Below are 57671 nucleotides of genomic sequence, written 5' to 3'. Positions count from 1 at the left end.
TTGGGATTTCCCCGGTATATCGGCAGAGGACCCAGATCATCAAGTGTGATCTTGGCCGGAATTTCTTTATATACAAATGGGATCTGATCTACGGCTAAGTTCCCTCCCGCGGATTCCTTCTTTAAACCGAGTGCCCGCTGGTAGGTCTTATCAATATCGACCTCAAGGCCATTATAACCGGGAATGGCTTTCCAGACCCGGTCGTTCACCGCATCAACAGGAGGGACTCTGCGTTTTTCAGCTTCCGCTTTAATCATAGAGAGCAGTGCCCCATCCTCCTGGCCGCTTCCAAACAGCTCGAAAGCATACTGTCCCTTGGCGGCAGGCCCGTATCGGTCCACAAAAGACTGGACTCCGCTTAGCTGACCCAGCACCAAAATAGAGCTTAGTGTTACGATGATCACCGTTGTTTTTTTCCGATCCATGATACAGGCTCATCCTTCCAAACCAGTTTGTCCTCATCATATGTGAATAGCCTTCAGATTATGCGCCTGTACACCTCACTTGGATGGAAAGACAAAAAAAGAGCCAGAACAATTTCACTCTGCCTCTTTTTTCATGCTAGCCCTTATCAAAGGGAGCTTTCTTTATTTATTTTACTTAGCTGCTTCGGCTGTAAGTACGGCTTTACGGGACAGGTTAACCCGGCCCTGCTGGTCAATCTCCGTTACCTTCACCGTAATGACATCGCCGATTGCCAGGACATCTTCCACTTTAGCCACGCGCTCAGTAGATACTTGTGAAATATGCACCAGACCGTCTTTGCCAGGCAAAATTTCCACAAAGGCCCCGAATTTTTCAATCCGCTTGACCGTACCCGTGTAGATTTCACCTACGACAACTTCTTTAACAATGCCTTCGATAATCGAACGGGCTTTCTCATTCATTTCCTGGTTGGCAGATGCGATGAAGACACGTCCATCCTGCTCGATATCAATTTTTACGCCGGTTTCTTCAATAATTTTATTGATGATTTTACCGCCGGCCCCAATGACATCACGGATTTTGTCCGGGTTGATGTTCATGGTCAGAATCTTAGGCGCATATGGCGACAAAGTTTCCTTTGGCTTTTGGATGACTTCCATCATTTTGGAAAGGATGAACATCCGGCCTTCCTTTGCTTGTCCCAGCGCATTTTGAAGAATAGAGCGGTCGATACCGTCAATCTTGATATCCATTTGGATGGCGGTAACGCCTTCCTTGGTTCCAGCCACCTTAAAGTCCATATCGCCAAGATGATCTTCCATACCTTGAATATCGGTCAGGATGGAGACATGCTCCCCATCTTTGATCAGACCCATGGCTACACCGGCTACCGGCGCTTTGATTGGCACCCCAGCATCCATCATGGCCAGTGTGCTTGCGCAGATACTTGCCTGAGATGTGGAACCGTTGGATTCAAGAACCTCGGATACCAGACGGATCGTGTATGGGAACTCCGTTTCCGAAGGAATGACCTTCATCAAGGCACGCTCACCAAGCGCACCATGCCCAATCTCGCGGCGTCCAGGAGCACGAAGCGGACGCGCTTCACCTACGCTGAACGGAGGGAAATTGTAGTGGTGCATAAACCGTTTGGATTCTTCCAGATCGATCCCGTCGAGAATCTGCACATCTCCCAAGGCGCCAAGTGTACATACACTGAGAGCTTGAGTCTGGCCGCGTGTGAACAGACCGGAGCCGTGTGTGCGAGGCAGCAGGTTGATATCACATTCAATTGGACGAATTTCGTCCAACTTACGACCATCCGGACGCACTTTGTCATGTGTGATCAAACGGCGGACTTCTTCTTTCACGATATCATGCAGAACTTCTTTTACATCCTTTAAGAGCTCCAGTGATTCTATGTACTTTTGCTCAAAAAAGGCCACAGTCTCATCATTAATCGCATCAATTGCTTCTTGACGTGCGTGCTTCTCGGCCACTTTTACCGCTTCGACCAAGCGCTCGGCCGCATATTCACGAACTTCCCGGTTCACGTCTGCGTTGACAGCATGAAGCTTAACTTCCATTTTAGGCTTGCCAGCAATCTGAACCAGCTCTTCAATGGTCTGCACAATCTTCTTGATTTCATCATGTCCGAACATAATCGCTTCCAGCATGATTTCCTCAGGAACTTCATTTGCTTCAGCTTCAACCATCATAATGGCGTCCTTCGTTCCGGCTACCACAAGATAGATGTCACTGCTTTCCTGCTGGGCAATATCCGGATTAATGACAAACTCTCCATTAACACGTCCAACCGCAACACCGCCGATAGGTCCGTTGAATGGAACGTCAGAAATACTGAGTGCTGCGGAAGTTCCGATCATCGCCGCAATTTCCGGTTCGCAGTCCTGGTCCACACTCATTACATAGTTGACGATCTGTACATCATTGCGGAAGCCTTCCGGGAACAATGGACGGATCGGGCGGTCTGTAAGACGGCTGGCCAGAATGGCTTTCTCGCTTGGACGTCCTTCCCGTTTGATAAATCCGCCTGGAATTTTCCCTACCGCATACAGCTTTTCTTCATAATTCACCGTCAGCGGGAAGAAATCCAGGTCCTTCGGCTCTTTGGAAGCCGTAACGGTACACAGGACAACCGTATCCCCGTAACGAACGGTTACTGCAGCATTAGCCTGCTTAGCAAGCCGGCCTGTTTCGAGGGTCAGGGGTCTACCTCCGAGCTGCATTTTCACATGGTTTTCCATGAGATTCCTCCTTGTCTTCATCCTAAAAATATATGTTCGGGATATCTCTCATTATCTCCTGCTTGTCCCTGATTCATGATGATCATAGAGAACAAAAAGCTCCGTTCTGGAGCAGACTTACATTAGATGATGAGCTGCTCCTCACGAAAACGCTTTATCGTAAAAAGCAACCCGACTGCCACCATTCGCTTTGATTAAGCGCATCCGGCGGCAACCAGGCTGCTTTGGGTGTTAAACAAGATTAAATTAACGACGCAGGCCGAGTTTTTCGATCAGCGCACTGTAGCGTTGAACGTCTTTCTTCTTCAAATAAGCAAGAAGTTTACGACGTTGACCTACCATCTTCAGAAGACCACGACGTGAGTGGTGATCTTTCTTATGCGAACGGAAATGGTTCGTCAAATTGACGATGTTTTCCGTAAGGATAGCAATCTGCACCTCAGGTGATCCTGTATCGGATTCATGAGTTTTGTGCTCGTCGATCAATTGTTGCTTACGCTCTTGAGTCAATGCCATCCTGTTTCACCTCCTTCATTATAATCGCCATCAGCCTCGTTGCCGCCGGTGAGAACGAACAACCAAGCCAAGGTTATAGTCATCACACAGGCCATGCCTGCAAATAACGTTAATTAGTATATCATACCTCTGGAACAAAAGTAAACTTATAATCAATATAAAATGAACTTATGAAGGTTACCCTTTTGGGGCTCTGCGATGCCGAGTGTTCTTTAAGGCCGCTGTTGTCCCCCGAAATGCTGGAACTAGATATCCAAGTAGGGGCATTTCGGAGACAAAGGCGGACGCTCCGCTTCTTCAGAATCACTCGGCCTCTCCGCATAAGACCGGTTAAGTCTAAAGTTCATTTTATATACTGCCTCAGATCTTTATGCAAATACCGGAAGCTACCTTACAGTTCCAAGGCTTCCAAGCAGCCTGCGGGCTGTGTCTGCATCCTTGGTGATCTGGGCGATCAGTTCCTCGATCGAACCGAACTTGCGCTCTTCCCGGATGTAAGAAACAAGCTCAACCCTTAAGGTCCGGCCATATAAGTCACCACTGAAATCAAATAGATGAACCTCGAACCACGGCTTGCTGACTCCGCTGTGGAATGTGGGCTTCACACCAATGTTCATCACGCCGTGAAGTACTTTCCCCTCGTAGTCCACCGTTACAGCATAGACCCCTTTTCTGGGAAGGACATAATGCTCGGAAAGCTCGACATTGGCTGTAGGGAAGCCGATGGTGCGTCCTCTCTTCTCCCCATTGATGACCGTTCCGGACAGAGCATACCGGCGTCCCAGCCATTCATTGGCCAGAGCGATATCCCCTTCTTGAAGCAGCTTGCGGATGCCTGAACTGCTAACCTTCTCCCCGCCCATAACAAAAGGAGGGACCGTATAGACTTGGAAGCTCCCTTCCCCCAGACGCTTAAGGACATCAACATCCCCTTCTCCCTTATGGCCGAAGCGGAAGTCAAAGCCTGCAACCGCCGCATGAATCCGCAGCGGGAAGAGCATTTCGTTTACGAATTCCTGTGGGCTTACCTTCGAGAACTCGTGATTGAATTCAACGACGTAGAGATAATCAACCCCCATGGAACGAAGCAGATTTTCTTTCTCGCGGGTTGGTGTCAGGTACCCCTCATAATCCCCCTTCTTCATAACTTCTTTCGGATGAGGGTGAAAGGTCATCAGCGAAACAGGAATTCCCTGTGAGGCCCCTTCCTTAATCGCCATCTGAATCACGCTGGCATGTCCCAGGTGCACACCGTCAAACTGCCCGAGCGCTAACACCTGCGGACCTGAATATCGTTCAATAATATCCTGGGATAGTGGATAGGATATGTGTACTGTCTCCAAATTTCTCACCTGCATTTTCCGCTAAATTACTCTTACTTCGAACTACCAAGCGCCCTGGTGTTCATTCAGGTTCAAGCCGGACACTCGGCTCACCGCCTGTTACAGTCCTGGCAGAAAGACCTTTACCGCAGCAATGGCTCCTGATTCAGGCTCTTTGTGGAAAATCCCAAGAAAATTGCCATCAGGATCATACAAGCGTATCGGTTCGTTCCCCATTACCTGAGGCTTAACGGCTGTCCAGCTAAGCCTTTGGCCTTGAAGTGCAGCTTTGACCTTCTCAGCGGACACCTGATGGGAAGCCAGGTGAGAGACCGCCTGATCAACAGGAATCAAATATTGCTGCAGATTCCCTTCGCGGACACACAGTTCAACCTCTTCCAGTGTCAGGCACCGGGAAAGCGGAATTCCGGCAGACATCGTCCGTTTAAGCTCAGACATGCAGGCCGGAACCCCTAGTTCCCGGCCTATATCCACACACAGGGTACGGATATAGGTTCCCTTAGAGCAAAGAGCACGGAAAGAAATGGTTGGCCTGGAAAGATCAGGCTCAAATCCGGTCAACTCCAGTTCATAGATCTCCACCTCGCGGGACTTGCGCTCTACAGTTTTGCCTTCCCTCGCAAGCTCATACAGACGCTTGCCATCCACTTTTAATGCGGAGTACATAGGGGGGACCTGCGAGATCGTACCCGTAAATTTCCGAAGCGTTTCAAGTACCTGTTCTTTAGTGACCTGAACTTCTTCCGTCTCCTGAACTATAGCTCCGGTGAGGTCTTCGGTATCTGTGGCAATGCCGAGAACAAGGGCAGCTTCATATTCCTTAGGCATCTCCTGCATATATTCAACCACACGGGTTGCCCGGCCAAGACAGAGGGGAAGCACTCCCGTTACCTGGGGATCGAGCGTGCCTGTGTGGCCGATTCGCTTCATTTTCAATATGCCGCGCGCTTTGGCCACCACGTCATGTGAAGTAAACCCTGCCGGTTTATGGATGGGCAGTACGCCTTCATACTCGCTCATAGCTGCTCTTTCACCCGTTCTAACACCCGTGGAATAATATCCTCCAGAGTTCCTTCAATACGGGCTCCGGCTGCACGGACATGCCCGCCTCCTCCGAAGCTCTGAGCCACGGCGGCCACATCCACTTTGCCCGCAGAACGCAGGCTTACCTTCACCGCCTGATCGTTAATCACCTTAAAGAGCATGCCTACTTCCACACCCTGAATATTGCGCGGGTAGTTCACGATGCCTTCCAGGTCTTCGTTGGCTGCACCAGTCTCCAGCATATCTTCGGGAGTAATGCTTACCCAGCTTATCTTCCCGTCTTCACTCATCTGAAGCTTGTTCAAGGCCTTGGTCAGGATAAGAAGCTGAGGATAGGTAAGCTGCTCAAGGAGAAGCTCAGACAGACCTGGGCCATCCACCCCGTGCTGAAGCAGCTTGGAGGCTGCTGCCATGACCTTAGGTGTTGTGTTGGAATAGCGGAAGCCTCCGGTATCGGTAAGCAGACCCGTATACAACGCTGTGGCGATATCCTCTGTCATCTCAACTCCAATATACTCAACCAGGTCAAGCAAAATTTCAGCCGTCGCTGCCGCATGGGGATGAATAAGATTAACGGTCCCATAGGCATCGTTGGTCGGGTGATGATCAATATTGAGTATAAGTGCATCCTTGGCAAAATATTTCTGTGTATGCCCCACCCTCTGATAATCCGCACAATCCACACAAATCACATGTTTGTATGTAGTTTCAAGGGGAGTCACTGACAAGTCAAGGATCTGATCCGCATGCCAGAGATAAGACATTCTGCGCGGAATCGGCCCTTCATTGACCATCACGTAATTTTTACCCAGACATGAGAGAAGCCAGCCCACCGCAAGGGTGGAACTGACTGCATCTCCGTCCGGCTGTACATGCGATACTACCAAGAAATCATCATGCTCCATCAGGAATGCGTGGGCATCCTGGAGCTCCCGTTCATGGGTCTGCATGGCCGTCACCTTCTTATTTATCTTCGTGAGATATATCCCCTAGCAGCTTCTCAATGTGGCTGCCGTATGAAATCGATTCATCAATTTTAAAGATCAGTTCCGGGGTATGCCGGAGCATAATCCGTTTGCCGAGCTCGGACCGGAGGAAGCCTTTGGCCTTCTCCAGACCTTTCAGAGAGGAGCTCTTCTGCTCCTCATCCCCAAATACGCTCAAATATACTTTAGCCTGGGACAAATCGTTTGTCACATCCACGCCTGTTACGGTAATGAAACCAATCCGCGGATCTTTCATTTCCGTTTGAATGAGGACGCTGAGTTCCTTCTTAATCTGTTCGCCTACGCGGCCTGTACGGTTCTTAGCCATGCTGCCACCTCACTTACTTCGGTTCTACTGTCTCCATCACGAAGGCTTCAATAACGTCGCCTTCTTTGAGGTCATTATAACCCTCAATTGTGATCCCGCACTCATAACCTTGGGCCACTTCTTTGGCATCGTCTTTAAAACGCTTCAAGGAGTCGATCTTGCCTTCAAATACAACGATACCCTCACGAATCAGGCGCACTTCAGCCGAACGCGTGATTTTGCCGGAGGTTACCATACAGCCGGCAATCGTACCCACTTTGCTGATCTTGAACGTGTTTCTGACCTCAGCGTGGCCGATCACACTCTCTTTATAAACCGGATCCAGCATTCCCTTCATGGCCTGCTCGATCTCCTCGATTGCATTATAAATTACCCGGTGCAAGCGAATATCAACCTTCTCTTCATCAGCCACGGATTTAGCACGCGGCTCTGGACGGACGTTGAAGCCGATCACAATCGCATTGGAAGCGGCCGCGAGGATAATATCCGACTCGGTGATCGCACCTACACTGCTGTGAAGAATCTTAACCCGGACTCCTTCAACCTCAATCTTCTGAAGGGAGCCTTTAAGGGCTTCAACAGAGCCCTGCACGTCACCTTTGATAATAACGTTCAGGTCTTTGATTTCGCCTTCCTTGATATGCTTGAACAGATCATCAAGGGTTACGCGGGAGTTCGCTCCCATCTCGGATTGACGCTGGGTAATCGCACGTTTGTCTGCGATAGAACGGGCTTTACGCTCATCCTCAAACACCATCAGCGGATCACCGGCTAGCGGAACCTCCGTCAGACCTGTTATTTCAACCGGAGTTGATGGACCAGCCTCTTTCAGACGGCGTCCTTTGTCATTAACCATAGCGCGGACACGGCCAAAGTAGTTACCTGCCACGAAAGCATCGCCGACTTTCAGTGTACCGTGCTGGACAAGTACGCGGGCAACCGGGCCGCGGCCCTTGTCAAGCTCAGCCTCAATAACTGTGCCGCGTGCGCGTTTGTCCGGGTTCGCTTTGTACTCATTGACTTCGGCTACCAGAAGGATCATCTCAAGCAGTCCTTCCAGGCCGATTCTTTGCTTGGCGGATACGTTCACGAAGATCGTGTCACCGCCCCATTCCTCAGGCACGAGCTCATAGTTGGTCAGCTCTTGCTTGACGCGGTCTGGATCGGCTTCCGGCTTATCGATCTTGTTGACAGCCACGATGATTGGAACACCAGCCGCTTTGGCATGGCTGATCGCCTCAACCGTCTGTGGCATAACGCCGTCATCCGCAGCTACAACAATGATTGTGATATCCGTAACCTGGGCACCACGGGCACGCATCGTTGTAAACGCTTCGTGACCCGGTGTATCAAGGAAGGTGATTTTTTTGTTATTGATCTCGACCTGATAAGCACCAATATGCTGGGTAATCCCCCCGGCTTCGCCGCCAGTTACATTCGTGGAACGGATCGCATCAAGCAAGGTCGTTTTACCGTGGTCGACGTGACCCATGATGGTAACGACTGGTGGACGTTCTTTCAGATCCGCCTCATCATCCGTCTCCTCGACATTCTCAAAGCGGTCGTCTTCCACGTGGATCTTGATTTCGACTTCTACTCCATAATCCCCGGCCAGCAGCTGGATCGTATCCAGATCAAGTTCCTGGTTGATCGTAGCCATTACTCCAAGGGAAATCAGCTTCTTAATGACCTCGGAAGCGTCCTTATGAAGAAGCTTGGCGGTTTCCCCAACCGTCATCTCACCACGAACGATAATCTTCTTCGGAGTATTATCGATTTTCTCACGGCGTTCAGGCTGCTGAGGCCCTCTGCCACGGTTATTCTTCCCGCCGCGGTTATTCTTATAACCGCCTGGTTTGTTATCGTCAAACCGCTTTTGTCCAGGTCTGCCGTTATTGTTGTTTCTCTTCTGCCCCTGACCTTGACCCTGACCACGGTTCGAGGAGTAGTTATCACTGCCTGAAGATGCGGTTCTCGCCTGCGGCTGGGAACTGCGGTTCTGGTTCTGCTGAGGGCGCGGTGTGCTCGCAGCATGCTGTCCTCCGCCCTGTGGACGGCTTTGACCGCTGGCAGAAGTTTGATTGCGTCCACCGTTTCCTTGCTGGGGACGTCCTTGGTTCTGTTCTCTTCCGCCTGAAGACGGATTATTGCGGACTTGAGTCGCTTGTGCACTTCTATTCGATTGATTTTGGGATTTATTATTATTCATGCGTACCTGCTTTTCCTGTTGATTTTTGTTTGAATCTTCATTTCTCTGAACAGCTTGTTCGGAACGCTGTCCACCTTGTTCTCTAATCTGGGTGTTCGGCTTAGGGTCTCCTCCTGCGGAGACCGGGGCCGGCGATTTGGCCTGAGCAACCCTGGAATCGGAACCTTCCTTTTTGACCGCCGCATTCGTCTTGATATCCTTAAAGAATTTCTCCACCCGGGAAACCGCGTCATTCTCCATCACACTCATGTGATTATTGACCGGAATGTCCAAACGTTTAAGAATGGTAATAATTTCTTTGCTGCTCATATTTAGTGATTTAGCATATTCGTATACTCTGAGCTTATCCTTGTTATCTTGTTTACTCAATATACTCCACCTCCGACAAATTACTCACTGTTTTTCGAATCATCGCTGCGAAACCCTGATCCGTCAAAGCCAGCACAATCCTCTCCGGTTTGCCTATGCTTGTACCCAGCTGATCCCGTTTAAATCCGATGATTAAAGGAACTTTATATGTCCCGCATTTGTCGCGAAATTTCTTCTGTGTGTTCAGGGACGCATCCCCGGCAAGAATGACTAGTTTAGCTTCGGAAGAACGAATGGCCTTTAATACGATCTCGTCTCCGGTAACGAGTTTCCCTGCCCGCATGGCCAATCCGAGCTGGGAGAATACTTTACTCATCGTCACCGCCGTCCTGATTTGCCATTGCGGTGAATTCCTCTTCCACTGCAACGAAATCACGGGCGAGCTGTTCATAAATTTCAGGCTTGACCGGAGCCTTCAGCGCCCGGTCAAGCGCGCGGTTCTTATGCGCCAGCTTGAAGCAGGACACCTTGCCGCAGAGATAGGCACCGCGGCCTGATTTTTTGCCGGACAAATCAATCAGAACCTCGTCTTCAGGCGTTCTTACTACGCGGATCAACTGCTTCTTAGGCATCATCTGCTGGCAGGCGACGCATTTACGAAGCGGTACTTTTCTTGGCTTCATCTGTATGTCCCCGCCTTTGCGTTAATCTATGGAAACTGAATCTTGCGGCAGCTCTTCCGCTGCGGTTTTAGGTCTGCCAAATTCCTGCTCCGCCTGGCTCTCGCTCTTGATATCGATCTTCCAGCCGGTCAGTTTGGCCGCAAGACGCGCGTTCTGGCCTTTGATACCGATCGCCAGCGACAATTGATAATCAGGCACTATCACGCGGGCCATCTTCTCGCTTTCAAACACCTCAACCTCAAGCACTTTGGATGGGCTTAGCGCGTTAGCTACATACTCCTGCACATCCTCCGAATAACGGACAATATCAATTTTCTCCCCACGCAGCTCGTTCACAATCGTCTGAACGCGAAGCCCCTTCGGTCCAACACAGGAACCGACCGGATCCACCTCAGGATTACGGGAATATACGGCAATTTTGGAGCGGAAGCCAGCTTCACGGGCAACTGAACGAATTTCAACAACCCCGTCAAAAATTTCAGGAACTTCCAATTCAAATAACCGCTTCAGCAGCCCCGGATGTGTACGAGAGAGCAGAATTTGCGGCCCTTTTGTAGTGTTCTCCACTTTGGTGATAAAAGCTTTGATACGGTCGCCGTGCTTGAACTTCTCATTAGGCATCAGCTCGTTCAGCGGAAGGTGCGCTTCAACCTTGCCGAGGTCCACATAAATGTTGCGTGCATCCTGGCGCTGCACAATTCCAGTTACAATATCTTCTTCCTTATCTACAAAAGCGTTATAAATGAGGCCGCGTTCCGCCTCACGAATCCGCTGGGTTACCACCTGCTTCGCCGTTTGAGCCGCAATGCGCCCGAAGTCACGGGGAGTCACCTCAATCTCCGCAATGTCATCCAGCTGGAAATGCGGGTTGATCTCACGCGCGGCTTGGAGAGAAATCTCCGTCCGCAGGTCAAGCACCTCATCCACAATCAGCTTGCGGGCGAACACTTTGATTGCGCCGGTGTGACGGTTCATGTCCACACGAACATTCTGTGCTGTATTGAAGTTGCGTTTATAACTGGAGATCAGTGCAGCTTCAATGGCTTCAAACAAAATGTCTTTACTGATTCCTTTCTCTCTTTCCAATTCATTCATAGCTTCGATAAAATCCATACTCATTTGCCTCAAGCTCCCCCTTTCAATAATTCACCCATCTATTTGTTCTAGAAAATAATAGCCAGTCTCGCACTGGCAACCTTCGAATACGGAATGGCGGTCTGTTTCTTACCCGACTGCACAACCAGCTCCTCGTTCTCAAAAGAAAGAAGCTTGCCTTCAAATTCCTTCTGACCATCAATCGGCTCGTATGTAGTCACAAATACATCTTTGCCAACAGCTTTAGCCACGTCTTCAGGCTTCTTCAGTGGGCGTTCCGCTCCAGGAGAAGACACTTCCAGGAAATAAGCCGTCGGAATCGGGTCATTCGCATCAAGCTGCTCACTGAGATACTCACTGATGCGGCCGCAGTCATCAATATCGATGCCGCCTTCCTTATCGACGAATACACGCAGGAACCAGTTGCTGCCTTCCTTCACGTATTCAATGTCTACCAATTCAAAGCCGTTATCCTCCAGAAAAGGCTGTACCAATTGTTCAACATGCGCTTTGATTTTAGGTGTGCTCAAGCGTTCATACCTCCAAGAGAAACTTCATTCCTATATACCAAAGAGTAAAGAGTGGGTTTCCCCACTCTTTACACAACGGTTCTATCTTCATGATTACCAAAAAAATTATAACATAGTCGGATAACACTGACAAGTAAGATACCCTGACTGTACCCGCCCAAAGTCCTTGCGGCACATGAGCTTGTACGCATTTAGGCTCCAGTCTGAGCCGCGACCCTACACAGATATTTCTTCCTAAAAGAGGGAAAGCTGGTTGCTTTCAGGCAATCCGCGGAAACAGCCCATTTGGCTGAGCAGCTCAACTACCGTCTTACTCGCTTTGGATTTCTGTTGGAAGTCCTCAATAGACAGGAACTCCCCCTGCTCCTTGGCAGCAGCGATGTTGCGCGCCGCATTATCCCCAATCCCCGCCAGGGCGGAGAACGGCGGAATCAAGGAATCCCCATCCACGATAAACTTAAGCGCATCTGAACGGTATAAGTCGATATTCTTGAACCGGAAGCCACGTGCAGTCATCTCCAAAGCCATTTCCAGCATCGGGAGCATATTCTTCTCCTTCGGCAGCGCCTGGAACCCCTTCTGCTCGATCTCCTCGATTCTCCGGTAAATCGCCTCATACCCTTGACACATCAGCTCAAGTTCAAAGTCCGCGACACGGACTGAGAAATATGTGGCATAAAATTCAATAGGGTGATACAGCTTGAAGTAAGCCGTGCGTACAGCCGAAATAACATAGGCGGCCGCATGGGCTTTCGGGAACATGTACTGGATTTTGAGACAGGAATCAATGTACCACTGAGGCACCTTGCATTTCTTCATCTCATCAATCCACTCGGGCGGAAGCCCCTTCCCTTTACGCACGCTTTCCGTAATTTTGAAGGCCAGACTCGCGTCCATACCTGCTTTATAGATCAGATAGAGCATAATATCGTCACGACATCCAATAACGGTTTTGATGTTGCAGGTATTGTTCTTGATCAGCTCCTGGGCATTTCCGAGCCATACCCCGGTCCCGTGGGAGAGTCCAGAAATCTGAAGCAAATCGGCAAAGGACGAAGGCTGTGACTCCACCAGCATCTGACGTACGAATTTGGTTCCCATTTCCGGAACCCCGTAAGTGGCTACCGGCGTACGAATCTGCTGCGGGGTCACACCGAGCGCCTCCGTCGAGTTGAACATGCTCATCACCTTCGGATCATTCATCGGAATCGTGGTTGGGTCCACACCCGTCAAATCCTGCAGCATCCGCATCATTGTCGGATCATCGTGTCCCAGAATATCGAGCTTAAGCAGGTTCGCATCAAAGGCATGATAATCAAAATGAGTGGTCTTCCAATCCGAGGACGTATCGTCCGCCGGATACTGGACAGGCGTGATATCGTCGACTTCCATATAATCCGGTACAACAACAATACCACCGGGGTGCTGCCCCGTACTCCGCTTAACCCCGGTACAGCCCGATGCGAGCCGGTTGAGTTCAGCTCCCCGCCATTTCTTGCCATGTTCCTCCTCGTACTTCTTGGCAAATCCAAAAGCGGTCTTCTCCGCCACCGTACCGATGGTCCCCGCCCGGAACACACTTTTCTCCCCAAACAGCTCTTTGGTGTAATTGTGGGCATGAGGCTGATATTCACCCGAGAAGTTCAAATCGATATCGGGCACCTTATCCCCTTTAAAGCCCAGGAAAGTCTCAAACGGAATGTCCTGGCCCTCTCCCTTCAGCTTCTCCCCACATTTCGGACAAGGCTTATCGGGAAGGTCGAATCCACTCGGAATGCTTCCGTCCAGGAACCATTCACTGTATTTGCACTCCTTATTAAGACATAGATAATGTGCAGGCAGAGGATTAACCTCCGAAATACCCAGGAAAGTCGCCACTACCGAGGAGCCGACAGATCCCCGGGAACCGACTAGATAGCCGTCCTGATTCGATTTTTTGACCAGACGTTCGGAGATCAGATAGTTGGCGGAGAACCCGTATTTGATAATCGGCTCCAGCTCTTTCTCCAGCCGGGCCACTACAACTTCGGGCAGATCCTCCCCATATAAAGATTTTGCTGTGTCATAGCAAGTCTGACGGATTTCTTCATCCGCCCCTTCAATAATCGGAGTAAACAGCTTGGAAGGGAACAATTCAAGCTCTTCAAAGGAATCTGCAAGCTCCGATGTGTTCTTAACCACGACCTCGTAGGCTTTATCCTCGCCCAGGAATTCAAATTCCTTCAGCATCTCTTCCGTGGTCCGCAGGTGGGCATCTGGCTTGCGGATATCCTTCAGCGGACTAAAGCCGGTGATACCGTGAATCGTAATGTCCCTATACAGCTTGTCCCGAGGCTCAAGATAATGCACGTTGCCGGTAGCGATGACTGGTTTATTAAGCTTACGTCCAATCTCGCAAACCTTGCGGATGGCGGTTTCCAGCTCGGCTGTACTGCCGACCAGTCCCTTCTCTACCAAGTGCATATACATCGTGATCGGCTGAATTTCCAGCACGTCATAGAACTGGGCAACCTCCTCAGCCTCTTCCACCGACTTATTCAGCACGGCTTCAAAGAACTCGCCCTTCTCACAGCCGGAGATGATCAACAGGCCCTCTCTCATTTCCACCAGCTTGGATTTCGGAATGCAAGGAACCCGCTTGAAATACTCGGTATGGGACATGGAGACCAGCTTGAACAGGTTCTTCTTGCCTGTCATGTTCAGCGCGTAGATGCTGCAGTGGAACGGACGGACGTTGGACAAGTCCTTGCCGACATGATCATTCAAGCGGTCAAGCATCGTGATTCCCTGGATTTTGGCCGCATCCTCAAGCAGACCAACCAGGATCTCTGCAAGGGCTACGGTATCATCAATCGCCCGGTGATGATTCTCAAGCGAAACTTTATATTTAGCAGCCAACGTATTCAGCCTGTGATTTTTAAGTGTCGGATACAGCAGTCTGGCCAGCTCCAATGTATCGAGCACAGAATTTTGCATTGGCTCCATGCCGAGGTCTTTCAGCTTAGCATTCACAAAGCCCACGTCAAATCTGGCATTATGGGCTACGAGCACCCCATCGCCGGCGAACTCTATGAACTCCTTCAGTACCGGCTCCACATCAGGAGCGTCCTTCACCATTTCATCATTGATATTCGTCAGCTGCTGGATATTGTAAGGGATTCGCTCATGCGGATTCACAAACGTCGCATATCTGCCGATTTCCTTGCCTTCCACCATCTTTACCGCAGCAATCTCAATGATATTGTTCTGTGTTACGGATAGACCTGTGGTCTCGATGTCAAACACAATGTAAGTAGCTGTCTTAAGCTCAATCGGACGCGGCTCCAGCACAACGGCCACATTATCATTCACCACGTTTGCTTCCAGCCCGTAAATCATCTTGATGCCATTCTTCTTGGCCGCTTTGGCCGCGTCCGGATAACACTGAACGCCGCCATGGTCCGTGACCGCAATCGCTTTATGGCCCCATTTGGCAGCCATTTTCACATATTGGTCAATCGGTGTAACGGCATCCATCGTGCTCATCGTGGTGTGCAGATGGAACTCCACCCGCTTCTCCGCCGCATTGTCTTTGCGTCCAGGAGGCGCATTAACCTCGCTCAGATCTGAAGGGATCATGACCAGTTCGGGAACCTGCATGAACCGGTCATATTCAACCCGGCCGCGTGCCTTCACCCATTTGCCGTTCGCAAGCAGGCTCATAATCTTCAAGTCTTCCTTGGTCTTCGCAAACATCTTCATCTGAAGCGAGTCGCTGAAATCAGTAAGGTAGAAAGTGAACAACGTGCTTCCGTTCCGCAACTCTTTACTGTCCAGACCAAAGATTGTGCCTTGGATTGTGATCTTCTTCTCTTCATCCTGAATATCTTTAAGCGGTACCGGCTGTTCCTTGATCTCATAACCTACCTGCAGCTTGACCACTTCGCCGCTCTCGTCGACTTCCTCGGGTTCCGGCTCCATGCTGGTCATCATCTGCTGGATGACTTCCCGTTCCTCCTCGACAATCCGCTGCTGGAACTCTTCAAACGCCTCATTTGGACCTTCTGCAGTCTGAAGCTTCACTCTAAGCGGCAGGGCAAAATACGTTTCAAAGAACGTCACCACCGCACGGTCAATTCCCTTCTTCTTGGCCAGCTCGAGCGAGGTGGCATCAGTCATAGAGATGACAACCAGATCCTGCTCTACCTCGAAGGTGGCTCTGGACATCCAGCCATTGACCGACGGCACTTCACGCTGCACCCATTCGAGAAACAATTTCCAGTACTCGGAGACAATCTGATTGCTCGTGACTGACCCCGCGTACCGGAACTCAAACGATATCTTGGAAATATGCTGCATCTTCTCCTGCACTTGCAGGCAAAATGTACGGTATACCTGGCCAGGTACCAGGGTTTCCTTATGGATTACAATTTTCCAAGCCCGGTTGCTCCGGCTTACTTCAACCTGCTCAATTACACCATCCAGGAAATGGGCATCAATTAAAGCGCCCGGAATCTCCGTCTGCTTCATCAAGAGCTCAAACCGTGTTCTTTTGTCTCCCGCTTGGCTCATATTCCCCTCCCCTTCATACTGCCTTCTTATATTAATTTGAAAAATGATTGTACGGATGAAGGCATCTAGGTGAAACGTTCTTTAATGTCACTGTTGTGCACGGATTTCTTGATCTATATAAATGAACTTATGAAGGTTACTCTTTTAGAAGCGCTGCGATGCCGAGTGTTCTTACGACCCCTGTTGTCTCCGAAATGCTTGAACTAGATATCCAGAGGGGCATTTCAGAGACAAAAGCGGACGCTCCGCTTCTCAAGAACCATTTCACCCTTTTGCCTCTATAAAAAATGAATAAAAAGGGCTTCCAGACGGAGAGTTGCGGGCCTATGATGCCCTATCAACCTACTGCCGGAAGCCTCCTTTTTTGGCGTATATGTGATGCGATCTTTGCTCTTAGCGGTCTGCCCGCTTCACAGAGCAGCCAGCTTAGTAGGCTCTGGCGAATACTACGGTATGCTCGGCTTTCTCCCCGCACACCAGACAAGTATGCTTCTTCACCTGTGATTCAAATGGGATGTTCCGGCTTGTAGCTCCCGTCTCCTTCTTGACTGTATCCTCACAGGCCTCAGATCCGCACCAGCCAGCCAAAGTGAATCCGCGCTGCTCTTCAATGTTCGCCTTCATCTCATCGAGAGTGTCCACGGAATAGAAATGCTCTTCACGGAACGTCTTGGCCCGTTCATACATTTCACGGTGAACCTGATCCAGCATCGCCTCAACCTCTTGGACCAGATTCTCCTGCTGAATCACTTTCTTCTCTCCGCTGATCCGGGAGACGAGAACACATACGCCGTTCTCCATATCCCGTGGTCCTATCTCAAGACGCACGGGTACGCCGCGCATTTCATACTCGTTGAACTTCCAGCCTGGACGCACATCCGCACGGTCATCTATGCCGACGCGAATACCGGCCTTCTTCAGCTCGCTGAACAGCTCATCGGCTCTTCCCACCACTTGATCACGGGTTTTAGGAGGTCCAATCGGAATGATCATCACCTGCTTCGGAGCCACCTTCGGAGGAAGAGCAAGCCCCCGGTCATCCCCGTGCACCATAATCAGTGAACCGATCAGGCGTGTGCTTACGCCCCAAGAAGTGGTGTGCACATACTCTTGCACATTCTCACGATTCAAATATTTAATTTCAAAAGCCTTGGCAAAATTCGTTCCAAGGTAATGCGATGTGCCTGCTTGAACGGCACGTCCATCCTTCATCATCGCCTCAATCGAGAACGTATCGACCGCACCGGCGAATTTCTCGGAAGGAGTCTTCTGTCCCACGATTACAGGTATCGCGAGATAATTCTCCACAAAGTCGCGGTAAATTTCCAGGATCTTCATCGTTTCTTCACGGGCTTCCTGTTCGTTCTCATGTGCCGTATGGCCTTCCTGCCACAGGAATTCACTTGTGCGAAGGAAAGGCAGGGTCCGCTTCTCCCAGCGGACAACGTTCGCCCATTGGTTGATCAGGACCGGAAGATCACGGTATGACTGAATCCATCTTTCGTACATATGTCCGATCATGGTTTCGGAAGTCGGGCGAACCGCAAGGCGCTCCTCCAGCTTCTCGCCTGCCGCTTCAGTCACCCAAGGCAGCTCGGGGTTAAAGCCTTCCACATGCTCCTTCTCCTTCTGGAAGAAGCTTTCCGGGATGAACAATGGGAAGTAGGCATTGCGGTGTCCGGTCTCCTTGAAGCGCCGGTCAAGCTCATCCTGAATATGCTCCCAAATCTCATACCCGTCCGGCTTGAATACGATACAGCCACGGACCGGTGAATAATCCATCAGATCGGCTTTCTTAATTACGTCAATATACCAGCGGGAGAAATCCTCCTGCTGAGGTGTAATTTCAGTCACAAACTGCTTATCTTCATTCGCCATAAGAAACGTTGTCCTCCCGTTAATAACCCTAAATTATCTATCTATCCATTAATCAGACGTAAAATATCATTGTACGTCACCGCAATCATAAGCAGGAACAGCATTGCAAAGCCTATAAAATGCACCATGCCTTCCCGGTTGGGGTCCACCGGCTTGCCTCTTAGAGCTTCAACCCCCAAGAATACCAGACGGCTTCCATCAAGTGCAGGAATCGGCAAGAGATTGAAAATCCCCAAGTACAAGCTCAGGATCGCCGCCCAATACGTAAGCTGTTCAATGCCCTGCTTCGCGATCTGTCCTGTTAATTCAAAGGTGCGGACCGGACCGCCAAGATCGTTCATGGAAAATTTATTAATCAGCTGCTTGAACCCAAGGAAAATCATATCCGTTGTATTTACCATGTCCTTGCCTGCTGTTGTAAACGTCTCTCCAAACCCAGCACTCCGGGTCGGAAATACCGGGCTTACCCCTACCTTGCCGCCTTCCTGGCCAGCCATTGACCTTGGAGTGAGGGTAACCTCAAGCGGTTTCCCTTCCCGGATTACCGTCCAGTTCATGGGCTTATCCTTGGACTCCGAAATCAGCTTGATCATATTGTCACGGTCGGCACCCACCTTAACCCCGTTAATCGTGTCGATGATATCGCCTTTCTGCAGATGGGCTTCATCCGCAGGCATGCCTTTGGTCACCTCGCCGATCTCCAGATAGGACGGGTTCTCAATTTGAATCCCAGCCATTTGGGTGTGCAGCGCAAACAACACAAAAGCAAGAATAAAGTTCATCAAAGGGCCTGCAAAAATGGACAAGGCCCGCTGCCCCACCGTCTTGCTACCATACTGCCGGTCACGCGGGGCGATCTGCGTATCCTTATTTTTGGCCACGAGGACCGCTTTCGGGTGAACATTGTAAGATTGACTCTCTCCGTCCACATCCAGCACCACGTTTAGCTTATCTTCCAGATCGGCGGACTGAACCTCTCCGCGAATAACATTCTTACGGTTATCCAGCCGGTCCAGATAGATCTTGGTTACAGCTTTATCGACCAGCCGCAAAGCCACAGTCTGACCGGGCTGCACGGCAACCAGCTCTGGATCTTCTCCAGCCATCCGGGCATATCCACCGAAAGGCAGCAGCCGGAGGGTGAATTGAGTCTCGTCCTTTTTGTAAGAGAACAGCTTAGGACCGAAGCCTATAGCAAATTCCCTCACCAGAATTCCGGCGCGTTTTGCGAAATAGTAGTGTCCCCATTCATGAACGGTCACGATGAGAAAGAACATCAGCACCGTTAAAATTATAATTTGCAGCATTTCCAATCGAGCGCATCCTCCTTTGGTTAACAGGTCGCCGTGTATGATAGCCTCGTCTTCCTGTCTTGATTCATACTATTTCCGGATCAGAGTGTACACGCGCTCTACTACCAGCCCGCTGCGCAGCTGCTTACAAGCGGGCAGCCATATCCCGTGCCCAACTGTCCGCTTCACGAATCTCATCCAAATCCGGATTCATCACCGGAACATGCCGGGATACCGTCTCTTCCAGGATGGATTCAATCTTCAGGAACGGAATTTCCCTGCTCAAAAATCGTGCAACGGCGACTTCATTGGCCGCATTGAACACACAAGTTGCGGTACCACCTATTTTACCACATTCAAAGGCAAGTCTTAAACACGGAAAGCGGACGAAGTCCATCTCATGGAAATGCAAGCTGCCAACCTCGGCAAGTGACAATCTTCGTGAAGGAGAAGTCCAGCGGTCTGGATAAGTCAGTGCGTATTGAATGGGTACCCGCATATCCGGATTGCCCAGCTGTGCAATGATACTGCTGTCTTGAAACTCCACGTAGGAGTGAATAATACTTTCCGGATGAAGCAAAACGCCGATCTGCTCGTAAGGCACGTCAAACAGCCAATGAGCTTCAATGACTTCCAGCCCCTTATTCACCATGGTGGCGGAATCAATAGTGATCTTGGCTCCCATCGACCAATTCGGGTGCTTAAGCGCATCCTCTACCGTCACGTCGGCCAGCTGTTCACGAGTTAAGTCGCGAAACGAGCCGCCGGAAGCCGTCAATGTAATTTGAGCAACATCGGATCTATTCTCCCCATTTAGGCACTGGAAAACAGCCGAGTGCTCGCTATCGATCGGAAGCAGTGGAACTCCTTTCTCCTTGGCCAGCGAGGTCACGATATGACCAGCAGTAACAAGCGTCTCCTTGTTGGCAAGACCAATCGTCTTGCCTTCAGCTATCGCTGCCAGCGTTGCTGGAAGACCTGCACTGCCCATTACAGCAGTAATTACCGTATCGGCATCCGTCCCGGCCGCCACTTCAACAAGCCCTTCGGGGCCATAACACAGCTGTACCCCAGCAGGCAGGAAAGGTTTAATTTCATCTGCTAGCGCTTTGCTTCCCACAGAAGCTATTTTAGGCTTGAACTGCTTCACCTGCTCCAGAAACAGCTTTAGGTTGGAGCCTGCAGCAAGCCCTTCAATCTGAAAATGCTCAGGACGGGCTGAAACCACATCCAGTGTTTGTGTTCCTATCGAACCGGTTGAACCGATGACCGCCAGTTTTTTCATCACTTACCCTCTCATCTCTTGTCATTCATCTCTGTTCCTTAGTAAAAAGGAAGAAGCATCAATATATGTACAAAAGGAAATACGGTGATCCAGCTGTCGCACCGGTCTAATATACCGCCATGTCCCGGCAGCAGTGTGCCGGAATCCTTGATACCATACACTCTTTTGTAAGCAGACTGAACTAAATCGCCCATCTGGCCGATCACTGCGCAAGAAGCTCCAAGCAGTACGGCTAGTCCGATAGAAAGAAGCCCGCCTGAGAAGAGGGCGAACAGAACCGCAACAACGATGGCAATCAGCACACCGCCCAATGCGCCTTCCACGGTTTTGTTCGGGCTAATGGCCGGCCATAATTTATTGCGTCCCCATCTCCGGCCTGTGAAATACGCTCCCGCGTCGCTCGCCCAGATTGAGAACAAGAGCAAAAAGGTCCAGAACAGGCCGTGTCCGTCCGGTGTATTCCGTGACTCCGCGATGTAAGAAAATCCGATGCCAATGTACACCGCGCCTAAGAATAGCAGTGCAGCCTGGTTAATATTAATTTGATTCTTCGACACCACCGTGACAAACAGAAATAACAGCATGAGCGGCCATATCAGCTGAAGCGTATCAGGAACGAAAGGGCTGCCCAGCAGCTTCCACGGGAAGACAAGTAAAATGACACCGATGAAGCCTAAAAGACCCGCCCCGCTCCAAGGTGATGTCTTGGTCATGCGGACAAATTCATAATATCCAATGACCGACATAATTAGAACCAAACCATGAAACCATAATCCACCTGCCAAACAAGGTCCTAAGAAAAGAACTGCTGCGACTAAACCGGTAATGATGCGCTGCTTCACTGATGTCCACCTCCGTCCGCTTAAGATAGTCCCCCATACCGGCGTGTTCGTCTCTGATATTCCGCAACCGCTTGATAGAAGTGATCGCGCCCGAACTCCGGCCAATAGATATCTGTGAACCACAGCTCACTATAAGCCAGCTGCCATAACATGAAGTTGCTAAGCCTGAGTTCACCGCCCGTACGAATCAGAAGATCCGGGTCAGGGATTCCTGATGTCTGCAGATGGGAATCAATCCATTCTTCCGTGAACGCCTCGGGTGACAGCCTTCCGGCAGCGATATCCTCCGCGGCTTCCCTCAAGGCCTCCTTGAGCTCACGGCGGCTTCCATAGTTAAGCGCGAAATTAAGCACCAGCCCCGTATTGTTCCGGGTACGGCTGATCGCTTCCTCCATCGCGGCAATCGTATGAGTAGGAAGATCCTCCGGATGCCCCATCATATGGATACGCACGTTCTTCTCAATCAGCTCTTCGAGCTCAATCGCCAGGAACTCCTCAGGCAGACGCATCAGGAAGTCCACTTCGTCCTTGGGACGTTTCCAATTCTCTGTTGAGAAGGCATACATCGTCAAATATTTAACACCGATCTCGTCCGCAGCGATCGCCGCACGCTTAACGGCCTTCATTCCGGTCTGGTGCCCGACAATCCGCGGCAGACCGCGGCGGTTAGCCCAACGCCCATTGCCATCCATAATGATGGCAACATGACTTGGAACATTGTCCTTGGACAAGCTCGGAAGAGTTTTCTCTTGTTTTTTATTCCACAAGGATTGAAATACTTTGATCATTCCTTTTCCTCCAAGCGGTGATGAAAAAGAGACAAACCCCACCATAAAAGGAGGGGCCGCTCACGTCTCTTAAACTTCCATAATCTCTTTTTCTTTCGCAGCGAGCACTTTGTCGACTTCCGCGATAAATTTATCTGTCGTTTTTTGGATATCATCCTGGTGGCGGCGGGATTCATCTTCAGAGATGTCCGTCTTCTCCATCTTTTTGATATCGTCGTTGGCGTCTCTGCGGATATTGCGGATTGCAACCTTCGCTTCTTCGCCATATTTCTTGGTTGTCTTCACGAGCTCTACACGGCGCTCCTCTGTCAGAGGAGGAATCGACAAACGGATGGTTGACCCGTCATTGGCAGGCGTTAATCCCAAATCCGACTTCTGAATCGCACGTTCGATATCCGCCAGGGAGGATTTGTCCCAAGGCTGAATCAGCAGTGTGCGGGAATCCGGTGTATTAATATTCGCTAATTGATTAAGCGGGGTAGACGCACCGTAGTAGTCCACGTGAATCCGGTCCAGCAGGGACGGAGTCGCACGGCCTGCACGAAGCGTAAGCAGATCTCTTTTCAAAGATTGAATGGCTTTTTCCATGCGTTCTTCGGCATTTTTCTTAACCGATTGTGGCATTAGTCTACACTCCCTTTAACGATTGTGCCGATTCTCTCACCAAGAACGACACGTTTAATGTTTCCTTGCTCCGTTATCGCGAATACGATAAGTGGAATGTTGTTGTCCATGCACAGCGAAGAAGCGGTGGAATCCATAACTCCCAGATTCTTGCTGAGCACTTCCATATAAGTCAGCTGCTCGAATTTCTCGGCAGTCGGATCTACAAATGGATCAGCAGAGTAGACACCGTCTACTTTGTTCTTAGCCATAAGAATCACTTCAGCTTCAATCTCTGCTGCACGAAGAGCCGCGGTCGTATCGGTGGAGAAGAACGGGTTACCCGTACCTGCCGCAAAGATGACGACACGTCCCTTTTCAAGATGGCGGATTGCCCGCCGGCGAATATAAGGTTCAGCAATCTGCTGCATTGCGATAGACGTCTGAACTCTGGTTGGCACATCAATCTGTTCGAGTGCGTCCTGCAGGGCAAGCGAGTTCATCAGAGTAGCCAGCATCCCCATGTAGTCCGCAGTGGCACGGTCAATTCCTTTAGCACTGCCTGCAATCCCCCGCCAGATGTTTCCGCCTCCACACACAATCGCAACTTCCACGCCAAGCTCAACAACTTCCTTAACCTGCTCTGCGATGGAGGTAATGGTTTCGGCATCTATACCGTAGCCGTTCTGTCCGGCTAAAGACTCTCCGCTGACCTTTAAGACAACACGTTTAAATACAGGCTGTTCCAATTGCAAACCCTCCACTTTAAATCACCGATTTCTAAAGGCCATTTGGTTAAAAAAGAAGGAACACGGCGTGTTCCAATCTTTTTGTTCATGCATTTAGTTATATTATACGCTCTTGCGGAATGATCTAACATACTAATGTTCTTTAGGTAGCTCCGCAAACAAAAATTAGTTTTTAACTTGGGACAATACTTCTTCAACGAAGTTATCGACTTTCTTCTCAAGACCTTCACCAAGCTCGTAACGAGCGAAACGGCGAATGGAGATGTTCTCTCCGATCGTGCTGATCTTCTCGTTAAGCAATTGGGAGATGGTTTTGTCCGGATCTTTTACGAAAGATTGCTCAAGCAAGCAGTATTCTTCGTAGTATTTACCGATACGGCCTTCAACCATTTTTTCAACAATCTTCTCAGGTTTGCCTTCGTTAAGTGCTTGAGCTTTCAAGATTTCTTTTTCTTTTTCGATCTCTTCAGCAGGCACTTCTTCACGACGGACAAATTTAGGGTTCGAAGCTGCGATATGCATTGCGATGTCGCGCGCGAACTCTTTGAATTGATCAGTCATAGCTACGAAGTCAGTTTCACAGTTGATTTCAACAAGTACGCCGATACGTCCGCCAGCGTGGATGTAGGATTGAACCACACCTTCAGTTGCGATACGTCCTGCTTTGTTGCTTGCAGCAGAAAGACCTTTCTCGCGAAGCAGCTCAGCCGCTTTTGTCAAATCTCCGTTTGCTTCTTCCAGCGCTTTTTTGCAATCCAACATACCAGCGCCTGTTTTTTCACGTAGTTCTTTTACTGATTTTGCATCTACTGCCATTTGTATTACCTCCAATTGTATAGTTGGGGTGTAGCCATAATTTTATCCTTTAAAAAAAGGGTAGTGAGAGGTTTTAGCACCTACCAACCACCCTTTTCATTTAATTCATCGTTTGTGTCATGCATCCTGAATGAAACTCATTCAGATCATGTCTAAACGTTCTATCTTACGCTGTTGTTTGTTCGCCCTGGTTCGCTTCGATCACGGCATCGGCCATTTTACCTGTCAGCAATTTAACAGCGCGGATCGCGTCATCATTACCTGGGATAACATAGTCGATTTCGTCCGGATCACAGTTCGTATCTACGATACCAACAATTGGGATACCCAATTTACGGGCTTCAGCAACCGCGATACGCTCTTTGCGAGGGTCAATGATGAAGAGTGCGCTTGGCAAGCCCTTCATGTTCTTGATACCGCCAAGGAATTTCTCAAGACGATCTTTCTCTTTGCGGAGAATGATAACTTCTTTCTTAGGAAGAACTGCGAAAGTGCCATCCTCTTCCCACTTTTCCAAAGTCTTCAAACGGTCGATACGTTTTTGAATGGTTTGGAAGTTAGTCAGAGTACCTCCGAGCCAACGTTGGTTAATGTAGAATTGACCAGCGCGCTCAGCTTCTTCTTTAACAGAATCTTGAGCTTGTTTCTTCGTGCCGACGAAAAGAATAGTACCATTCTCTTCAGCCACGCTTTTTACGAAGTTGTAAGCTTCTTCTACTTTCTTGACTGTCTTTTGCAAGTCAATAATGTAAATACCGTTTCTTTCAGTGAAGATATAACGATCCATTTTTGGGTTCCAGCGACGTGTCTGGTGACCGAAATGAACCCCTGCTTCAAGCAGTTGTTTCATGGAGATAACTCCCATCTTCACACACCTCCTAGTTGGTTTTTTAGTATGATGCCCTCCGCTGATGTCATCTCCCATTAAAACTTCCCGCAGGAAGCACCATTAACAGAATCAGTCAGCGTGTGTTTTAACACCGTCAACTAATATATCACAATTAGATTAGCGTTGCAATAAAATCTCGGCTAAACGAATAAAGCCGCACCGGAATGTTATTTCCCGGACGGCTTTGAGGTGATTTTGGAGATAATGGAGGCTGCAGACTCCCCCTCTTCGAAGCTGTAAGTTCCGGTCTGCAATCTGTAATTGGACTTCTTATCTACTGCCTTTTGGATAAAGGCGCTCTTGTCGTCAATAATGCCTGATTTCTTAAGATTGTCCGCGACCTTGCTCAGGGTGTCCCCCGATGAAATTTTAAAAGAGATCGTCTCCGGCTTCTTGGGAGCTTCTGTTTGCTTAGGAGTAGTCGTCTTAGGCGTATCAGGCGCCGTGGAAGACTTGTCCACTCCGTCTGGCGCGGCTGGCTCCTTCGGAGCTGATGCCGAATCCGGCTTAGCCGGGTCCGTGGTGGAAGACGGTGCCTTTGGTTCTACCGGCTTCTTGGTTTCAGGAGAAGTCTGTTCTCCCGGCTTTGCTTCCTTTGGTTTGGCTTCCCATTCCTGGGCTGTGTACACCTTTTCCGCTTCGTCATACACCTTCAGGTTAAACCGCTGGGCAGCTTCCTTCACCTGCTGTGCGGTAAGAAGCTGGCTGGACGCTGTCCCCTGTCCGATCAGCATGATCTGAAGCAGCAGAGCACCGGCAATGAGTCCGACACCTAGTCCGAGCAAAAATGTGCGGTTCTTCATTCCGCCTTCTCCTCCTTGCTGGCAAGTTGAAGAATCAGCTGAACTTCACCGCGCTGCATATCCAGCGCTTTGGCAATGGCGTCAATCGATTTCCCATGCTCATAGAGATTAAACAGCTCGGGATACCGGTCACGCACGGTGTTCCGTGGAACAGCAGGAGCCTTCGGTTCCTCTACCGGGACTTCACCCGGTTCTTCTAATGTAACGGGCACTGAAGGTACTGAAGGCACGGATTCCAGCTTTTCCATCCTTGCTTCCTGCAGCGAAGCCGTTTTCTCCACATCGAGCAGCCGTCCTCTGAGCTCAGCCACCTGCTCCTGCAGCGACATCATCTTTGAAGCCGTCTCCTGCTTCATTTGGGCTACAAGCTCGATGAGTTCGTTATTCTCCCGTTCGATCTCAGACATATAATGCTCAAGAGCGGCCTCCACGTCGGCAGCTCCCGAAGCCTGATCTGCCGCTGGTTTGCGCTTTGGCAGAAAGAGAGCGTAACCAATCGCCGCAGCTCCTAGAAGGACTATATAAACCCATGCATTTCCTAATGGCATAAATGTTCACCCGTTTTATTGTTATGTTGTAGTTATAAGAAAAGCACCGTTAGGTGCCTTTACATAAGTTAATCATCAGCATGTTCAAATAAATTATAAAGAAAGATCAAAGTTGTGTCCTTTGAACGGGTGTTCAGCAGGGTGTTCCTTAACCTGCTCTGAGGAAGCTTCCTGCTTGTCTTGCTGACCGTCTTCCCCAGAAGAGGATTGACGGCCGTCCCGAACCACCGCTTGCGACGATTCATCCACCTGAGCGCTGCGCTTACGTTCGCGGTCACTGCGCTTCATATTCTGGCCCTCTAAAGTATGCTGATGATGCATTGGACTATGCTGAGCTTCCTGCTGAATCCGGCTTGCTTCACTGGTCCTTGGGACGGCAATTTGCAGTTCAACCGCTTTAAAATCCATGAAATCACCCCACCATTAAAATTAGAGGCCTAGACATAAGAGGACATCGAGATATCTCCCTCGCTGTAATAAAAAGTCATATGGGAGACTGGGTCCTTAATAAATTTCGTGTATCTGCCGATAACTATTTTGGAGCCACCATAAATCATCTTTAACACCTGCACCTTGGCCTTGCTCGTATCTTCAAGAGACTTTTCGATCTCCAGCATCCGCTCTTTAAGATCAGCTTGCTCTCTCAGGTGCTGCTTCTTGGTCAGGCTCAGCTTAGCTCGCATCTGCATCTTCTCCGTTGTCAGTTTTCCAACGGAAGCCAGCTGATCCAGAATAGCAAGGGCTTTATCTGTCTTATCAAGACTTCCCATATTCTCTTTGAATGCCAATCTCAAGTCCGCAAGCTCATTGCGGAGCTCCGGAAGGACACCTACCTCGACCGTTGTCGTGGTGGACATCGGGTTGCCGATAATCCTTGCGGTTACTTTCTCTCCGGCCTGAATGTTGCCGCCGACAATAAGTCCTTTGGCTCCATTACAGAGAACGTCCCGTCCGGCACGGATATTAGAGTGCATAATACTCTGAGATACAATCACGTCTTCGGCTGCATGTACGTTCCCATCTTGAATGAAGGAGCTTTTGACATTGTGGCCTGCTTTGACAAGGCCTTTGTTGTAACCGATAATACCGCCCGTAATTTCGATGGAGCCCCCAGCTTCAAGCTCCGCACCTTCCACACCGCCGATAACCCTGATGTCTCCTGCGGCGCTAACGCGAAATCCGGTCAACACGTTCCCACGGACAATTACAGTACCGATAAAACTTATATTCCCGGTAGTGTAATCCACATCTCCATTCACTTCATAGATCGGGAATACATTGATCTTCCCTTTGTCCGTTTTGGTGACCAATCCGTCAATGGCGGCATACATCGCCGTCTGTTCCGGGTTCAGAACGACATTCTTGCCAACTTTAAATCTTGCTTCCTTGCCGGGTTTACAAGGAATTTCTTCACCGGTAACCGCTCTGCCCGGCTTGCCTGGCACAGGAGGCACCAGCTCCGCGATCAATTGGCCTTTCTGCAGGTTATTGAGCCGGATAACATCCTTATAATCCACGCTTCCATCCTCATTCTCATTGGGACGGTGCTGTTCTTGATCGATGGACAAAGCATAGCGGATGAAACCATCCTCACCGCTGACCGGGGGTTGGCCTATTGCTACCCGCAGAGGCGTGAAAGCATATCCTCCTGGGTTTGCCGCAAACCGTACTAGAGCATCCTTTTGGATACCAAAATTCACACCGTTCGCTAACAAAAACTGCTCCAGTGATTCCGGGCTGCAGACAAAGCCTTCTTCATCCTTAATCAACTGCAGGAATGCCTCGCCTTTGTCATTAGAAAAACTCAAACCTACATACTGCTTCAAATCTAAACCAACCTGCTCGCCCATCCCAAGTCCCCCATTCCTTCATATCTAATTCTCTAGTCATCTTGCATCAACAGATCCCGCTGTTTATCCAAGGTGCCACGAAGCCTTAGGATCGCTTTGGAATGTAACTGAGAAATCCGCGAAGGGGATAAAGACATAACCTCCGCAATTTCACTTAGTGATAAATCTTCATAATAAAGTAAAGAAACGACTGTACGTTCTTTTTCAGTCAATTTCTCGATTCCCTTAGTCAGTGATTCTTTTAAATGGAACTCTCGAACTTTATAGTCCGGGTTCTTGGCTTTTTCATCAACGAGAACGGATAACCGGGTTTCCGAGTCTTCCTCCCGTATCGGGTCCTCCAACGAACAGAGGGTCATTACCGCTACTTCCTGAAGCATGTGCTGAAACTCTTGAACGGTAACATCTAAATATTGGCTCATTTCGGCATCGGATACCGAGCGCAGATACTGCTGTTCCAGCTGCTGATATCCTTCTTCAATCTTCTTTGCTTTCTCCCGGACAGATCGGGGAACCCAGTCCCCCTGTCTCAGCCCGTCCAATATGGCACCGCGGACCCTCCATGAGGCATAGGTCTCGAACTGCAGTCCGCGCTTGTAATCAAACTTCTCAACAGCATCGATAAGCCCCATTACACCGTTACTAGCCAAGTCGTCCTTGGAAATATTCTTTGGGAGTCCAACAGCCAGGCGGCCAGACACATAGTCAACAATAGGGAGGTGTTTCTCAATCAACATTTTCTTGGCCTCAATATCGCCGTGTTCTTTCCATCTCTCCCAGAGATCAGCGTTGTTCAGAGGCATGGATTTGCGCTCGTTCAATGGTCTCACCCTCCTTATTTTTCTGTCAGGTGACGAAGGGCCTTAGCCAGCTCTTCAGGATCTTGCTCCGATGTCTTGACAAGCTTCGGCGGGTTCAAAGGTGAGAATCCGCTGGGTTCGCTAGGAGCATCCGGCTTTTGCTTCAACAGATCATTCAACTCTTCACTTTCGTCCGGCGTAGTCATATCCAGAACGGTTCCGCGGTCCGTCTCCTCCTCTTGCTCAGCCTCCATCACAGGCAGCTCAGGCTCGGCGGGCGGAGAGGTTAGAAACCCAAGAAGCCACCGCAGGGCGAATGCCAATACAAACCATACGACAAAGGCAATGCAGCTGCGCACCACACTCGTAACTAATATATTATTTGAAAAAGATACTATAAAGGTAATTATAAATCCTATTGCTCCAAACAACCAGTTAAACCCTATTTTTCCAGCCATGGCTACAATTCCTTTTTACCCATTTGTACGCTTCGTATGAATAATATACCCGTTTCACAATCCATTTCTATCGTTCTACCATAATTCCCTCCGGTATCTTCCCCAATCAGAGGGATCCCAAGCTCATCCAGCTTCAATTTACACGATTCCACATTTCTTGGACCAATCCGCAGCGCATCCCCTTTACCAGCGAAGCTGAACATCTGGGAGCCCCCGGCCATCTTGGCCACAAGACGTTTAGGCGATGCTCCGAGTTCAATCAGCTTCTGATAGATTGCAGGAACTGCTGTATCTGCATATTTGGCGATGTTTAGCGCCCCTTCACGGGCAATATCCGATGAAGGAAGCATTACATGGGCCAAGCCTCCAATTTTTACCTGAGGATCATAAAGAGTGACTCCCACGCAGGAACCAAGTCCAGTCGTACGGATCAACCCTTCTTTTTCAATGACGTCAAATTCGGCCATACCCACTTTAACAACACGCTGTTGGTCAATCATGGTTCTTAGGCACTCCCAGCGCGGTGAAAATTTGATCAAAGGATTCAGGGTCAGGGATCAGGAAAAATTGACCCTCCACCTCTTGGTGCCCCTCGATAAAGGTCGTATCGATCAGCAGGGCATCATCCCCCATTTCCCCGAACTGCAGCAGTCCGTAGCTAAGAATAGCTCCAGCCATATCCATAGCCAGGGCGGGTACAGTAGGAGACATGGATAAGCGTGTGAAATCAGCAAGGGAAGAAAGGTAAGAGCCGGCAAGGATATTCCCGATCTCGGACAATGCCGACCACTCCATCTCTGTAAACTCCTCATCGTTCTCCACTTCGAGGGTAGACAGACGGTGAAGCAGCTTTTTGGCAGCCTCCGGGCTCAGAATAAAGAAGAGGTTCCCGGGGGCATCCCCCTCAACCCGGAAGAAAATCGCCAGGACAATCGTCTCTGCTCCCCCAACCTTCTCCGCAATGGCTTCAAATGGAAGCATTTGGACCTTTGGCACAGCCATGTCAATCGGCTTGTCCAGGAGGCACGACAATGCGGTAGCGGCGTTACCCGCTCCGATATTGCCGATTTCCTTGAGAATATCCATTTTAAATTCGGCAAAATCCTTGAACAAGTCCACAGTTTAGCCCTCAAGACTTTCCAATTGAATGATTTCGCTCCGGTTAAGCACTTCGGAAAGGTTCAGCATAATCAGCAGACGCTCCTCGGAAATGCGGGCCACCCCGTCCAGGTACTTGGCCTTAATGCCGCCCACGACTTCTGGCGGGGAATCGATAATATCTGTGTTCAGGTCAATGACGTCATTTGCGGAATCCACGATGAAGCCAACCTCCAGCTCCTCCGCGTTCACAATAATAATCCGGCTCTGCTCGGTAAATTCAGCCTCCGGAAGCCCGAAGCGTCCGCGCAGGTCAATGACAGGAATGACCACCCCGCGAAGGTTGATTACCCCTTTTACAAACGCAAATGTCTTTGGAACCCGTGTAATTGGCATAATTCGTTCAATGGTCTGAACCTTGTCCACTTCAATCCCGTATTCCTCATGTCCCAGCTTAAATACAATTACTTTAATGTCTTGTCCCATGGTTGATTTCCTCCTTAGATGGTGTCCGGTATTCCTCTGCTTGACTGACCGTTACTTAATAAATGTATTCGGATCTATAATGAGTGCAACCTGTCCGTCACCCAGTATAGTTGCACCGGCAACACCAGGTATGGAAGGAAGATACTTGCCTAAGTTTTTGATGACGATTTCGTTCTGGCCGATAAATTCCTCTACCGTTAACGCCGCAAGACGCTCCCCTTTGCGGATAACAACAATCTCTGTCTCTTCCTCAGCATCCTCATCAAAATCAGCCACATCGAAAATGTTCGCCAGAGACAAAAGCGGAATGTGTGCATCCCGGTAAGGGACCATCATATAGCCATGAACAGAACGGATCTGCTCCCGTTTGATAAGACCCGTTTCCACAATGGAAGAGAGCGGAATCGCATACTTCTCACTGCCCAGCTTGATAAGCATGGCGGAGATAATCGACAATGTGAGCGGCAGCTGCACAGAGAATTTCGTGCCTTGGCCCCACTTGGAAGTAATGACAACTGTGCCGCCCAGCGATTCAATCTTTGTTTTGACAACGTCAAGACCTACACCACGGCCGGAAATATCGGAAATGACTTCCGCAGTACTAAAGCCGGGGGCGAACAGGAGCTGGGCCACTTCGTCATCGGTAAGCGAATCGGCCTCTTCCGCACGGATAACCCCATTCTTGATGGCTTTGGCCACGACCTTCTCCCGGTTAACCCCATATCCATCGTCCTCAATCTCGATGAACACATGGTTGCCGCTATGGAAGGCCTTCAGCTGAACCGTTCCCGTATCAGACTTGCCTGCCGCCAGACGGTCAGCTGTGGTCTCTACACCATGGTCAACGGCATTGCGGAGAAGGTGAACCAGCGGGTCCCCTATCTCGTCAATGACGGTACGGTCAAGCTCAGTCTCGGCGCCAAGAATGACGAGATCGATCTTCTTGTTCAAGGACTTCGCAAGGTCTCTGACCATCCGCGGGAAGCGGTTGAACACCGTATCCACCGGCACCATACGAAGCTTTAAGACAATATTCTGCAGGTCGGTGCTGACCCGGCTCATGTGCTCAACCGTCTCCGTCAATTCCGTTCTCTTGATCTCACCGGCAAGCTGCTCCAGTCTGACCCGGTCAATCAGCAGCTCGCTGAATAGATTCATAAGAACGTCAAGCCGGTCTATATCAACGCGGATCGTTCTCGAAGGCGCTGCTGCCGCCTTGCGCGGAGACTTCTCAGCGGGAGCAGCGGGTTTGGAGGCTGCAGATGCTTCGGACGTGGAAGGCACCGCAGCCTCTTGTTTTGCAGCTGACGGGGCTTCTGCTGCTGCTGCGGCCTCAGAGGCACCGCTTTGAGACATTTGACTCAGAGATTCCGAATCCAGCGCAACGACCTTTGCTCCGCCAATTTCGGACAAGTTCAGGATCATGGATTCCAGCTCAGCCGGCTCTTTCTGCGTTATGTAGTAGAGCGAGAAACTGTGATCAAACTTCTCTTGTTCAATATCTTGGACTGATGGGTGGGATTTGACCACTTCGCCAAACCGCTCCAACAGGTCAAACACCATGTAGGCTCTTACGGCCTTGAGCTGGCAATCTTCACGGATGGACACTTCAATATAGAGCACTTGGTGCCCTTCAGAAATGGATTGTTCGAGGACGGAATACTGAAATTCATCCAGTTGAATGGAATTATCAACGGCAGCCCCACTGCCGGCTTGCGCGGGCGCTGCAGACGATGAGGCATTCGGGTTCTCCCCGCGGACGATGGCCTGCAATGCCGCCACAATTGAGCTCACATCCTCCTTGCCCTCTCCGCCCTGGGTAATATCCTGAACCATGGATTGCAGTGCATCCAACCCTTTAAACAACGTATCAAAAATGAAATCCTGCATCTTCAGCTTGTCGTTACGAACCAGGTCAAGCACGTTCTCCATTTGGTGGGTCAAGGATGCGAGGTCCTCAAACCCCATCGTTGCAGCCATCCCTTTGAGTGTATGGGCCGATCTGAAGATAACCTGAACGATCGAAATATCTTCCGGGCTTTCCTCCAGCTCCAGCATTTTTTCATTTAGCGATTGCAGATGATCATTCGACTCATCAATAAACATGGATAAATATTGATTCATGTCCATCGTGAGACACCTCCTCAAGGATATCTTCCCGTTATTTCACTACCTGTACCAGTTTCGGTGCTATCTCATAAAGCGGTAAAACATAACTTACGCATTTCAACTCCACCGCAGATCGCGGCATTCCATAAACAACACATGTTTCCTCACTCTCTGCAAAGGTGGAGGTCACTCCAGCGTCATAAAGCTGCTTCATGACTCTAGCTCCGTCACTTCCCATCCCTGTCAGCAGGACGATATGCCTCTTGAGAGCTTCCAAGGGAAGCAGTGACTCGTACATGACATCGGCGGAAGGTCTATGACCATTACGCAATTCATCCTTGTTCAAGACAATCTTGTATCCATTCCCCTGACCCGCCTTGACGGTCATGTGATAACCGCCCGGTGCGATATAGGCCCAACCCTTCTGAAGGTCCATCCCATCCTTGGCTTCCACTACCTGAAGCGGGCTTAAGCTGTTCAACCGCTGGGCTAGGGAGTGTGTGAAGTTCGGTGGCATATGCTGCACAATGATAATAGGTGCCGGAAAGTCTGCTGGAATCATCTCTAAAACGGTCTTTAACGCCTTAGGACCGCCTGTGGAAGAACCGATGGCCACAATATCACTGTAGCCCGAAGTCCGCATCTGCGCCTTGGATGGCCGGTTGTCCAGCTTGGCGGCGTCAGGCTGAGGACCAGATGATTTGCTGTTCTGCGCAGCAGCGGTATCTTGAGCTGCCGTGCCGCTTCCCACAGAAGGCAGTCTGCTCTTTGGAAGTGCTGGTTCCTGCTTGTCCTTATTTGATCTTGGCTTAGGACTAAGCGCTGATGGATTGGCTGCCGGTTTGCCCGGCTCCGGCTTTGGAACCGCCGGGGGCTTCGCAGCCGATGCCTGGGAATCCGCCGGCTTGGATGTTCCAGCCACAGGCGGCCGTGATGGATTTTCCTTAAGCTCCTTCAGGCTATCCGTCTTCAAGCCATCCGGCACGGGTTGAGAACCCGCCTCGGATGAGGATAATTCGATTCGCTGCCGGCTCTCCGGTGGTTGAACGGATGGCTTGACTGGGCTTGAAGGCTGCTTCAAGGCAGAAGCCTCTGCCTCTTTTCTCGCCTGTCTTCGTTCCTCAGCCTGCATGGCCGTCCTGATCTGCTCTCTAAGCGCCTGCCCGACCTCGCCAACCCCTTGAGAGCTTGTTGTTATGGAAGGCTTGCGGATAAAATCAAACGCACCCAGTTCAAGCGCCATAATCGTCTCGCGCATGCCCTCTTCATTGATACCGGACAGCATGATCACGGGAATCGGCTTTGCCGCCATAATCTGCCTGAGTGCCTCAAGCCCGTTCATCTCCGGCATTTCCACATCCATCGTTACAAGATCAGGCTCAAGTTCAGCAATCCGCTTCAAGGCCTCTTGTCCGTTCCGCGCAGTTCCCACCACTTTAAGATCGGGGTCCTGCTCAATTAAATCCGAAATAATCTTGCGCATAAATGCCGAATCGTCAACAACTAAAATGCGATAGGGCCTCATGTCGTCTCCTCCTGTTCCCATCTTGAAGAATCATTTTGTCCGTTTGAGCCATTTGTGTAAAAATCCTTTGATTCCCGTCAAGGCACCTGCATCTTGCGTTGTACCGCCAGCAATGTAACCTGCTGCAATCCGCTCAACATCGCGGGACGCATAACAGTTAGGATAAGCGATCGAAAACGGAACCTGTTTTTTCACCGCCTGAACAACATGGGCGTCGTCGCTCATAAACCCGAGCATCGGAATCTCGATATTCAGAAATTTACGCGCAACAAGGGATATTTTGTCTGCAACCTGTCTTGCTTCTTTCTCATTCTCAACCCGATTTATCATTAATTGGAACGGCACCGCAGCTTCCATTCCCCCTACCACCTTGATCAGCGCATAAGCATCTGTGATAGAAGTAGGTTCAGGTGTTGTCACCACCAGGCACTCATCCGCCGCAGTAATAAATTTCAGCGTCTCCTTCGACAGGCCTGCTCCGGTATCAAAAATGATATAGTCCATCTCGTCCGAAACCGATTCGATCTGGCTTGTAAAGTAGTTCAAATCCGATTCGGACAGGCTGAACAGCTCCGTCAGTCCAGAACCTCCCGCAATAAAGGGAAGCGAGTTCGTGCCATTCTCCATAATTTCCTGAATGCTTCTCTCACCCTTTAACAGATGATAGAGATTGTATCTGGGCCTTACCCCCATTAACACATCAATATTCGCCATTCCGATGTCTGCATCAAAGAGAAGTACTTTTTTGTTCAGAGCCTGCAGTGCAAGGGCAAAATTCAAAGTGAAATTGGATTTGCCAACGCCGCCCTTTCCGCTGCTGACGGTAATGATTCTTGCGCTTCTTGGGGTCCTCGGCGTGTCCTGCTGCTCCATTGACGATACTAATTGTCTGAGTGATTCGGCCTGGTCGTTCATTCGGATCGCTCTCCCAGAAGCTCTTCAATCAACAATTCGGGCGTGGCCGTCAACAAATCATCAGGTACGTTCTGACCATTAGTCAGGTAACTAAACTCCATCGGATATTCCCGAACCAGATTGAACATCGATCCGCAGCTCTCCGTTTCATCAAGTTTGGTGAAAATCACTTTATCCAGACCATACCGGCTGAAGTTCTCGGTGATTTTCATCATGTCCTGACTCTTCGAGGTTAGGCTCAGCACCAAATAAGTTTCACTTTGTTCATCCGTGGAGAGAAGGCTGTGAAGCTCTGCAACGAACAGTTCATTTAAGTAGTTGCGGCCTGCTGTGTCCATAATAACCAGATCACAGTGCTGGAAACGTTGAACAGCTCTGTGCACATCGCCAGGAGACTGAACCACCTCGATCGGAACATTGAGAATGGAAGCGTAGGTTCGAAGCTGCTCAATGGCAGAAATCCGGTAAGTATCCGCCGTAATGAAGCCAACCTTTTTGGATTTACGGAAAATTTGATCCGCCGCCAGCTTGGCAATGGTCGTTGTCTTTCCTACTCCAGTCGGACCTGCTATATACACAATTTTGGTGGAATCTGAGATACCTTCACTGACCCGTCCATTCAGGAAAGCTTTAACCTGTTCACGGATGAGCGCTAATGCGTCTTGGTCTTCCATCGGCCGATCCTCAGTCCAGTTCAAAAACGCGTTGGAAATCCATTCCTCCGCGAGTTCGGATGACACCCCTTGCTCCAGCAAACGGTGCTGAACTTTGAGCAGTGGCTCGGGCAGTTCGGGTTCACCGCTGCCCTGTGCTGTGAGCTTGGTCATCATGGCTTTCATCTGCCGGATTTCCTCCAAGAGCTTGTCCTCTTTGGCTGGTGATGGCTGAAGATGAGATCCATCCCGTGCGGCAATCTGGACCACCGGTTTGGACTCCTCATGCTGCTCTGCCATCAAGGCTTCAGCCGCAGTCTCCGAAGTCCCGCTTCTGAACCTCTCCGGCACCGCTTCCATCTGCGACGCAGCCTTTACACTTAAAGGCTGCGTGGACAGAACAGCAGGCGGCTGCTCTCTTCTGTCTTCAGCAAGAATCTGTGCCGACTTGCGGTAAGCGGCCGGAACAGAAGCTCTTGCAACGGGAGCGGCGGTAGGGTAAGCCACTTGGCGCGGTTTGCTTTCAGCCGGCTGCTGTGGCGAATCAGTCGTCTCCGTAGCCGCGATGACTTCAATTTTTTTCTTCTGAAACAAACCCAGGAAGCCGCCCACCTTCATCTCCTTGGTACTTAGAATCACCGCATCCTTCCCAAGCTCGGTTCTAATCTTCTGCATCGCGTCGGGCATCGTCTCAACGATATATCTCTTTACTCTCATAGGTTCACCACTCCGACACTTTGGATTTCAACATTCGGCTCCAGCTCGCTGTAGGACAGAACCGGAATATCCTGCATCGTCCGCTCTATCACCTGACGCAGGTACATGCGGATGGTTGGAGAGGTCAGCACAATCGGCTGCTGTCCCGACTGGATAAGACGGTTGATTTGCTCTGTAAGCTTCTGGTACACGGTCTGTGTGGATACCGGATCAAGCGCGAGATAACTTCCCTGATCAGACTGCTGTACACTTTCGGCAATCTTCTTCTCAAGCGTTGGACCTACGGTAATTACCCTCATCGTCTCCCCCTGCTGGGTAAACTGCTGGGTGATCTGTCTGGACAGTGCCTGCCTTACATACTCGGTGAGCACATCCGGGTCCTTGGTGTAAGTGCCGTAGTCCCCAAGCGTTTCAAAAATTGTGACCATATCGCGGATCGATATTTTCTCCCGAAGCAGCTTGGCCAGCACTTTCTGAACATCACCCACTGAAAGAACAGATGGAATCAGATCATCCACGAGAATAGGATAGTTCTCTTTGAGATTGTCGATCAGCGTCTTCGTCTCTTGACGTCCAAGCAGCTCGTGCGCATGCCGCTTGATCATCTCGGTCAGATGTGTGGCCACAACGGATGGAGGGTCCACCACAGTGTAACCGGACAATTCAGCACGTTCCTTCGTTGGTTCATCGATCCAAAGTGCCGGAAGTCCAAACGCCGGTTCCTGTGTCTCAATGCCCGTAATGGAATCGTCGTCATAACCCGGGCTCATCGCCAGGTAATGATTGAGCAGCAGTTCACCACCGCCTACGGTATTGCCTTTGATCTTGATCACATACTCATTAGGCCTAAGCTGGATATTATCCCGGATGCGGATAACCGGAACGACAAGCCCCATCTCCAGAGCGCACTGCCTGCGGATCATAATAATCCGGTCAAGCAGATCACCGCCCTGCTGGGCATCTGCCAGAGGGATCAATCCATAACCGAATTCGAACTCGATCGGATCGACCTGAAGAAGATTGATCACGCTTTCCGGACTGCGTACTTCCTCGATCTGCTGTTCCTCCTCCTGCTGCTCCTGCGCCACCTGTTTTTGAGTCATATTCTTCTGCATACGCCAAGCCGCATAAGCCAGTAGTCCTGCCAGAGGTACAGTAGAAAGAACTCCGATCGGTGTAAAGAGACCTAATGCGGTAATTGTACCTGAAACGATGTAGATCAATTTTGGATAAATAAAGAGCTGTCCCGTAATGTCGTCAGCCAAATTGCCTTCCGAAGAAGCACGTGTCACGATAAGGCCCGCTGAAGTTGAAATCAGGAGCGCTGGAATTTGGCTCACGAGACCATCCCCGATGGTCAGCAGCGAATATGTGGATAGAGCATCCATAAACGGCTTCCCGTGCATGGCGACACCAATAATGAACCCCCCGATAAGGTTAATGACCAGGATGATGATGCCCGCGATGGCATCCCCTTTTACAAATTTACTGGCTCCATCCATGGCTCCATAGAAGTCCGCTTCGCGTTCAATTTTGCGGCGTCTCTCCCGGGCCTGCTGTTCATTGATCAAACCTGCATTGAGATCCGCATCGATACTCATCTGCTTCCCTGGCATCGCATCGAGTGTGAATCTTGCACCTACTTCGGCAACCCGCTCAGACCCTTTTGTAATGACAATGAACTGAACGACAACCAGAATAAGAAAGACGATAAATCCAACAACCGGCTGGCCCTGGGATACCCAGCTCCCGAACGTTGCCACGACGTGCCCTGCTTCGCCCTGTCCCAGAATCAGCTTGGTCGTCGACACGTTGAGCGCCAGACGAAACAAGGTGGTGATCAGCAGCATCGATGGGAATATGGAGAACTGCAGAGCTTCCTTTGTATTCATAGCTACCAAGAGAATCATCATAGCTAGTGAAATATTGATCACGAGCAGCACATCGAGCAGCCATGTTGGGATCGGGAGGATCATCATCAGCACGATGCCGATAATTCCAAGCAGTATCGAAATATCTTTAATTTTCATGTAGTCCCGCCTCCGATCCCCAATTATTTGACTTTTCCTTTAAGCTTATATACATATGCCAGTACCTCAGCTACGGCCTGAAACAAATCCGCCGGGATGCTGTCCCCGATCTCAGATCTTTGAAACAGTGCTCGTGCGAGCGGCTTGTTTTCCATAATAGTAACCCCATTCTCCTTGGCAATCTCCCTGATTCGCAAGGCGACAAAATCCTGTCCTTTGGCGACTACCTGCGGAGCCTCCATCTGCGTGCCGTCATATTTGAGCGCAACCGCAAAATGGGTCGGGTTCGTAATGATCACGTCCGCTTTCGGAACTTCCTGCATCATCCGCTGCATGGCCATATGGCGCTGCCGTTCACGGATTTTCCCTTTGATTAGCGGATCGCCTTCCATTTTCTTATATTCATCCTTGATGTCCTGTTTTGACATCTTCAGACTTTTCTCATGCTCATATTTCTGATACACATAGTCCAGGACAGCGAGGATAAAAAGGCCAAATGCGGTTTTAATCCCCAGCTCAACAGTCAGCTTGACGGCAAAAGAAAACGTGTCCTCCACGGGCAGCTGCCCAAGCTTGGCGATATCCCCTCTGGCTCCCCAAATCGTCGTGTACACTAGGTAAGTGATTACAGTGAGCTTAAGAATAGATTTCAGAAACTCGACAAGCGATTTCATTGAAGCGATATTCTTGAATCCTTTTATCGGATCCAATTTACTGAACTTCATCTTAAGGCCTTCACCATTAAGCATAAAACCGATCTGGGCAAAATTCGCAACCAGTCCAACGATAATTACTACAACAAACACCGGCGCAAGCAGGAGCAGAATTTGAACCCCGTAATCGCCCAGCAGGACCATCACATTCTCTTTGGTGACATCCATAGATAACCGGTTAATAAAAATATCGGTATATAGAGCTAAGATCCTTGTTTTCATAAACCCGCCAAAGGCCATTAAACATAGAAAGGAAGTGAGCAGAATCAGCGCTCCCGAGATGTCCATGCTTTTGGCGACCTGCCCTTTCTTACGGGCATCCTGCCTTTTCTTCGGGGTGGCTTTCTCTGTCTTGTCGCCAGCGAACAGCTGCAGGTCAAGTGCATACCTTAACTGCAAGTGACTCCCTCCCCCTTGTTTAACCTGGTCTTTGACCGATGGCACCCATCAGATTCTCCAGTGATTTAAATAGTACTTGAAACAAATATTCAAATGCGTAGATCAAACTTGGCATCAGGAATACCATGAGCAGAAGCCCTACAATAATTTTGAGCGGCACCCCGATAACAAACACGTTAAACTGCGGCGCCGTTCTCGCCAGAAATCCAAGTGCCACATCGGTTAAGAATAAAGCTACTACTAGAGGAGCGGACATCTGAAAAGCAAGAACAAAAGATTCACTAAAAGTTCTGCTTAAAAATTCAGATATATTCCCGTTATAGATTTTGTTAAAAAATTGGTTGTCCAATGGAATCCAACTGTAACTTCGCATAATTGCCTGGAGCAGATAGTGATGCCCGTTAATACTCAAGAATAATAGAGTTGCGATCATATATTTAAGATTACTGATGATTGGCGAGGAAGCCCCTGTCATAGGGTCAATGACACTCGCTATGCTGTACCCGATCTGAATATCAATAAAGGCTCCGGCCATTTGGATCACCGTGAACATCAAAAACGCCGTATAGCCCATCAGTAAACCTATCATTATTTCCCGGACAATTAAAAGGATATAGCTTAAGTCTGTCGGCACAGTCTGTGTAATTCCGCTTACGAGATACACCAATAATGCAATCATCGCAGAGAGCCCAATCTTGAAGGTTCCCGGCACCGACCGGGAGGCAAATATCGGCGCTACCACAAAAAACGATGCGATTCGACAAAAGATAAGCATAAAAACAGAAAAACCCTGCAGCAGCATATCCGTGTTCATACTGGTCAACCAATATAACTGGACAGATTACTTAGAATTCCAGAAGTGAAATCTACCAGGGTTGTTAGAATCCAAGGCCCAAACAGCAAGAGTGCCAGCAGGACTGCTACGATCTTAGGAACAAACGCAAGCGTTTGTTCTTGAATTTGGGTCGTAGCTTGGAAAATACTGATGATCAGACCGACAATCAATCCTAAAATCAGCATCGGTGCGCTGACCTCCAGGACTGTGTATACGGCTTGTCCGGCCAGCCCGATAATAAACTCCGAACTCATAACCGTCCTCCTTGTTCTCTTAGTATGCGTTAATCTGCCAATTCGACTGATAGAGTTCTCATGTTCCAAAGCTCATTAATAGAGATTTGACGACCAAATACCATCCGTCCACGAGTACAAACAGCAGAATCTTAAACGGCAGTGAGATCATTACCGGAGGGAGCATCATCATACCCATCGCCATAAGCGTACTGGCAACTACCATATCTATGATTAAGAATGGTATAAAAATCATAAACCCCATCTGAAAAGCTGTTTTCAGTTCACTGATCGCATAAGCCGGAACAAGAACTGTGATAGGAATATCTTCATAGGATTTCGGTTTTTCCGTTTTGGTGTAACTCATGAACAGCTGAAGATCCTTATTCCTTGTGTGGGAGTACATGAATTTCTTCATAGGCACCGCCGCTTTCTCGAGAGCCACCGTCTGTGAAATCTCGCCCTTCAGATAAGGCTGAAGGGCCACATCATTGATTTGCGACAATGTTGGGCTCATTACAAACAAAGTCAGGAATAAGGCCAGTCCGATAAGCACCTGGTTAGGAGGCATCTGCTGAGTCCCCAGCGAGCTTCTTACAAACCCGAGCACAATCACAATCCGGGTGAAGCTTGTCATCAATACCAGTATGGCCGGAGCCACACTGAGTATCGTAATGATCAACAGGATGGATAGGGAGCTCGTGCTTGGTTTCGTGCCGTCGGAATTCCCAATCTGTACATTAATATTAGGAATTGGATCAGCCGCTGACGCTACCGTGGCGAAAAAAACACTTAGAACCATCATAAGCAAAGCTATAATAATGACCTTTTTCTTCATGTAACCCTCTACCGATCTTTAGTTTGGTCGTCCTGCAGCAGATCTTCCATTTGCTGCTTCCGGTTGGGCAGTTTGCGAAGCTTGGATTCGAATACCTCGTGAAAAGGCGTCTCCTCCAAATCTTCCCCTTCAAGTGGAGGCTCTTTACGGAACCGCGATACTAAGCCGGAAAGGGCGGATGAGAGGCTGCCGAACTCCTGCGTCTCTTCTTCGAAGGAGCTTAAGAGAACAGCAACCTCATCGGGATCGGAGATTTTATCCAGCAATGAAATATCCTCACCAACACCCACAAGATAAACAGTACTTCCGATCTCGATAACCTGAAGAGATTTGTTCGGGCCAAGACCTACAGCACCAATCGTACGGATTGAGCGGGTCTTGGAAAAGAAGCGGTTGCGTCTTCCCAAAAAACGAATCAATAATACAATCAGAACGATAATAATGGCGAGCACAACAATGACCGTGATTAAGCTCGCGTAGAAATTGCCGCTGTCAAAACCCGTCTGATTCGGAGTAGCCAGGTTCATAGGCCGTTCCTACACGCCCAGTGTTTTGTTGATTGCTTCCACCACACGGTCGGATTGGAAAGGCTTAACGATGAAGTCTTTGGCGCCGGCCTGAATGGCGTCAATAACCATAGCCTGCTGTCCCATCGCGGAGCACATAATCACTTTTGCGCCTGCATCCATCTTTTTGATTTCCTTAAGAGCGGCAATCCCGTCCATTTCAGGCATCGTGATATCCATAGTAATCAGGTCTGGACGAAGCTCTTTGTACTTCTCAATTGCTTGAGCGCCATCTTGAGCTTCACCTACTACCTCAAAACCATTTTTAGTCAGGATGTCCCTGATCATCATACGCATAAATGCAGCATCGTCCACGATAAGAATTCGATTTGCCATTGATTTAAATCCTCCCTAACCTTCTCTATTGTAATTTTTGAATGCGGTCCCACTGGCTTACGATATCTGTGACGCGTACGCCGAAATTCTCATCAATAACGACTACTTCACCTTTAGCGATTAGTTTGTTGTTCACCAAGATGTCGACAGGTTCACCAGCCAGCTTGTCTAATTCGATAATGGATCCTTGTGAAAGTTCTAAGATATCCTTTATTTGTTTTTGGGTCCTTCCTAATTCTACGGTGACTTTAAGGGGAATGTCCATCAGTAAGTTCAAATTATTTTCGTCTACATGTCCCATGGAAGGGGCTTGCAGATTCGAGAATTGAACAGGCTGCACATTGTAATTCCGGTTCGGTACACCGCCATAATGTTGAGGCTCCGCATAAGGACGGTCCTGCGGATACTGCGGCCCCGGGTAATAATCCTGCTGCGGCTGCATCGGCGGCTGATAAGGCGGCTGTACCGGCTGCTGCTGCATTGGCGGCTGGCCTGTAGGTGCAGGCTGCTGATATGCGGCTGGCGGCGCTTGATTCACTGGCGCGGATGGCGCCTCGGCCGCAGGTGCGCTTTCTTTCTTAGCCGGAGCTGGCTCGGACGATCCGCCGCCAATCAGGCTGTTAACCATATCCTTGGCGAACTGTACCGGAAGAAGCTGCATGATCGTCGAATCAATCAAATCTCCGATGGTGAGCCGGAAAGATATTTTTATCAGCGTCTCATCGGGCGGAAGGCTGTTAACTCCATCTCCACTTTCCATATTCAATATGTCGATACCCGGCGGCGAAATATTAACAAACCGGTTGAATATCGTTGACATGGAAGTCGCTGAAGAGCCCATCATTTGATTCATCGCTTCTTGCACGGCACTTACATGAATTTCATTAAGCTCTTCATCTGCCGGATTGCCGTTGCCTCCAAGCATAAGATCGGCTATAACCTGGGCATCTCTGGTCTTGATAACCAAAGAGTTAATTCCCTCGAACCCGTCTACATAATTAACATGGACAGCCACATGCGGCTTAGGGAACTCGGACTCAAAGCGCTCCCTGGTAATAATGGAGACTTTCGGTGTGGTAATGTCCACTTTCATGCTTAGCAGTGTAGATAGGGCGGTAGCCGCACTGCCAAACGTGATGTTCCCGATCTCGCCTAATGCGTCTTGTTCAAGCGCTGACAAATAATCGTCCACCGTCTTCTCATCAGAACCACCCTGCCCAGCCTGCTTCAGCAGAGCATCGATCTCTTCCTGGGACAAATAGTCTTTACTCGTCAAAACCTTCAACTCCTTCATTGACAATCTCATCAATTTGAACGGCGACACGGTCCTTCAGTGTGCCAGGACTGCCGATATACTTCAATCTCTCACCAACACGGATGGAAAGCCCCTCCTGCACCGGTTTGTTCAGTGTGATTACATCACCCACCGTAAGTCCCAGGAACTCACGTATGGACAGCTGAGACTCCCCTAGTTCGGCAATAATCGGTAATTCAGCTTTGCTAACCCGATGTTTCAGCGCATCCACTTCTTCCGGAGCCCGGGATTTCTTCTGTGATACAAACCAATGGTGTACAGAAAGCTTCGGCATAATAGGCTCAATAACAACATGAGGTATACAAAGATTAATCATTCCCGAGGTATCCCCGATTTTGGTGCTCAGCGAGATCAGCGCAATGGTCTCATTGGGTGACACAATTTGCATAAATTGCGGGTTGGTCTCAAGTGCTTCCATTCGCGGTGAAATATCAATGACCGTCTTCCAGGCTTCCTGCAGACTTTCAAAGGCTCTGCTGAAAATCCGTTCCATGATGATCGTTTCTATTTCTGTCAGATTGCCAATTTTGGAAGGAGCCGTTCCAATTCCTCCGAGCAGCCTGTCCAGCATGGCAAATGCCACGTTGGGATGAACCTCCAGCACCATTCTGCCCTCAAGCGGCTCCGCTTCAAAAATGTTCAAAATCGTCATTTTTGGAATCGAGCGGATGAACTCGTCGTACGGCAGCTGTTCGACCTGAACAACATTGATCTGCACAAAGGTTCTTAGCTGGGCGGAGAAATAGGTGGTAAGGTACCTTGCAAAATTCTCATGTATTCGGGTTAAGCTGCGAATATGATCTTTGGAGAACCTGACGGCTCTTTTGAAATCATAAGCCCTGATCTTCTTCTGCGTATCTTCTTTTTTAAGTTCTTCTGCATCCATTTCGCCGGAAGAGAGTGCTGCAAGCAAGGCGTCAATCTCATTCTGGGACAGTACATCTACCAACTATCTCACCCCCTTTAAGGATCTATTCTATCGATATGCTAGATGGCGGTCATAATAAAATTAGTAATATCGATTTGAACTATGTTCCCTTCCGGGAGTGTCTGGTTAATCAGATTCATAAGCTTGTTAGCCAACTGGTCCTTTCCCTTGGCGCCAGTCAGGTCAGCCGGCTTCGTATCCGCCAGCGTTTTGATAATTATGGATTTAGCGTTGAAATCTTTAATTTTGTCGAAGGCTACCTTAGTCTTGGAATTATTCATTTGAAATGCAAAATTCATGACTACAACATAGTTCGGGTCTGAGAGATTTGTCTTAACATCCTCCATCGTGCTAGTCACTTCAACGAGTTCATCCGCACTTAAGGTCTTCTTCTCTTCAGTCTTCGAAGCGGCATTAGTTGACGAGCTGCTGTTCTTGTTGTTGTTCATCGTCATTACCAGGTAGGCTGCCATCACGACCAGAATCAAAGCAAGCAGAATCGTGATTATCCATGGCGCCATTTTCTTCATAATAATTCCTCCGTTTGTTGCACTTTAATTGTTGCCGCATGGATGCCGATTTCCGAGTAGTACGTCTTCACCATCTGCACAATCTCGGCTGACTTCTCCAATACGATAAACCGTTTCCCTGTAACCAGTGTGATATAAGTATCGGGGGTTTCTTCAACGGTCTCAATCAACAGTGCGTTAAGCCACATGGGTGAACCGTTTAAACGTGTGACAGCAATCATGGCGACCCTCCATAAAAGTTCCCGAAGGAGGGGGGTGCCCTCCCCCGGTACTTAAGATTAACGTTTCAGGTTAACTACTTCCTGCAGCACTTCATCGGAAGTGGTAATAATGCGGGAGTTAGCCTGGAAGCCGCGCTGAGCGACGATCATCTCGGTGAACTCACCGGTCAGATCCACATTGGACATTTCCAGTTGTCCGGCTACAATTGCGCCGGTGCCTGTAGTTGAATCGTTAGCTACACCTGCGGTAGGGAAATCCACATTCGCATTTGGTGTGTAACGATACAAGCTTCCACCCATTTTCTCCAACCCTTCTGGATTCGTTACTTTTACAACGCCGATTTTGACATCGCCATTGGTGGTTCCGTCATCCAGCTTCTGCTGAATCGTTCCATCCAGCCCGATGGTGAATGCAGTTGTGTTATCTTCGAGCTTGATCGGCTCCCCATCTGAATTGCATACCAGCATACCGTCCGAAGTAACCAGGTTTCTGGTAGCGTCCAGGTGAAAGTCACCAGCACGGGTGAGGTAGAAATCAGTTTGGGAACCCGTTAATTTCACTGCAAAGAAACCATCTCCATCAATACGCATATCAAGCGGGTTGTTGGTGGTCATCGCGCTCCCCCCGGTATGAAGGGTATCCACTGAACCGATGGAAGTACCAAGACCAATTTGTTTGGAGTTAACCCCACCCTTAGTTCCAGCTTCTGGAGTAGTAACCCCCGACACGGTCTGGCTCATAATATCTTTGAACATAACCCGGCCCGATTTAAAACCTACGGTATTTACGTTCGCAATATTGTTACCAATCACATCAAGCTTGGTTTGGAAACCGCGCATACCTGATACACCCGAATACATGGATCTTAACATTAAATAATTCCTCCTTAAGTGTTGGACCTTGTAAGCTGCTTCAGTCGATCGGCAGCTTAGCTTGGCTTCCGAATCCGGGCCAGCCAAGTCAGTTGACTATTGAATAATCACGGCACTATCGATTTGTGTAAAAACATTATTTTTCATGCTGCTGCCATCCATGGCCGTAACTACAGTCCTGTTATTTACATTGACAATCAGCGCCATATCTTTCATAAGAATCAATGAATCTTTCGATCCTTTAGCAGCCGCGTTGTCAATGGCAGAGCCAATCTGCTCCAACTGTTCAGGTTTAAGCTTGATTCCCCGCTGTTCCAGCCGTTTGACGGCATGATTGCTGAACTTCACAATCTGGTCGTTCAGTAAATTCTGGAACGATACCTGCTGCTGTCCGCCACCCGTTGCCGGTTTGCTTCGCTGCAGCGTACTTGGCGGGATTTTGCCCGGGTATAAGCGCCCTACTGAGATCGGATCATTCATGATTGTCCCGACCCGTTGGCATTTGCTGCCGGTGCCGTCTCTTTTGCGTTGTTGATTTTGGTGATCTTGTCTATGGCCACTTCCTTATCGCCAACCTTAGCGTACTGTACACCGCCTCGGATCACGATGGAATCCACAGTCCCGCTGGACGTCGTGGTGGAGACGATCGGCTTTCCTGTCTCGATGTCATACTCGCCCATTTCAGTGCTGTCCAGCCAAGTTACCTCTTTACCGATTAACCCGGATAAGTTGCCAAGATTCTGATTCATGGCGGTTAACTGGCCCGAGATATTCATCAGCTGCTCCACGGAAGTAAATTGCGCCATCTGGGCAATGAACTCCTTGTCCTCAAGAGGCTGCATCGGGTCCTGATTGCCAAGCTGGGTAACAAGAATTTTAAGGAACTGATCCTTGCCCATAGTCTGGTTGTTCTTGGTTGCGGCCTTTGCTACATTTTCCTTGGAATAATTGGGCCAAGTTACATTGGTCTGGGTGATGTCTGCCATGTTATGCCTCCTTTCTGTGTGATGGGTGCTGACTTATTATGCTCTGGCGACAAAAGAGCTTCCGTAATCCTCTTCCTTGGAACGGACTTCGCGGATCCACTCGTTCCACTCTTCGGTCATATCTGCAGCAGCGAGTGCATCTTCTCCTGTGGCTTCACGCTGTTTGCCATTATTCTTCTGCTGGCCCGTGCCGCTTCCAGGTTGTCTTCCATCATGATACATATGGGAGGATAAAGACTGGTTCTGTGTAACCTCCAGCTTCTCGACCTGGATGCCTTGAGCTTGAAGCGCGGAGCGAAGCTGATTCATCTGCTGTTCGAGCGAATCCTTGGCAAAAGCATGCTCTGTTGCAAATTGGGCAATCAAATGTCCGTTTTGCATCGTAATCTTCACATCAACCTGACCCAAATGCTCAGGGAAAAGAGAAATGGTCGCTTCGGTCATTCCATGCTGCTTCACAAACTCCAGCTTGTTTACCACAAAGCCGCTCATTTCCTTGGCAAATTGCTCTACATGCACCGCCGCCTGCACGGGCTTGGCAAGTTGAACGCCGCTATCCTTCATCTGCAGCTGTCCTGCGGTTACAACCGCATTGGCATCCGTGGTTTTATCCACGCCTTCCGCAGCAGAGTCTTCTTGGGCAGAAGTCAAACTTTGCGCCTTAGCTGACACAGCATTAACGTTATCCGTTTTGTGAACCGCATTCTTGCTCATGTTCATGACAACAGCAGGTGTTGCCTGAGAATCCGCATCAGAGCTGGTCTGGCCCTGCATTTGCGCATTCACCGGGTCCTTTAAACCTTGGAGTACTTTAGAAAGATCAGCTGCTGTTATAGTTGGCCCAGTTAATGAGCTTGTCGCTTGAGTACCAGTTCCCTGTTTCAATCCCGAATTCTGTGGCAGTACATTGCCAAGAGTTTGTAGAAGCGCCTGGATCTGTGGCAGATTTTTACCAGCGGCTTCCGGCTGCATTTGCATCTGCGCAAATAGCTGCTGCAAACCATCCTGAACAGCAAACCGCAAAGTTTCCGCATGCTGGGCAATAACCGGGAGTTCCTGATCCGAAGCATCGGATTCTCCACTGGCTGATTGATCACCTGCTGAGGCCATCTGCTGGATTAGACTCTGCAGCTGTTGAAGCCAGCCCTGGAGCATAGCCATCATGGATGGATCGGCAGCGATCGCCTCATCCAGACTATCAACTCCCTGAAGCAGGTCCGACAGCATTTGCAGCCCTGAATTCTGCACCGCAGATTCAGAGTCACTCTGTCCAGCGGCATCTGTACCCGAGGACACCGTACCCTGAGGACTGGCAGTATTAGTCGCCTGAACAGGTACCGCTTGTCCGCCTAAGGCTCCAAGCAGCATTTGAACAAGTGTCTGATTAAAGGTAGGAGCTGCTCCCTGCGCTGGTTGAGCACTTCCACCCGCTGCCTGGGCTGCCTTTCCAGCTGCTTGACCTTGGGCTGGCGCAGGTGCTGTATTTCCCATAGACGAATTCATAATTAAGCTCATGTAATTTTTCACCTCCTTTCAACAATTTGGATGTCATGGATGATTTGTTATTTGGTCAACAACTTATTCAATATCTTGGCTGCCCGGGTCTTATCCGCGTCGTTCATGGCTCCCAAAATTTTGGATCTGGAAGCATCATCCACCGATCTGAGAATTTTCAGTGTCTTATCAGGACTTGTCTTATCCGTCTCAAGCAGAAGCTTGGCGGCGCTATCTGGTGTCATAGCAGCAAACGTCTTACCGATTTGGTCATCCGTAAGTCCGGTTGTGCTCTTAGCTGTGGTGTCTGCAGTATTGGCTGCATCCTTCTTCAATCTTGATTGAAGCGCTGCGATGGCCATGTCCTCTGACGGCTTGACATCTTTCAGCAGAATGGAGACATCGGCCGCCTTCTGAGGATCCATCTTCTCCAGGATCGCTGCCTTGCTCTCATTGCTCATGACCGAAAGCATTTGAACCGTCTCTTCGGTTGTCAAATTATTTAGAATCGCTGCAGCTTTGCCTGGATTCATCGATCCATACAGATTAGCCAGCTTCTTCACTTCTTTGTCATAATCACTGGCCTGCTTAACAGCCTCTTCGGCCTTTTTATCGCTGACCGACTGATTCGCTTCGTCCAGCTTGGCCTCAAGCTCCTTAACCTTATCTGCCTGGGCTTTCGCCTCGTCGTTAGCTTTCTTGAGATTCGCATCCTTTTCGGATACCTGCTCTTTGAGTCCTTTGATTGTTTCCTCTGAGCTTTCTGCCTGTTTCGCACTGGTGCTCGGATCAGGAATCCAGTCCTTCACAATTGGAATACTGTTGCCGATTCTAAGAAATTCATTCTTAAAGTTCACATTAAATAGGGTCAGCAGAACTCCAACCAGAACCACAGTGAACAGAATCGGCGTAACGATAAACAGAAATTTTGCAAAGCCTCTGCCGCCGGATTCCTTCTCCTCTTCTTCCACTACCACTTTTGCCAACTCTATCCCTCCTTTACCTGACTCAAGTCTGCCCGTCTTACCGGGCTTTCATGGCAAAGCGGACGGTGGCCATCTCATCGAGCTCATTTTGTTCCCGGAGCAGGATCTGCTGCTCAAATGCGGTTTTCGCCTTTTCTTTTGCCTTGAGCCACACCTTCTCGTCGAGCAGCCGGGAGCTTAACTGCGATTTCTTGTGTTCCACATTGATCTCAGCACTTTCGATATCCTCAAGCTTCTTCTTAATGCAGCGGTCCAAATGCTCCACATAACGCTGCAGTTCCTGCAGCCGAAGCATGGAGGACCCGCCTTCCGACAGCATGGCGTCATTCGCTCTTGCCTTGTCTTCCATCAATTGCTCCAAAGTGCGCTGTTCGGCTTGAAGTTCACCAATCGCCGCGGACAGCATCCATTCCGCTTGAGTCTTCTCATTCGATTTCAAATCGACCACTTTCTGATACATATACTTGAAATTCATGTTTTACGGTCATCTCCCCACAAATTCTGAAATCAAACGTTCCACAGATTCCTCAAGCGTAACTTTCTCGTGCACCTTTTGTTTGGTGAAATCCCATATGCTCTGAATTGCATCAATGGATTCATCGATGTCAGCGTTCGAGCCCCTTTGGTAAGCGCCGATGTTAATCAGATCCTCTGAATCCTTGTAGACTGACATTAGACGTTTCAGATTGTCGGCCGCCTCGATTTGATCCTCAGGAGAGATATCCTTCATCACCCGGCTGATGCTTGCAAGAATATCAATCGCCGGGAAGTGGCCTTTGTTCGCAATATTCCGGTTGAGTACAATATGCCCGTCCAGGATCCCCCGCACAGCGTCAGCGATAGGCTCATTCATATCGTCCCCATCGACCAGAACCGTGTAAAAGGCAGTAATCGAACCCGTCGGCCCGGTTCCCGCTCTCTCCAGCAGCTTCGGCAGCGCCGCAAAAACGGATGGTGTGTATCCACGCATCGCCGGAGGCTCGCCGATCGCAAGCCCAACCTCACGAAGCGCCATCGCATACCGGGTCACCGAGTCCATCATAAGCATGACGTTCATTCCCCGGTCACGGAAGTACTCAGCGATGGTCGTTGCAATGAGGGCACCCTTCATCCGGATCAGAGCAGGCTGGTCGGACGTGGCCACAATCACCACGGATCTTTCCAGACCCTCCGGTCCAAGATCACGTTCAATGAAGTCCAGCACCTCGCGACCACGTTCTCCAATTAACGCGATAACATTGACATCCGCTGAAGTGTTTCTCGCAATCATGCCCATCAAGGTACTCTTTCCCACCCCAGAGCCGGCAAAAATACCTACACGCTGTCCTTTGCCTATAGTCAGCAGCCCGTCGATCGCCCGGACTCCGATGCTGATCGGATCTTTGACCCTGGGCTTGTTAAGAGGGTTGGTTGGCTTGTTATACGTAGAATAATGACCCATTCTGGAAGGCAGCATGGAACCGTCAAGCGGTTGCCCAAGACCATCCAGCACTTTTCCCAGCAGTTCGGAACCGACTTGAACACTCAGCGGTTTGCCAGTCCCTACCACATCACAGCCTGGACCAATGGACTGCAGTTCCCCAAGGGGCATAAGCAGCACTTTATTGTCCCGGAAGCCGACAACCTCAGCCTGCAGCGGGACAGAAGATTTCGTCGGATAGATGTAACAAACATCCCCAATGCTGGCGTCAGGGCCTTCGGACTCAACCATCAGCCCAATGACCTGGGTTACCTTCCCGTTAACTCTTACGGGATCCAACTGCTTCAAGTGTTCGATATACCGGTCGGAATTAAGCTTCTTCATGCTGCTGTCCCCGCTCATCTCCCTGGAGTGAAATCCGCATCAGCTCTTTCTTAATCTCAGTGAGCTGGGTATCAATTCTTGCGTCGATGCTTCCGAATGAGGAGCGGATTACACATCCACGATCCTTCACCGTTGAATCCGGAAGAATCTGCAGTTCGGCCTGGGAATCAATCGCAAGACTCAATTCCTCGCGGGCGCTCTGGATAAAGTTGAACTGTGACGGAGCCACACACAGGGTCAGAATGCCCTGATCCCGCTTCCTTGCCAAGCTTCTCCTAATCAGATCCATCATATAATCAGGCTCCAGACTAAGCTGTTTCTCAATGACCTTCTCGGCAATCGAAGTGCTGAGATCGACGAGGAATGGTTCGGCTTCCTGAATGATCTGCTCTTTGGCCTGATAGGCCTGCTCCAGAACACTGCGAGCCTCTTCCATCATGCCGTTAATTTCCGCCTCAAGTGAGCTTAATGCATGTTCCTTGCCTTCCTCATACCCTTGATTGAATCCTTCTGCCTTCACAGCCTCGACCAAATGCTCATCCTGCTCCCTGCGTTCCTGCCACCAAAGCTCAATCTGCTCTTTGGCTTCAGCAAGAATCCGCTCCGCTTCCTCCGACGCTTCCCGAATTTGTCTTTCCGCAAATTCCTTGGCGTCGTTCAGCATTACTCTGCGGGTTTCCTCGGCTTCCTCATTCTTCAGGCGGTTCATCTCAGCCGCATAGGAATACGGCTGACTGTCCACGGAATCCTGATCCGCCGGATGCGGGTAATGCTTGGATAGATCAAGCTGCTTCAGCATCTCGACAGGAACGTACTGAGTAGATTTGATCAGATTAGACAATGATGTCATCTCCTCCGCCACGGGCGATTATGATTTCACCTGATTCTTCAAGTCTGCGGATCGTTGCTACAATCCGGGTCTGAGCTTCCTCAACGTCACGCAGCCTTACAGGGCCCATGTATTCCATTTCTTCCTTAAACGTATCCGACATCCGCTTCGACATGTTGCGGAATACGGCTTCCCGAACTTCTTCACTTGCCACTTTAAGCGCAAGCTGCAAATCCGCGTTCTCGATATCCCGGATAATACGTTGAATAGAACGGTTGTCCACGTTGACGATGTCCTCGAATACGAACATCCGCTTCTTGATTTCTTCCGCAAGCTCTGGGTCCTGGATTTCCAGGGAATCCAGAATTGTCCGCTCGGTTCCGCGGTCTACACCGTTCAGAATCTGAACGATCGATTCGATACCGCCTGCGCTTGTGTAATCCTGAGTTACCGTTGCCGACAGTTTTTGCTCCAGCACACGCTCGACCTGAGCAATAACCTCCGGTGAAGTACTATCCATCACAGCGATTCTGCGGGCCACTTCTGCTTGTTTCTCCTGAGGTAGAGAAGATAAAATGACAGCAGCCTGTTCAAATTGCAAATAAGATAAAACTAATGCTATAGTTTGAGCGTTCTCATTTTGTATAAAGTTCAAAATCTGGTTTGGCTCAGCCTTGCGGGCAAAATCGAAAGGTCTCACCTGCAGCGTCGCCGTCAGTCTGTTGATAATATCGTAAGCTTTCTGTGTGCCCAGTGCTTTCTCCAGAATCTCTTTGGCGTAATTGATACCACCTTGGGAGATGTATTCCTGAGCCATGCAGATTTGATGAAACTCAGCAAGGATCATTTCCTTCTCTGTACTGCTAACGTTACGAACGTTCGCAATTTCGAGGGTCAGCTGTTCGATTTCATCATCACGCAGATGTTTGAAGATTTGGGCGGAGACCTCCGGTCCCAGTGAGATCAGAAGCAAGGCCGCCTTCTGTCTCCCGTTCATTCCTTGATTAAGTGTTTTTGACAATACGCTCACCTCTATTCATCAGCCAGCCAGGTCCGAAGTAGGTTAACGAACTCATCCGGCTTTTTCTTCGCCAACGTTTCCAGTTGTTTGCGAACATGATTTTCGTTAGTAACAGATTCCAAATTAATGGACGGAAACTCTGTTGGCATGGCAAGAGGAACATCTTCTTCGATCTCTTCTTCCTGATTGGCCCGGCGGCGCCGATAAATTAAGTATCCGATTCCTGCTCCGGCAAGGAGAAGAGCTGCACCTATGCCCCATACGATCGGGCTTGACCAGCTTAAACCACTGGCTGTTGCGGTGTCTGTGCCAAATGCTTGCGAGAAGACCGAAACTTTTTTTATCAAATCAGCGTCTGTATAAGTAATACCAGAATCAGCCAAATATGAGGCTACAATATTCTTAAGTACATTTTGGATCGCATCCCGGGTAGCCGTATCCAAAGAATTTTTTCCGGCAGGTGGTTCAACCATCACATTAATGGTTAAATCTTTTACAGTATAGGGACTTTGCACAATTTCCTTGCTAATTCGGTTAACCTCATAGTTGATTGTTGACGTGCTTTCATCTGATGAGGTATTCGAGGAACTTGAAGTTCCCGGATAAGCCGGTACGTCTGTTTGACCCGTTCCTGCAACACCTCCGTTAGGGGTGCCTTGACCTGTGTAACTTTTCTGGATCTTCTGAGCACTGATCTCGATCCCTTTCATGTTCTCCGTATCTACCGGAGTCACCAGATTTTCTTTCTGGCTCACTTGGTCGAAATTCAGCTTAGAAGCCACTAGAACGTTTACTTTGTCAGGTCCTGTAAGCTTTAAAAGAAACTGTTGGACGCTTTGGCGCACATCGTTTTCAAATTTCTTCTGAAGCTGCATGTTCTCCTGTACGGCTCCGGTCAGGCTGCCCGCCTTACCGCCTTTTCCTGTGGCAAGAAGCTCATTCTCGTCACTGCTGGTCACCGTGATATTATCAATCGGCAGATTAGGAACCGCGGTTTTAATCAAGTTATAATAACCGTCTACCGCGCTCTGATCAGGACGAAAGCCTGGTTTGAAACTCAGCACTACAGATGCTGATGCTTTCTCCTGCTCATCCGGGCTTGCAAACACGTTTTCGGCAGGCAGGTTGATTAACACCTTTGCCCCGCTTACTCCCTGCATGTTGGTGAGCAGCTGTTCGACTTCACCGTTTAAGGCCGTCTTATACTTTACATTAAACTCATTGTCCGTCATTCCAATCGGAGATGAGCTTGATCCGAACGTTCCGGCGAAGCCGATGGATCCGTTCTTCACAATTCCCTGTGAGCCGACATCCACTTTGGCACGGGCAGCCTGTGTGCTTGGCACTGAGATACTCTTGCCATCCGCGCTCAGCTGGTACGGAATTTTACTTGTCTCTAGGTAATTAATAATCCCTGCCGCATCCGTTGAATCCAGATTAGTAAATGCTACCTCATATTGAGTCTTCGAGAACTGCATCGTGAGTAGAATGATGGCTAGCAGAATGATGGAAACGGTAGATATCAATAGGATTTTTTGTTTTTTGGTAAAATGGTTCCAGTACTGGCTTATTTTATCTCTGTACTGGGCAATTCTCTCATTCACATCGTCACCTCATCCGAAACTTTTGCTAAATTGAATTACATTTGCGTTCGCATAATCTCCTGGTAAGCTTCAATCACCTTGTTACGGACCTGCGAAGTGAGCTGTAAACTCAATAGAGCTTGTTCAGAGGCGATCATGACCTGATCTACGTCGACTTGGCCTGTAAGATACTTATCTCCCATCTTCTGGGCGTTTTGTTCTTGATTGGCGACACCGTCTATGGCGTCTTTGAGGAAGGATCCAAAGTCCTTGACCGTCTCTGATGGAGTAGCCGGTGTGGACTTGGCTTGGGGTTGGACTAGTTCCAGAGGCTTAATTGCACTTGCTACAGTATTCTGAATCATGTGACACTCTCCTAACCTGTTCTATTTTGTCTATTTCCCAATCTGCAGTGCTTTCGTTTCCATGGATTTAGAAGCGTTTAGTGCGGTCACGTTAGCTTCATAAGAACGGGTTGCCGAGATCATGTCTACCATTTCTTTAAGTACGTCTACATTTGGCATATATACATAACCATCTTTATCCGCATCTGGACTCGAAGGATTATATACTGGCTTAAATGCTGTCTGATCTTCCTGAATGGCGGTTACCTTTACACCTTGACCTACCTTGCTTTGTCCGTTCATAGCTGTATTCAACATCTGCCCGAACTCGGTTTCGTTGGGACTCATCACTACCATCTTCCGGCGGTATGGGACTGCTTGACCATTTACCACCTGAGCCCGGGTGGTCTCCGCATTGGCAATGTTTGAGGAAATTACATCCATCCGGAGCCTTTGGGCAGTTAGTGCTGAAGAACTAATTCCAAAGCTGTTGTTAAGTTTCAAATTCAAGCTCTCCCTTCCACGGCAGTTCGCATCATTTTGATTCTGCTGTTAAGCTGCTCAATGTATGCATTATATCTAAGCTGGTTCTCAGCGAGTGAGGACATCTCGGAGTCAATATCCACATTGTTCAGGTTGTTGTTCATAGAAGTCGATTGGTCTGTGGTGACTAGTGCATCAGGCACATTATTTACAGGACCGATTGCAAAATGCTTCGGATCTGTCTGTCTCCCCCGAAGAACCATTGTACCGTCTTCCATCTGACTTTGCAGCAAGCTCTCGAAAGAAACTTCAGATCTTTTGAAGTAGGGTGTATCTACATTGGCAATGTTGTTGGCAACAACACTTTGTCTAGTATTAGCTGCCTTCAGAGCCCCCTCCAATCGTTCGAATCCTGCACCATTTAATAACTGCACGTTAATGTCCCCCCAGATCGATGAAATCTTCATGTAATCTTCATGTATATCTATTACCACATTCTATTACCATATTCTACGTCATTTTTCCTTTTTTTTCGACAAAAACATCTGAATTACTGCTATTTCTATTGGCCTATTATAACAAAACATCCAATAATGTCATATATCCTAAGTTTCGTAGAGAATGGCCTAGAATACAATGAGAAAAAAGCCCTATTTTTTTAAAAAATTTGGTAATTTAATATAATAATAGCTATAATTTATCGGAATTCTATCTTTATCGCTAATTTTTGACATATCTAGTCCTTCTTTTTTCGGCAAAATAAAAACCGACCCTTTAGTCCTGATTGCAGGACCTTGGTCGGTAACTTGCTTGTAAAAAAGAACTATAGTATATATTGACTCAAATCTCGGTCTTTGGCAATATCCCCTAGCTTTTCATTTACGTATTGCGGGGTAATTACCATTTTGTCCAGGGTAAGTTCCGGAGCTTCAA

Annotated in this window: 60 protein-coding genes (2 of these 60 running past the window's edge); all 60 read right to left on the bottom strand. The window is 49.2% G+C overall.

What is annotated here, in order from left to right:
* A protein-coding gene (locus KJS63_RS08835; protein WP_213618774.1) for a polysaccharide deacetylase family protein crosses the window boundary here: on the bottom strand, positions 1–425 show its 5' end (the start). It extends 586 nt beyond the left edge of the window; 425 of the gene's 1011 nt are visible here — the first part of the coding sequence; its start codon is at positions 423–425; the stop codon falls past the left edge of the window.
* A gap of 171 nt (positions 426–596) precedes the next feature.
* The gene (gene pnp, locus KJS63_RS08830) at positions 597–2693 is read right to left on the bottom strand and encodes a polyribonucleotide nucleotidyltransferase (RefSeq protein ID WP_213618773.1); all 2097 of its coding nucleotides are present in this window, start codon (positions 2691–2693) and stop codon (positions 597–599) included.
* A 246-nt stretch (positions 2694–2939) separates the two neighbouring features.
* On the bottom strand, positions 2940–3209 hold the full coding sequence (gene rpsO, locus KJS63_RS08825) for a 30S ribosomal protein S15 (protein WP_068619245.1): 270 nt from the start codon (positions 3207–3209) through the stop codon (positions 2940–2942).
* 386 nt (positions 3210–3595) lie between these two features.
* A complete protein-coding gene (locus tag KJS63_RS08820) occupies positions 3596–4552 on the bottom strand; it encodes a bifunctional riboflavin kinase/FAD synthetase (protein ID WP_213618772.1) in 957 nt (318 codons plus the stop codon).
* Between the two features lie 99 nt (positions 4553–4651).
* Positions 4652–5572 (bottom strand): tRNA pseudouridine(55) synthase TruB, encoded by a 921-nt coding sequence (gene truB / locus KJS63_RS08815; RefSeq protein WP_213618771.1) that lies wholly within the window; start codon positions 5570–5572, stop codon positions 4652–4654.
* A complete protein-coding gene (locus KJS63_RS08810) occupies positions 5569–6546 on the bottom strand; it encodes a DHH family phosphoesterase (RefSeq protein WP_213618770.1) in 978 nt (325 codons plus the stop codon). Before KJS63_RS08810 ends, truB begins: the two co-directional genes overlap by 4 nt.
* A 13-nt stretch (positions 6547–6559) precedes the next feature.
* Positions 6560–6910 carry a 30S ribosome-binding factor RbfA gene (gene rbfA, locus KJS63_RS08805; RefSeq protein ID WP_068619251.1) on the bottom strand — a complete coding sequence of 117 codons (351 nt, stop codon included), beginning with the start codon at positions 6908–6910 and terminating at the stop codon, positions 6560–6562.
* Between the two features lie 13 nt (positions 6911–6923).
* Positions 6924–9488, bottom strand: coding sequence for a translation initiation factor IF-2 (gene infB, locus KJS63_RS08800; RefSeq protein WP_213618769.1), 2565 nt, complete (start codon positions 9486–9488; stop codon positions 6924–6926).
* Positions 9481–9804 carry a L7Ae/L30e/S12e/Gadd45 family ribosomal protein gene (locus KJS63_RS08795; protein ID WP_068619256.1) on the bottom strand — a complete coding sequence of 108 codons (324 nt, stop codon included), beginning with the start codon at positions 9802–9804 and terminating at the stop codon, positions 9481–9483. The genes infB and KJS63_RS08795 overlap by 8 nt, the downstream gene beginning before the upstream one ends.
* Positions 9797–10111, bottom strand: a complete 315-nt coding sequence (gene rnpM / locus KJS63_RS08790; protein WP_213618768.1) for an RNase P modulator RnpM — start codon at positions 10109–10111, stop codon at positions 9797–9799. Before rnpM ends, KJS63_RS08795 begins: the two co-directional genes overlap by 8 nt.
* 21 nt (positions 10112–10132) lie before the next feature.
* Positions 10133–11230, bottom strand: coding sequence for a transcription termination factor NusA (gene nusA, locus KJS63_RS08785; protein ID WP_213618767.1), 1098 nt, complete (start codon positions 11228–11230; stop codon positions 10133–10135).
* A gap of 44 nt (positions 11231–11274) precedes the next feature.
* Positions 11275–11736 carry a ribosome maturation factor RimP gene (rimP, locus tag KJS63_RS08780; RefSeq protein ID WP_068619264.1) on the bottom strand — a complete coding sequence of 154 codons (462 nt, stop codon included), beginning with the start codon at positions 11734–11736 and terminating at the stop codon, positions 11275–11277.
* A gap of 234 nt (positions 11737–11970) precedes the next feature.
* Positions 11971–16287: a PolC-type DNA polymerase III gene (locus tag KJS63_RS08775; RefSeq protein ID WP_213618766.1), complete on the bottom strand. Its 4317-nt coding sequence runs from the start codon at positions 16285–16287 to the stop codon at positions 11971–11973.
* A 426-nt stretch (positions 16288–16713) separates the two neighbouring features.
* Positions 16714–18165, bottom strand: coding sequence for a proline--tRNA ligase (gene proS, locus KJS63_RS08770; RefSeq protein ID WP_213618765.1), 1452 nt, complete (start codon positions 18163–18165; stop codon positions 16714–16716).
* A gap of 41 nt (positions 18166–18206) precedes the next feature.
* On the bottom strand, positions 18207–19478 hold the full coding sequence (gene rseP, locus KJS63_RS08765) for an RIP metalloprotease RseP (protein ID WP_213618764.1): 1272 nt from the start codon (positions 19476–19478) through the stop codon (positions 18207–18209).
* A 124-nt stretch (positions 19479–19602) separates the two neighbouring features.
* On the bottom strand, positions 19603–20742 hold the full coding sequence (locus tag KJS63_RS08760) for a 1-deoxy-D-xylulose-5-phosphate reductoisomerase (RefSeq protein ID WP_213618763.1): 1140 nt from the start codon (positions 20740–20742) through the stop codon (positions 19603–19605).
* A gap of 38 nt (positions 20743–20780) precedes the next feature.
* Positions 20781–21584 carry a phosphatidate cytidylyltransferase gene (locus KJS63_RS08755; protein WP_213618762.1) on the bottom strand — a complete coding sequence of 268 codons (804 nt, stop codon included), beginning with the start codon at positions 21582–21584 and terminating at the stop codon, positions 20781–20783.
* A gap of 20 nt (positions 21585–21604) precedes the next feature.
* A complete protein-coding gene (locus KJS63_RS08750) occupies positions 21605–22372 on the bottom strand; it encodes an undecaprenyl pyrophosphate synthase (protein WP_213618761.1) in 768 nt (255 codons plus the stop codon).
* 69 nt (positions 22373–22441) lie between these two features.
* The gene (frr, locus tag KJS63_RS08745; protein WP_068619278.1) at positions 22442–22996 is read right to left on the bottom strand and encodes a ribosome recycling factor; all 555 of its coding nucleotides are present in this window, start codon (positions 22994–22996) and stop codon (positions 22442–22444) included.
* The gene (gene pyrH / locus KJS63_RS08740) at positions 22996–23724 is read right to left on the bottom strand and encodes a UMP kinase (RefSeq protein ID WP_068619280.1); all 729 of its coding nucleotides are present in this window, start codon (positions 23722–23724) and stop codon (positions 22996–22998) included. The genes frr and pyrH overlap by 1 nt, the downstream gene beginning before the upstream one ends.
* A gap of 165 nt (positions 23725–23889) precedes the next feature.
* Positions 23890–24540 carry a translation elongation factor Ts gene (tsf, locus tag KJS63_RS08735; RefSeq protein WP_068619282.1) on the bottom strand — a complete coding sequence of 217 codons (651 nt, stop codon included), beginning with the start codon at positions 24538–24540 and terminating at the stop codon, positions 23890–23892.
* A 166-nt stretch (positions 24541–24706) separates the two neighbouring features.
* A complete protein-coding gene (gene rpsB, locus KJS63_RS08730) occupies positions 24707–25405 on the bottom strand; it encodes a 30S ribosomal protein S2 (RefSeq protein ID WP_068619284.1) in 699 nt (232 codons plus the stop codon).
* Positions 25406–25596: 191 nt separating this feature from the next.
* Entirely contained in the window at positions 25597–26232 is a 636-nt protein-coding gene (locus tag KJS63_RS08725; protein WP_213618760.1) for an endolytic transglycosylase MltG, read from the bottom strand.
* Positions 26229–26780 carry a DUF6115 domain-containing protein gene (locus KJS63_RS08720; RefSeq protein WP_213618759.1) on the bottom strand — a complete coding sequence of 184 codons (552 nt, stop codon included), beginning with the start codon at positions 26778–26780 and terminating at the stop codon, positions 26229–26231. The genes KJS63_RS08725 and KJS63_RS08720 overlap by 4 nt, the downstream gene beginning before the upstream one ends.
* 93 nt (positions 26781–26873) lie before the next feature.
* Complete coding sequence (locus tag KJS63_RS08715) at positions 26874–27188, bottom strand: hypothetical protein (protein ID WP_213618758.1); 315 nt, start codon at positions 27186–27188, stop codon at positions 26874–26876.
* Between the two features lie 29 nt (positions 27189–27217).
* Positions 27218–28630: a FapA family protein gene (locus tag KJS63_RS08710; RefSeq protein WP_213618757.1), complete on the bottom strand. Its 1413-nt coding sequence runs from the start codon at positions 28628–28630 to the stop codon at positions 27218–27220.
* Between the two features lie 32 nt (positions 28631–28662).
* Positions 28663–29451 carry a FliA/WhiG family RNA polymerase sigma factor gene (locus KJS63_RS08705; RefSeq protein ID WP_213618756.1) on the bottom strand — a complete coding sequence of 263 codons (789 nt, stop codon included), beginning with the start codon at positions 29449–29451 and terminating at the stop codon, positions 28663–28665.
* A gap of 14 nt (positions 29452–29465) precedes the next feature.
* Positions 29466–29888 carry a hypothetical protein gene (locus tag KJS63_RS08700; protein ID WP_213618755.1) on the bottom strand — a complete coding sequence of 141 codons (423 nt, stop codon included), beginning with the start codon at positions 29886–29888 and terminating at the stop codon, positions 29466–29468.
* Positions 29889–29890: 2 nt separating this feature from the next.
* Entirely contained in the window at positions 29891–30388 is a 498-nt protein-coding gene (locus KJS63_RS08695; protein WP_068619301.1) for a chemotaxis protein CheD, read from the bottom strand.
* A complete protein-coding gene (locus KJS63_RS08690; RefSeq protein ID WP_374706275.1) occupies positions 30381–30974 on the bottom strand; it encodes a chemotaxis protein CheC in 594 nt (197 codons plus the stop codon). Before KJS63_RS08690 ends, KJS63_RS08695 begins: the two co-directional genes overlap by 8 nt.
* Positions 30975–31010: 36 nt before the next feature.
* Positions 31011–31472, bottom strand: a complete 462-nt coding sequence (locus KJS63_RS08685) for a chemotaxis protein CheW (RefSeq protein WP_068619305.1) — start codon at positions 31470–31472, stop codon at positions 31011–31013.
* 51 nt (positions 31473–31523) lie between these two features.
* Positions 31524–33602, bottom strand: a complete 2079-nt coding sequence (locus KJS63_RS08680; protein ID WP_213618754.1) for a chemotaxis protein CheA — start codon at positions 33600–33602, stop codon at positions 31524–31526.
* A gap of 31 nt (positions 33603–33633) precedes the next feature.
* Complete coding sequence (locus KJS63_RS08675; protein ID WP_213618753.1) at positions 33634–35106, bottom strand: protein-glutamate methylesterase/protein-glutamine glutaminase; 1473 nt, start codon at positions 35104–35106, stop codon at positions 33634–33636.
* Between the two features lie 30 nt (positions 35107–35136).
* Complete coding sequence (locus tag KJS63_RS08670) at positions 35137–36021, bottom strand: MinD/ParA family protein (protein WP_213618752.1); 885 nt, start codon at positions 36019–36021, stop codon at positions 35137–35139.
* The gene (gene flhF, locus KJS63_RS08665) at positions 36018–37391 is read right to left on the bottom strand and encodes a flagellar biosynthesis GTPase FlhF (protein ID WP_213618751.1); all 1374 of its coding nucleotides are present in this window, start codon (positions 37389–37391) and stop codon (positions 36018–36020) included. Before flhF ends, KJS63_RS08670 begins: the two co-directional genes overlap by 4 nt.
* Positions 37388–39421 (bottom strand): flagellar biosynthesis protein FlhA, encoded by a 2034-nt coding sequence (gene flhA, locus KJS63_RS08660; protein ID WP_068619315.1) that lies wholly within the window; start codon positions 39419–39421, stop codon positions 37388–37390. The genes flhF and flhA overlap by 4 nt, the downstream gene beginning before the upstream one ends.
* A 23-nt stretch (positions 39422–39444) precedes the next feature.
* On the bottom strand, positions 39445–40533 hold the full coding sequence (gene flhB, locus KJS63_RS08655) for a flagellar biosynthesis protein FlhB (RefSeq protein ID WP_213618750.1): 1089 nt from the start codon (positions 40531–40533) through the stop codon (positions 39445–39447).
* A 19-nt stretch (positions 40534–40552) separates the two neighbouring features.
* The gene (fliR, locus tag KJS63_RS08650) at positions 40553–41347 is read right to left on the bottom strand and encodes a flagellar biosynthetic protein FliR (protein WP_244862537.1); all 795 of its coding nucleotides are present in this window, start codon (positions 41345–41347) and stop codon (positions 40553–40555) included.
* A gap of 5 nt (positions 41348–41352) precedes the next feature.
* Complete coding sequence (gene fliQ, locus KJS63_RS08645) at positions 41353–41622, bottom strand: flagellar biosynthesis protein FliQ (protein WP_213618749.1); 270 nt, start codon at positions 41620–41622, stop codon at positions 41353–41355.
* 58 nt (positions 41623–41680) lie between these two features.
* Positions 41681–42406 carry a flagellar type III secretion system pore protein FliP gene (fliP, locus tag KJS63_RS08640; RefSeq protein ID WP_374706274.1) on the bottom strand — a complete coding sequence of 242 codons (726 nt, stop codon included), beginning with the start codon at positions 42404–42406 and terminating at the stop codon, positions 41681–41683.
* A 41-nt stretch (positions 42407–42447) separates the two neighbouring features.
* Positions 42448–42966, bottom strand: coding sequence for a flagellar biosynthetic protein FliO (locus KJS63_RS08635; RefSeq protein WP_213618747.1), 519 nt, complete (start codon positions 42964–42966; stop codon positions 42448–42450).
* Between the two features lie 9 nt (positions 42967–42975).
* Positions 42976–43341 carry a response regulator gene (locus KJS63_RS08630; protein WP_068619324.1) on the bottom strand — a complete coding sequence of 122 codons (366 nt, stop codon included), beginning with the start codon at positions 43339–43341 and terminating at the stop codon, positions 42976–42978.
* Positions 43342–43366: 25 nt separating this feature from the next.
* On the bottom strand, positions 43367–44617 hold the full coding sequence (fliY, locus tag KJS63_RS08625; protein WP_213618746.1) for a flagellar motor switch phosphatase FliY: 1251 nt from the start codon (positions 44615–44617) through the stop codon (positions 43367–43369).
* Positions 44607–45605 (bottom strand): flagellar motor switch protein FliM, encoded by a 999-nt coding sequence (gene fliM / locus KJS63_RS08620; RefSeq protein WP_068619329.1) that lies wholly within the window; start codon positions 45603–45605, stop codon positions 44607–44609. The genes fliY and fliM overlap by 11 nt, the downstream gene beginning before the upstream one ends.
* A 38-nt stretch (positions 45606–45643) precedes the next feature.
* Positions 45644–46114, bottom strand: coding sequence for a flagellar basal body-associated FliL family protein (locus KJS63_RS08615; protein ID WP_068619331.1), 471 nt, complete (start codon positions 46112–46114; stop codon positions 45644–45646).
* Entirely contained in the window at positions 46111–46335 is a 225-nt protein-coding gene (locus KJS63_RS08610; protein WP_068619333.1) for a flagellar FlbD family protein, read from the bottom strand. Before KJS63_RS08610 ends, KJS63_RS08615 begins: the two co-directional genes overlap by 4 nt.
* Before the next feature lie 57 nt (positions 46336–46392).
* Positions 46393–47208 carry a flagellar basal body rod protein FlgG gene (gene flgG / locus KJS63_RS08605; protein WP_068619335.1) on the bottom strand — a complete coding sequence of 272 codons (816 nt, stop codon included), beginning with the start codon at positions 47206–47208 and terminating at the stop codon, positions 46393–46395.
* A gap of 96 nt (positions 47209–47304) precedes the next feature.
* Positions 47305–47688 (bottom strand): TIGR02530 family flagellar biosynthesis protein, encoded by a 384-nt coding sequence (locus tag KJS63_RS08600; RefSeq protein ID WP_068619337.1) that lies wholly within the window; start codon positions 47686–47688, stop codon positions 47305–47307.
* Positions 47685–48194 (bottom strand): flagellar hook capping FlgD N-terminal domain-containing protein, encoded by a 510-nt coding sequence (locus KJS63_RS08595; RefSeq protein ID WP_213618745.1) that lies wholly within the window; start codon positions 48192–48194, stop codon positions 47685–47687. The genes KJS63_RS08600 and KJS63_RS08595 overlap by 4 nt, the downstream gene beginning before the upstream one ends.
* A 36-nt stretch (positions 48195–48230) precedes the next feature.
* Entirely contained in the window at positions 48231–49709 is a 1479-nt protein-coding gene (locus tag KJS63_RS08590) for a flagellar hook-length control protein FliK (RefSeq protein ID WP_213618744.1), read from the bottom strand.
* Between the two features lie 47 nt (positions 49710–49756).
* Positions 49757–50665, bottom strand: a complete 909-nt coding sequence (locus KJS63_RS08585) for a MotE family protein (protein WP_306432895.1) — start codon at positions 50663–50665, stop codon at positions 49757–49759.
* A 46-nt stretch (positions 50666–50711) separates the two neighbouring features.
* A complete protein-coding gene (gene fliJ / locus KJS63_RS08580) occupies positions 50712–51149 on the bottom strand; it encodes a flagellar export protein FliJ (protein ID WP_213618742.1) in 438 nt (145 codons plus the stop codon).
* Positions 51150–51158: 9 nt separating this feature from the next.
* Positions 51159–52478 carry a flagellar protein export ATPase FliI gene (fliI, locus tag KJS63_RS08575; protein WP_213618741.1) on the bottom strand — a complete coding sequence of 440 codons (1320 nt, stop codon included), beginning with the start codon at positions 52476–52478 and terminating at the stop codon, positions 51159–51161.
* On the bottom strand, positions 52465–53319 hold the full coding sequence (locus KJS63_RS08570; protein WP_213618740.1) for a FliH/SctL family protein: 855 nt from the start codon (positions 53317–53319) through the stop codon (positions 52465–52467). The genes fliI and KJS63_RS08570 overlap by 14 nt, the downstream gene beginning before the upstream one ends.
* Positions 53312–54304 carry a flagellar motor switch protein FliG gene (fliG, locus tag KJS63_RS08565; RefSeq protein WP_374706273.1) on the bottom strand — a complete coding sequence of 331 codons (993 nt, stop codon included), beginning with the start codon at positions 54302–54304 and terminating at the stop codon, positions 53312–53314. The genes KJS63_RS08570 and fliG overlap by 8 nt, the downstream gene beginning before the upstream one ends.
* 35 nt (positions 54305–54339) lie before the next feature.
* Positions 54340–55932 (bottom strand): flagellar basal-body MS-ring/collar protein FliF, encoded by a 1593-nt coding sequence (fliF, locus tag KJS63_RS08560; protein WP_213618739.1) that lies wholly within the window; start codon positions 55930–55932, stop codon positions 54340–54342.
* A 35-nt stretch (positions 55933–55967) separates the two neighbouring features.
* Complete coding sequence (gene fliE, locus KJS63_RS08555) at positions 55968–56276, bottom strand: flagellar hook-basal body complex protein FliE (protein ID WP_068619356.1); 309 nt, start codon at positions 56274–56276, stop codon at positions 55968–55970.
* Between the two features lie 30 nt (positions 56277–56306).
* On the bottom strand, positions 56307–56759 hold the full coding sequence (gene flgC, locus KJS63_RS08550) for a flagellar basal body rod protein FlgC (protein ID WP_213618738.1): 453 nt from the start codon (positions 56757–56759) through the stop codon (positions 56307–56309).
* 2 nt (positions 56760–56761) lie between these two features.
* Positions 56762–57172: a flagellar basal body rod protein FlgB gene (gene flgB / locus KJS63_RS08545; RefSeq protein WP_068619359.1), complete on the bottom strand. Its 411-nt coding sequence runs from the start codon at positions 57170–57172 to the stop codon at positions 56762–56764.
* Between the two features lie 389 nt (positions 57173–57561).
* A protein-coding gene (gene hslU / locus KJS63_RS08540; protein WP_213618736.1) for an ATP-dependent protease ATPase subunit HslU crosses the window boundary here: on the bottom strand, positions 57562–57671 show its final stretch. 1300 nt of this gene lie beyond the right edge of the window; 110 of the gene's 1410 nt are visible here — the last part of the coding sequence; its start codon lies off the right edge, out of view; the stop codon is at positions 57562–57564.

This window comes from Paenibacillus sp. J22TS3 (assembly GCF_018403205.1).
Taxonomy (GTDB): domain Bacteria; phylum Bacillota; class Bacilli; order Paenibacillales; family Paenibacillaceae; genus Fontibacillus; species Fontibacillus tuaregi.
Note: the sequence above shows the minus strand (reverse complement) of the source record. Positions and strands in the feature narration are given on the sequence as shown.

Excerpts from the sequence above, each read along its gene's own strand:
- proS (WP_213618765.1), bottom strand. The coding sequence starts at position 18,165 with ATGGCGAATGAAGATAAGCAGTTTGTGACTGAAATTACACCTCAGCAG.
- KJS63_RS08695 (WP_068619301.1), bottom strand. The coding sequence starts at position 30,388 with ATGATTGACCAACAGCGTGTTGTTAAAGTGGGTATGGCCGAATTTGAC.
- KJS63_RS08610 (WP_068619333.1), bottom strand. The coding sequence starts at position 46,335 with ATGATTGCTGTCACACGTTTAAACGGTTCACCCATGTGGCTTAACGCA.
- fliJ (WP_213618742.1), bottom strand. The coding sequence starts at position 51,149 with ATGAATTTCAAGTATATGTATCAGAAAGTGGTCGATTTGAAATCGAAT.
- flhA (WP_068619315.1), bottom strand. The coding sequence starts at position 39,421 with ATGAAAATTAAAGATATTTCGATACTGCTTGGAATTATCGGCATCGTG.
- KJS63_RS08670 (WP_213618752.1), bottom strand. The coding sequence starts at position 36,021 with ATGAACGACCAGGCCGAATCACTCAGACAATTAGTATCGTCAATGGAG.
- fliR (WP_244862537.1), bottom strand. The coding sequence starts at position 41,347 with ATGAACACGGATATGCTGCTGCAGGGTTTTTCTGTTTTTATGCTTATC.
- nusA (WP_213618767.1), bottom strand. The coding sequence starts at position 11,230 with ATGAGTATGGATTTTATCGAAGCTATGAATGAATTGGAAAGAGAGAAA.
- KJS63_RS08810 (WP_213618770.1), bottom strand. The coding sequence starts at position 6,546 with ATGCAGACCCATGAACGGGAGCTCCAGGATGCCCACGCATTCCTGATG.
- fliQ (WP_213618749.1), bottom strand. The coding sequence starts at position 41,622 with ATGAGTTCGGAGTTTATTATCGGGCTGGCCGGACAAGCCGTATACACA.
- pnp (WP_213618773.1), bottom strand. The coding sequence starts at position 2,693 with ATGGAAAACCATGTGAAAATGCAGCTCGGAGGTAGACCCCTGACCCTC.
- fliP (WP_374706274.1), bottom strand. The coding sequence starts at position 42,406 with ATGATGGTTCTAAGTGTTTTTTTCGCCACGGTAGCGTCAGCGGCTGAT.
- KJS63_RS08685 (WP_068619305.1), bottom strand. The coding sequence starts at position 31,472 with ATGGGACAAGACATTAAAGTAATTGTATTTAAGCTGGGACATGAGGAA.
- KJS63_RS08680 (WP_213618754.1), bottom strand. The coding sequence starts at position 33,602 with ATGGACATGAATCAATATTTATCCATGTTTATTGATGAGTCGAATGAT.
- rnpM (WP_213618768.1), bottom strand. The coding sequence starts at position 10,111 with ATGAAGCCAAGAAAAGTACCGCTTCGTAAATGCGTCGCCTGCCAGCAG.
- rbfA (WP_068619251.1), bottom strand. The coding sequence starts at position 6,910 with ATGGCTAAGAACCGTACAGGCCGCGTAGGCGAACAGATTAAGAAGGAA.
- KJS63_RS08630 (WP_068619324.1), bottom strand. The coding sequence starts at position 43,341 with ATGGCAAATCGAATTCTTATCGTGGACGATGCTGCATTTATGCGTATG.
- KJS63_RS08715 (WP_213618758.1), bottom strand. The coding sequence starts at position 27,188 with ATGGATTTTAAAGCGGTTGAACTGCAAATTGCCGTCCCAAGGACCAGT.
- rpsB (WP_068619284.1), bottom strand. The coding sequence starts at position 25,405 with ATGGGAGTTATCTCCATGAAACAACTGCTTGAAGCAGGGGTTCATTTC.
- frr (WP_068619278.1), bottom strand. The coding sequence starts at position 22,996 with ATGCCACAATCGGTTAAGAAAAATGCCGAAGAACGCATGGAAAAAGCC.
- flhF (WP_213618751.1), bottom strand. The coding sequence starts at position 37,391 with ATGAGAGTAAAGAGATATATCGTTGAGACGATGCCCGACGCGATGCAG.
- KJS63_RS08725 (WP_213618760.1), bottom strand. The coding sequence starts at position 26,232 with ATGAAGAACCGCACATTTTTGCTCGGACTAGGTGTCGGACTCATTGCC.
- fliE (WP_068619356.1), bottom strand. The coding sequence starts at position 56,276 with ATGATTCAGAATACTGTAGCAAGTGCAATTAAGCCTCTGGAACTAGTC.
- KJS63_RS08600 (WP_068619337.1), bottom strand. The coding sequence starts at position 47,688 with ATGAATGATCCGATCTCAGTAGGGCGCTTATACCCGGGCAAAATCCCG.
- KJS63_RS08590 (WP_213618744.1), bottom strand. The coding sequence starts at position 49,709 with ATGAGCTTAATTATGAATTCGTCTATGGGAAATACAGCACCTGCGCCA.
- rpsO (WP_068619245.1), bottom strand. The coding sequence starts at position 3,209 with ATGGCATTGACTCAAGAGCGTAAGCAACAATTGATCGACGAGCACAAA.
- KJS63_RS08595 (WP_213618745.1), bottom strand. The coding sequence starts at position 48,194 with ATGGCAGACATCACCCAGACCAATGTAACTTGGCCCAATTATTCCAAG.
- KJS63_RS08690 (WP_374706275.1), bottom strand. The coding sequence starts at position 30,974 with ATGGATATTCTCAAGGAAATCGGCAATATCGGAGCGGGTAACGCCGCT.
- KJS63_RS08760 (WP_213618763.1), bottom strand. The coding sequence starts at position 20,742 with ATGAAAAAACTGGCGGTCATCGGTTCAACCGGTTCGATAGGAACACAA.
- tsf (WP_068619282.1), bottom strand. The coding sequence starts at position 24,540 with ATGGCAGTAGATGCAAAATCAGTAAAAGAACTACGTGAAAAAACAGGC.
- KJS63_RS08720 (WP_213618759.1), bottom strand. The coding sequence starts at position 26,780 with ATGCCATTAGGAAATGCATGGGTTTATATAGTCCTTCTAGGAGCTGCG.
- KJS63_RS08710 (WP_213618757.1), bottom strand. The coding sequence starts at position 28,630 with ATGGGCGAGCAGGTTGGTTTAGATTTGAAGCAGTATGTAGGTTTGAGT.
- fliG (WP_374706273.1), bottom strand. The coding sequence starts at position 54,304 with ATGAACGGGAGACAGAAGGCGGCCTTGCTTCTGATCTCACTGGGACCG.
- KJS63_RS08635 (WP_213618747.1), bottom strand. The coding sequence starts at position 42,966 with ATGAACCTGGCTACTCCGAATCAGACGGGTTTTGACAGCGGCAATTTC.
- KJS63_RS08615 (WP_068619331.1), bottom strand. The coding sequence starts at position 46,114 with ATGAAGAAAATGGCGCCATGGATAATCACGATTCTGCTTGCTTTGATT.
- fliI (WP_213618741.1), bottom strand. The coding sequence starts at position 52,478 with ATGAAGAAGCTTAATTCCGACCGGTATATCGAACACTTGAAGCAGTTG.
- KJS63_RS08700 (WP_213618755.1), bottom strand. The coding sequence starts at position 29,888 with ATGGCTGGAAAAATAGGGTTTAACTGGTTGTTTGGAGCAATAGGATTT.
- KJS63_RS08750 (WP_213618761.1), bottom strand. The coding sequence starts at position 22,372 with ATGATCAAAGTATTTCAATCCTTGTGGAATAAAAAACAAGAGAAAACT.
- flgG (WP_068619335.1), bottom strand. The coding sequence starts at position 47,208 with ATGTTAAGATCCATGTATTCGGGTGTATCAGGTATGCGCGGTTTCCAA.
- KJS63_RS08675 (WP_213618753.1), bottom strand. The coding sequence starts at position 35,106 with ATGAGGCCCTATCGCATTTTAGTTGTTGACGATTCGGCATTTATGCGC.
- KJS63_RS08775 (WP_213618766.1), bottom strand. The coding sequence starts at position 16,287 with ATGAGCCAAGCGGGAGACAAAAGAACACGGTTTGAGCTCTTGATGAAG.
- truB (WP_213618771.1), bottom strand. The coding sequence starts at position 5,572 with ATGAGCGAGTATGAAGGCGTACTGCCCATCCATAAACCGGCAGGGTTT.
- KJS63_RS08795 (WP_068619256.1), bottom strand. The coding sequence starts at position 9,804 with ATGAGTAAAGTATTCTCCCAGCTCGGATTGGCCATGCGGGCAGGGAAA.